Here is a 57671-nt window from a genome sequence, read left to right on the forward strand (position 1 = left end):
ATCCGGTAATGAAAGACGTTAATCCTTCGTTTGTCCTTCCCGATGATGAATGGTATACTTTTGATAAAAATCCACGTCAGAATGTTCATGTTTTGGCAACGGTAGATGAATCGACTTACAAACCAGCTTCCGATGTAAAAATGGGCGATCATCCGGCCATTTGGACAAATGGAAAAGTTAAAGCCCGTAACGTATATTTTTTGATGGGGCATGCAAAAACACTTTTTGATTCGGATGATTTTAAAAAGATGCTTTCCAATTCGTTGCTTTGGGCTGCAGGAGAATAGTAAACTTAAACCAATAAATACTTGATTTATGAAATTAAAAAATCTTTTCCTTGCCGGTTTGTTTTTATTGGCAGGATTATCAGTTAGTGCACAATTTCCACGTTTTAAAGTGCTTGCTTTTTATTCGGAACATGTAGAATCGGCTCACGTTGAATTTGCAGAAGAAGCCATTCAGTTTTTTCAGGAACTAACTGTTGGTAACGGGTTTGTTTTTGATACAACATCGAACATGAGCGACCTGAATGCCGAAAAGTTGAAAGATTATTCGGTAATTATGATGTTGAATGATTTTCCACATTCAGAAAAACAACGACAGGCATTTCGCGAATACATGGAGAATGGCGGTGGCTGGTATGGCTTTCATGTGGCAGCGTATAACGACCGATCAACCAACTGGCCCTGGTTTTTAGATTTCCTCGGAGGTGGTGTGTTTTGGCGAAACAACTGGCCTCCCATGCCAGCCAAAGTGGTGGTTGATAATCATAACCATCCGGTAACAAAATCGTTACCGGAAGCTTTTATGTCGCCCATTAACGAATGGTACCAGTGGAAACCAAGTCCGCGCCAGAATCCGGATATCGAAGTGTTGGCTTCCTTGTCGATGGACAACTATCCTTTGGGATTGAAGGATATAATTCCCGACAGCGATTGTCCGGTGGTGTGGACCAACAAAAAATACCGCATGATTTATATGAACATGGGGCACGGTACACGCATTTTTTCCGATCCAACACAAAATGCCTTAATTATTGCCGGGTTGCGTTGGGTAGTTGCTACCGATGAAAAAGGAAATGTTTTTGGTAAATAAAATTGTTAGAAATGACTGAAGCGATAGTAACACCAAAGAAGCGGATACTTGCAATAGACATCATGCGGGGTCTTACTTTGTTCCTGATGCTTTTTGTTAACGATTTATACGAGTCAGGAGTTCCTTCCTGGCTCGTACATTCTAAAGCAAATGTCGATGGAATGGGACTTGCCGACTGGGTATTCCCTGGTTTTCTTTTTATGGTTGGGCTTTCAATTCCTTACGCTGTAGCCGCACGCGAAAGAAAAGGCGACAATAGAATAAAGATTCTGGGCCATATTCTTGTACGAACAATTAGTTTGCTGCTGATTGGCGTATTAATGATGAATATAGGACGGTTAAATGCAGAGCTCAGCGGAATAAACCGGAATATATGGGCAATCTTAATCTATGTTTCCATCTTTTTGGTTTGGAACAAATATCCTGAAAGCGATAAGTTAAAGTGGTTACCTGTAACTTTAAAGGCAATCGGGATAATCGGAATTGTTTCACTTGTTTCCATTTTCAGAGCCGGGGAACCCGGTCATGTGGAGTGGCTTACAACAGGTTGGTGGGGAATTTTAGGACTAATCGGATGGGGGTATTTTACATCGGTTATTGTTTATCTTCTATGCAGGTCAAGGTTGTGGTATATTGTTGCAGCATGGTTGTTCTTTGTAACTCTGAATATATTGTCTCAATTGGGATTGACTAATTTTCTCAACTTCGCGAAACCTGTATTTGGGGTAATAATTGGTGGGAATGTGCCTTCAATTGTTATTGCCGGTCTGTTAATTGGTGTAATTCTAAAGCAAAGTTCTGCATCGGTAGAACGCAAAATAACAATTTTTGGAGCCATTGGAATTGCCACTTTCGCGAGTGGTTTTATCCTTCGTAATTGGTTTATTATTTCGAAAATATACGGTACTCCTAGTTGGGCAATGGTTTGCAACGGAATTAGTATTCTGGTATTCGCATTTCTGCTTTTTCTGGTCGATCATAAAGAAAAATATAAATGGGCCGGCGTATTCCGTATTGCAGGACAAAATTCGCTGACTACTTACCTGGCCCCCGATATACTTTATTTTTCTTTTTGGGCACTGGCGTGGCCGGTATTTTTCTATAAACAGGATACCTCGCAACTGCTGGCCGTAATTGGCTCGGCGGTTTGGGCACTGGCAATGATTGGCTTTGCCAATTTATTGTCGCGGCTAAATATTCGTTTAAAACTATAGCAGCACAGGAAATTTCAAATATTTTTCTAAACTGTTACCAGTCAGGATCTTTAATCAATGTTTAGCGATTGTGAGTTTTGGAAGTCTATTCTCAATACGAGTAATAAAAAAGCGTGAGTTATATAAATGTTATATTTGCTTCATGTTTTCGATAAAAAAGGCAGTATTTAAAAGGATTTAAAAAGTAGCATTGGCTAAGTATACCACAAATTATTTTGTGGATTTGTTGTTTTTATGGAGGAAAAGGCGGATCTATATCTATGGGAAAACCTTCTAAATGGTGATAATAATGCCTTGTCGGATATTTATAAAAGGTATGTTGACGATTTATACTCCTATGGTCTGAAAATATCGGGAAACGAATCTCTGGTGAAAGACTGTATTCAGGAGGTTTTTATTCGTTTGATGGCAAACCGGAAAAACCTGGTTGCCGGTTCTAATATACACGTTTACCTATTCAAATCGCTTCGGAGCAGGTTATTGGATGAAATGCGGTCGGGTAACCGAAGATCAGAGATTCTCAATACAAAAACCAGGTTTGAAGAAGAAGAAAACAGTCCGTCGGTTGAAGCAGTTACCATTCAGAACGAAGAACAGTCACACATTAAAAAGAAGCTGCAAACTGCCCTGGAAGGTTTAACTGAAAAACAACGGGAAATAATTTTTTTAAAATTTACCGAAGGATTAAACTACGACGAGATTTCAACAATTCTCGGCATCGATAAAGCTTCAGCCCGAACACTTCTTTACCGCACTCTAAAACTAATTAAGGCCAACATTAAAATGAAGGGATTAATCTTGTTTCTCTTTATGCGGTATTTCAAAAAGTAATTTTTTTAAAAAAATAAATTCTTTTTTGTCTATAGAAATAGATGTCGTTCGTTTATTAATAATTCTGTTAAAACATGGAGAATAATTTTTTGAATTCTGAATTTACAGAGCTGATTACCAATGATGATTTTGTTCGTATGGTAAAAGATGCTCAGGACACTGATAAGTTGTTGAATGACTTGGTAATGCAGTGTCCTCAAAACAGCAATGATTTAAAATATGCTGTTGAATTTATTCGGATTGCCCGTGAGGATAAGCAAAAAATGCAGACTGCCGATTCGGAACGAATTTTAAAGAATATACAAAACAACCCAGTCGGAAAAGATGGACGTACAATTTTATTTCGTCGTTTGGCAAATAGTAAGGTTGCTGCTATTGCATTGTTGGTGCTTGCAATTGGAGCACTTGTTATGTTCAGCAAACAAGATTCGCTAAAACAGTTTGCACATAAAAATGAAGTATCTCAGAACGACGCGATGATTGTTCTTTCCGATGGCTCAAAACACATTCTCAACGAGAATGAACTGGATATTAATTACAACAGCAAGGAAGGTGAAGTTGTGGTTCAAAAAGAGGAGAGCGTTGTTGCGACAATTAAAAATGAACCAAAAAATAAACGAGAGTTTAACGAGGTAATTGTGCCTTACGGACAACGTCAACATGTTGTTTTGAATGATGGAACGTCGGTGGAATTAAATGCCGGGAGTAAACTGGTATTTCCTGCGGTATTCTCAGGGAATAACCGAACCGTGTACCTGATTGGAGAGGGATACTTCGATGTAACAAAAGACAGTAATCGTCCCTTTATTGTAAAAACTGATTTTATTGATGTAAAAGTATACGGAACAGAGTTTAATGTTACCGCATACAAAGATGAAGAACTTGCTTCTGCCGTATTGGTAGAAGGTTCAGTTTCGGTTAAACAAAGCGACAAAATTCTTAAAAAACAGGCACTGTTCATTAAACCTGGCGAAGCATGTTTTTACTCAACAGTTAACGAAGAACTGGAGATAAAAGACATTGATGTAGACTTATATATTTCGTGGAAAGATGGAATTTACAATTTTAAAGATGTGCCACTTTCTTATGTAATTACACGGGTGAAGAAATACTACAACGTTGAAATTACGGTTGAGAATGCCGATTTACTGGAGACAAAACTTTCAGGAAAACTGCTAATCACAGGAGATATTGAAGAAGTGATTCAATATATCTCGAGAGCAGTAGAATGTAGATATGAAAAGCCTAAAGAAGGAAATTATTTTCTCTCGAAATACTAACTAACTTATTGTCTAACCAAAACTTTATGAATATGACTTAGAACTATCACCAACTTATTTTAAAAAAAATCCGGTAGATACTGGCATACCTACCGGAAAAGATCGATTAAATCCGTAATACAAATTTTAATCAAAACAAATTTATGAAAAAAAACTTTTTTCACAGGGATGACTTATGGATTCATCTCATTAGAACATTTCGCATTATGAAGTTAACATTCTTGTTTAGCCTCATGGCTGTTATAAATACCTTCGCTTCATCTTATTCGTTTGCACAAAACGTAAGATTATCAGTGGAGAATATTCCTCTTGTTGATGTACTGCAAGAAATTGAGCAGCAAACTGATTATGTATTTTTGTACAAAAATGACCTTATTGATCCTGAATTTAAAGTTAGTGTTGACGTTGAAGGACAAGACGTTGAGGTGATTTTGAATGAAGTATTTAAATCAACAGAGATTAAGTACGAGATACTGAAAAAGCAAATTATTTTAACTCCAAATAAAAAAGTTAAAGATGAGCCTGCTGTAGGAGGAAGTGTAAAAGTGGCTCCGCAAAAAAAGCTTACCGGAAAGGTTACCGACGAAGATGGTGTACCAATTCCGGGGGTTACTGTTGTTGTAAAAGGAACGACTATTGGTACAGTTACCGATTTTGACGGAAACTATATGCTGGATGTTCCGCAGGATGCACAGGTATTGTTGGTTTCGTTTGTAGGGTACAATACCCAGGAAATTACACTGAGTTCTGAAGTAAACATTAACATCGTATTACACGAAAGACTTGAAGAGCTGGACGAGGTTGTAGTTGTTGGTTATGGTAAACAAAACAAAGAATCGGTAACAGCTGCAATCTCAAGTGTTGAAGCAAAAGATCTTGTACAATCGCCAACTGCCAACATTAGTAATGCTTTGGCAGGTCGTTTATCGGGTCTTACATCTATTCAGTTATCAGGAAAACCGGGATCAGATGATGCCGATCTTTATGTACGTGGTATTGGTACTTATGCCGGATCAACTGCACCACTTATTATGGTTGACGGTGTTGCGCGCGATAGTTATAACAATATTGACCCTAATGAAATCGAATCAATCAGCATCCTGAAAGATGCTTCGGCAACAGCTGTTTTTGGTGTGCGTGGTGCAAACGGTGTAATCCTTATTACTACAAGAAGGGGACAGCAGGGGGCTCCTCGTGTTAGTGTTTCGGCACAAACTGCAATTGTTGAATTTACCCGTTTACCGGAATATCTTGATGCGTATGATTGGACAAGTTTGTTCAACGAAAAATCATACCAGGACTACTGGAGAAAGCATGGTAATGATGGATGGGACTCATGGGCAGAATTTGCTGAAAGTCGAGAAGCCAACTGGATTTCAGAAGCTTCCCGATATACTTCAGATGAGGAGTTGATGTATTATAAAAATGCAAACAATCCACAAAGCGAGTATTACAATCCATATTTCTATCCCAATACCGACTGGCAAAGTCAGATTTTCAGAAAATCATCACGACAAAGCCAGTATAACGTAAATGTTGAGGGTGGTACAGAAAAGGTAAAATATTTTGTATCGTTAGGTTTTCTTGATCAAGGTGGTATGTTCCAGGATTCGTATTTTCCGTTTCCCGATGAAATGGATTACACGAAAAAGCGACATAACTTTCGTGCCAACTTCGACTTTGATGTAAATAAAGATTTCCGGATCTCGGTTGACATTGGTACCAACTTCGAGAAAATTACAGGAATGAATAATGATAGCTACATGTGGAACAAACGAATTTTGTGGGCTAACCCGATTTCGTCTCCCGGACTTGTTGATGGTAAATTTGTAGTTATTGAAGGACAAGAGCTTTCGGCAAATAACTTGCTTTACGAAATTGCCAACATTGATTTTAATGTTACCAATAACAGTACACTTAATTCATCGGTAAAGTTATCGCACAAACTCGATTTTATTACAGAAGGACTTTCTGTAAATGCCCGTGTTGCTTACGATAGCTATTTCTCAAGCCGGTCGGGTGGTGGTAGCTACACGCCAATGTTGTATCGTATTTCTCCTAACGAAAACGGAGATAAGCTGGATCCAAACTTTGAACCTTTAACTGAAAAATCGTCACTTTCATACTGGTCGGAATGGTACAATGGGAAATGGCGTAAAATCTATGGAGAGTTTTCGTTGAACTACAACCAAAGTTTTGGCCAGCACGATGTGGGCGGTTTGTTCCTGTTTAACGCAGAAAAGAAATATGATCCGGGTTTGGATTACCAATTGCCTCATGCCTACTTAGGTTTGGTTGGTCGTGTTACTTATGGTTTTGCAAAAAGATACCTGGCCGAGTTTAACATGGGATACAACGGTTCGGAAAACTTTCCCGAAGGAAAACGTTTTGGTTTCTTGCCGGCGGTTTCTTTAGGATGGGTTTCATCAGCCGAAAGTTTCTTCCCTGAGACCGGTCTGATTGGATATTTAAAAATTCGTGGTTCTATCGGTAAAGTTGGTAACGATAATGTTGGTGGAGCAAGGTACTTATATTTACCTGACGTATGGGAATACAGTGGTGGCTATACTTTTGGCGATTACAACAGCAGAAGTTATGTAAATGGTGCTATTGAAGGTACAATTGGTAACCCGAATGTAACCTGGGAAACGGCAACAAAAGCAAACATTGGTTTTGAAGCACGTTTGTTTGGCGACAAACTGTCGTTAACCTACGATTATTTTAAAGAAAACAGAAAGGATATCCTTTCGTACAAAGGAACCATTCCCGATATCGTTCAGGCATCGCTGCCCGCTTATAACTTAGGTAAAGTTAAAAACTGGGGTAACGAAGTAGAATTTACATGGCGAGACAATATCCGTCAGGTAAATTACTGGGTTAAAGGAAATGCTTCAACCAACAAAAACGAAATTGTTTTTAGAGATGAAGCTATTACTCCGGGGCTTGAATACCAGGCACAAACCGGCCGTCCGATTAACCAGCCTTCATACCTGCAGGCCGATGGTTTATACAACTCGTGGGCCGATCTGTATGAAATCGATTCGGAAGGAAATCCGGTTCTTTCGTCTCCTGTATTAGCAGTAAACGCTGCCGGCGAAACTTATACCAATACTGCCGGCGAACCGGTTTACCAAAAAGATTTAGGTTTTGGAGGTGCTGTTTTGCAGCCTGGTGAAATAAAACTGATCGACGTTAACGAAGACGGTGTTATTGATGGTAAAGACTATAAGCGTAGTGGAAAAACAAATATTCCTGAGTTAACTTATGGATTCTCAATGGGATTTGAATATAAAAGTTTCGACTTCTCGCTAATGTTCCAGGGGGTTTCTGGTGTTGCACGCTTCGTTCAAACAGGTGAATCAATGCACTTTTCAGATAACCACTCGTTACAGGAAGTTGATATATACCGCTTTACCGAAGAAAGATATGCAGCTGGAGAACGTATAGAAATGCCCATTGCTGCCTACAACACTTCAGCAGTTTACAATACATTCTTTCATAAAGATGCATCATACTTGCGTCTGAAAAATATGGAGATAGGTTATAGCATTTCTCCGGGAATATTAAAAAGAATCGGACTTACTTCAACTCGTTTTTATGTTAACGGTTCGAACTTGCTAACCTGGAGTAACAACAAGGTATGGGGCGATCCTGAGAATTTAGGTAATTCCGGTTATCCGATTACCCGGACGTACAACCTGGGAGTTAACCTCAATTTTTAATCAACTAAATAGAAAGTTATTATGAAAAGGAAATATATAGCAAACCTGGTGATAGCGAGTGTTTTTATATCACTCTTTATGTCGAGTTGTCTCGACGATTTTCTCGAAAAACCAGCGGGGGGAGCAGTAACAGTTGATACAATTTTTCATACAAAAAACCAGGCGCAATATGCAGTTGCAAGCATGTACCAGTCGGGTATGCAAAATTTATATGTATACAATGCCGGAGGTTTAGGACATTCAAACAGCTGTGCCCGGCCTGGAATAATTACCGATGAAGTTTATTTGGAATCAAATGTTACCTGGATTGCACAAAACGTAGGTGTAGGAGCTTATTACTCCGGAACAATGACCTCAGGAAATACGCCTGATATTCCTGGTTATGGTGCCCATTACCGCGGTATCCGAAGAGCTAACCTTGTTTTAAAGAATATTGATATGGTTATCGATGCCGACCAGGCATGGATTGATGATGTAAAAGGACAAGCATTATTTATAAGAGCGTTACAGCATTTTGAGTTATTTCGCTACTACGGAGGTATACCAATTGTAACCGATGTTTTAGGTGAAGGTGAACTTAAACTACCTCGTAGATCTGTTAAAACAGTTGTAAGTACAATTGTAAAATGGTGTGATGAAGCTGCTGTCTTGTTGCCTTCATCGCGTTCGGCAACAGAATATGGTAAAGTTACAAAGTTAGCTGCTTTGGCTTTAAAAGCACGTGTTTTATTATATGCTGCAAGTCCTATGTATAATACTCCTTCAGGCATGACATCGGAGATTATACGTTTTGGTGATGACCGTGACTCGGTTTTGTGTTATCCTGACTACGACGTAAATCGTTGGAAATTAGCTGCCGATGCTGCAAAAGCAGTTATTGATAATGCAGGTGCTGCTGGTGTTTCAATTTATAATACATCAACACCAGAAACAACCGGTGATACATATGCTACAATTGGCGATTACGAATCGGTTTGGAACGTTTACGCTAACGAGGAAATGATTTTACAATGTACCGAGTTTAACAGCAATGACTGGGGGAATAAAATTTGGGCACTTACCAACCAAAGTCGTTCTGGATGTGGCGCTGCAGGTCTTGGAAGCTGGGGGCCAATGAACAACGTGCCGGTAGAATTTGCCATGTTGTACGAAAAACGCGACGGATCGAATTGGAGCGTTGAGCCAGGAGATCAGGGCGACGATTTAGCCGCTTTTATCGAAGGTTTGGATCTTGATCCTCGTTTTTACCAATCAATTGCTTATGGTGGCATGCAATACAACTCAAGTTATGGTAAACTGCAGTTTTACAAAGGTGCCGATGGTTTTAGCGATGGTAAACTTGGCGGAAATGACCAGGATCCTCACGGTTTTGCTATGGAAGCATACAAATTTGCTCCACGCATTGAAAATGCAGCAAGACAGCATTTCTCGTGGCCGGTGTTCCGTTTGGCCGAGTTTTATTTAAGTTATGCCGAAGCTTTAAACGAATTCGAAGGACCTACAACCAAAGCTTACGATGCTTTAAACGTAACTCGTGACAGAGCCGGTATGCCCGAAAAATCAAATTTAAGTCAGGAAGAATTCCGTGCAGCAGTTCATAACGAGCGTACTGTAGAACTGGCGTTCGAAAACCACCGTTACAACGATCTTTTACGTTGGATGCAAGCCGATGAAGTTATTAACGACAGATCTTTCTACGGATTTAAAACTGTGGCTAAAGACGCCGGAGACGGAACAGCATTACACGCCTGGACTGTTTCAGTTTTCTCAAAACGATTTTTCCCTGATAAATATTATTACCTGCCTTTCTCAAACGCAGAAGTAAGTAAAAACTACTTGGGCGACCGCGAAGCATGGGATGGTCAAAATCCGGGATGGTAATAGTTGGTAAAATCACTTTTAACAAGAAGTAGTATGAAAAATAAACATATAAAACAATTTTTATTGCTTTCCTTGTTGTGCAGTGCCTTGTTTATCAATGCACAAGAAACAAACTTGGAGGTAGAATCAGATTCCATAATAACTCTTGAAAATGAACCACAAGTTGATATGGGGCTTGGCACCGAAGATTTGTGGAGATACACGGGAGCCTCTTTTTCCATTTCGGGAGAGGAACTTGCCCGCGAATTGACAGGGAATTTATTGAAAACATTGCAAGGACGTATTCCCGGCCTGACGGTTCTTTTTAATTCAGGAGAACCTGGGTATGATAATCCGGCATTGTATGGCCGGGGCATGACCAGTTGGAATAGCGGAGGTAATGATATTCTTATTTATCTGGATGGATTTAGGGTAGATGTAGAACTAATTGCTTCGCTTTCAGTTGACGAAATTAAAACCGTAACCTATGCAAAAGATGCTGCTGCTCTTTCTGCTTACGGAATGGAAGGTGCTAACGGAGTTTTGTCAATTAGAACGAAACGTGGAGAAGTGCAAACATCAACAAAAATTATTGCCAATGCCCGTTATGGTGTATTAAGCGTAATTGATCTTCCTACTGTAATGAATGCGTTTGATTATACCACAATGTACAATCAGGCTCGTGAAAACGATGGACTTACTCCGCGGTATGCTAATCCTGACTTGTACAAAAACGGTGGAGATGTTGCTCACCCCGATGTTGACTGGTATGACGAGGTGTTGAAATCCAATTCAACCATTCAAAACATGAATCTTTCGTTTACCGGTGGTGGAGAAACAGCAAAATTTTATGTATTGTTAGACTATAAAGGTTTTTCCGGATATTACAAAGATGCCGACACGGAAGGTGAAGAGTTTGGAACAAATGCACAAAATAATAAATTCAATATTCGTGGTAATGTCGATTTAAATATCACCAAAAGTCTGGCAATAAAAGCAGAGGTAGTTGGTAGTATTGATGATAAAGACACCCCGGCAGGTTTTAGTGCAGGTAGTCTCTTCGATAATCTTATGGGAATTCCGGCAGCGGCTTTTTCTGTAAAAAATCCAAACGGAACCTGGGGGAATAGTTCGGTGTATAATTTTAATCCGGTGGAGCGATTACGCACCAATGGTATCTGGAATTCGCACACGCGGGGTTTACAAACCAACTTTTCTTTCGATCAGAAGCTTGATGTGGTTACAGAAGGACTAAGTTTAACTGGTGCATTGTCATTCAGCAACCAGTACATTGGTTACACTGGAAAAAGTTTCTCTGGTTTATCATACGAAATGCTGAAAGATGATAACGATGATCCAATTTTGGATAACGATGGAAATTATACGTATAAAGAGTTAGGCTCAATTTCAGACGATATTACTGATGGTTTAACTAACCTCTGGAATCGTCAGGTTCTTCAGTTGGGCCTGAATTACAAACGCGATTTTGATAAACATTCATTTGTTGCGTCATTATTGGCACGTCGTCAGAATTACAGCTATTTTATGCTTACTTTCCCAATCCGCAACCAGGGTTTGGCATTTAACGGATCATATGCATTCGATAAAAAATACATCGCTTCAGTAGCAGTAGGATACAATGGTTCAGCCGATTTTGAAGACGGAGAACGTTATGGCGTATTCCCATCGCTTGGTTTAGGCTGGATTGTTTCAAACGAAGATTTCCTGGCTAATAATGACAAGGTTAATTTTTTGAAATTAAGAGGATCATACGGTATTACCGGTAGCACCAACAACGACTACCGCTTTTTATTTGAACAAAAAGCACAAAATGGTGGTGGCTGGAGACTTACATCGGATAATACCTGGTATACGGGGCGTAGAGAAGGCGCTTATCCAAACCTCGGTTTTACATGGGAGGAAAAAACTATGGCAAACTTTGGGGTAGATGCTAAATTATTCGACCTTGTAACAGTAAACCTTGATGTTTTCTCTGAAAAACGTACACAAATTCTGGAAAGCGCAGGTGCTGATGTTCCTGCTTACACTGGTTTTCGTTTAGCAAACCAAAATACCGGAGAGGTTAAAAACTCGGGTGTAGAACTTAGCTTACGACTGGATAACAACAAAAACGATTTTAAATATTTTGTACAGGGTACATTTGCTTATGCCCACAACGAGATTACAAAACGTTCTGAAATTGTTCAGCCTCATGAGTGGTTGTACCTGCAGGGATACAGTATTAATACTGCCCGCGGTTTGGTTTTCGACGGATTTTACGAGGAACCCGATTTTGACGCGAATGGTAATTTAAACAGTGGAGTTGTGGCATCGTCGTACACCAACGTGCGTCCCGGCGACATGAAGTATGTTGATCAAAACGAAGATGGTATTATTACTGATTACGATAAAATACCGATGGACTACAATGCTATTCCTGAAATAACAGGAGCCATTAAAGGTGGATTTACATACAAAGGTCTTGATTTTAACGTTTTTGTTATGGGGGTAACAAACAGAACAGTTGCTCTGCCATATAATTACACTCATCCATTTGTTCAAAACAATAACATTACTGCTTTCTCTGCTAATCCATGGACTCCTGCAACTGCTGCTACAGCAACCAGTCCCAGATTAACAACTCAAGATAACATCAATAATAATCAGGCTACTGATTTTTATATGCGCGACGGCAGTTATATCAAACTGCGTAATATTGAGTTGGGATACACTTTCGGTTTAGGTAAAATTGAAGCAGTTCGTCTATCAGTTACAGGTACTAACCTTTTTACCTGGGATAAAATCGACGACCTTGAAGCAGAGAGCCTTTCAACCGGATATCCACTTTCAAAAGCAGTCTCACTTGGTTTAAAAGTAAATTTCTAAACCTGTAAATAGAAGAATATGAAAATGATCAAAAATATCTCAATTTTATTCTTACTTGCTCTTGCAATCTACTCGTGCGAGGATGATTATTTGCAAGTGAAGAACGTTGACACTGGAGTAGCCATAGAAGATTTGTATAGCCGTTACAGTCAGATTCAGGGCGTAATATGGGAAGCATACAGCTATTTACCTGATGGTCTGGGCGAATTATGGCTCGAAGGTGCAACAGATATAGCTGAAGCAACAAGAGAAAGCAATGCAGCTCAATTATATAACCTGGGAACCTGGACACAGTTTAGAAACCCTGACGATGTTTGGGCAACCAATTTTGCCGGAATTGACCAGGTTAACCGTTTCTTGAAAAACAAAGATAACGTTACTCTTGAGGAGATTAAAGCAAATAGTACCGACGGAGATTCTACCGCATATTATAAGGCACTCGACAATATGATGTTAATGGAAGGTGAAGCTTTGTTTCTGAAAGCTTTCTTTTACATGGAACTGACACAACGTTACGGAGGCGTACCAATTTTTGACGAGCCGCTTGATTACAATGATCCATCGAGCTGGAAAAATGTACAACGTAACTCGGTAAAAGAATGTCTGGATTATATTGTTGAGCTTTGCGATCAGGCAAATGCAATTGTTACCGACGATGTACATTCACGCTTCTCGTGGTACGAGAACGGACGTATAACAGGCAGCGGTATTAAAGCGCTAAAAGCAAAAGCGACACTTTACGGTGCAAGCCCGCTATTTAAAGATGCCGGTTCTTCAATAACCTGGGAAGACGCTGCCGAAGCTGCACATGCTGTTATAGCAACCGGAAAATTCAGTTTGGTTAGTAATTATTCCGACTTATTCGGTTCGGGTAATGCCAATTCGGGCGAAATCATTTTTAAACGTCGATATGGTTCGATAAACTGGTTCGAATACAACCAGTTCCCGATTGCCTTTGTTGGTAGCAACGGTAACAGCTTAACTCCAACTCAAAACTTTGTTGACGCGTTTGAAGTAACAAGTGATGGTACATCAGAGGCTTTCGACTGGAATAACGCAACTCATGCAGTTGATCCTTACGCTAACCGCGACAGTCGTTTTTATACAACAGTGGTTTATAATGGTTCGGATTTCTCATCACAAAACATCGAAACATACACCGGTGGTAACAGTGGTTTGCCAAAAGAAAATGCAACCAAAACAGGTTATTATCTTGGTAAATGGGTTAACAAGGGTATTGATCTTATAAACGCAACAACTGCTAACCATACCTGGGCATATTCACGTTATGCAGATATCTTGCTAATGTATGCCGAGGCAATGTACAATGCCTATGGAGCCGATGCCGATCCTGAGGGCTACGGAATGACTGCCTTGGAGGCCATCAATTTAGTAAGAGCCAGATCGAATGTACAGGCACTGCAAGCATCAGAGTTGAATCAGGCTGCTATTGAGCACGAGCGTATGGTTGAGTTGGCCTTTGAAGGCAAACGTTACTGGGATGTACGTCGCTGGAAAAAAGCAACTACTTATTTCAATCAACCGGTGACCCGCATTGAAATCACTAAAAACGGGGATGACTTCAATTACGAAGTTAAAACCCTGGAAAACCGTGTTTTTTCTGAAAAAATGAATTGGTATCCAATTCCTCAATCTGAAATCTCAAAAACAGGATGGGAACAAAATCCTTCCTGGTAGTTTTTCGCATAGATCAATAGAATATGCTGGAGGCTTAGGCCTTCAGCATATCACTTCTTTAGTTTCAAACCTATCTGTCGGTACTGAAGTTGATATCGTCTAATCATCGGATGATAGAAATTTTTAAAAACTGGTATGAGATTAATGTACTTCCGGCAGCGGTAACGAGCTGAAGTCCTTGGGTGCGTTTTTGTTTACAAATGTTTGATTGTTAAATGATTTGTATTCATGGGTGTACATGGTTGTATATGGAATGAATGTTGACTACCTTACGTTTGATTTTACTTTAAACCAACATAAAATGAAAACCTATTTTTTATTTATCTTTTGCTATGTTTTGTTGGCAAGTTGCCAGCCTAAACAAGAGCAGTCATTTGGGCAAACATCAACTTCTTCTGATTCTTTTATCAAGGTTGATGGTCCAAACCTAATTACCCCCGATGGTGAAAAGTTTCTAATCAGAGGTACCAACCTTGGTAACTGGTTAAATCCTGAAGGCTACATGTTCCGTTTTCGTAATACGAATTCGGCAAGTAGGATAAACCAGGCATTTTGCGAAATGGTTGGACCCGATTTTATTGCCGGTTTCTGGAAACAATTCAAAGACAATTATGTGACTATAGACGATATTATGTTCTTAAAATCAGTGGGTGTTAACTCGCTTCGTTTACCATTTCATTATAAATTATTTACCGACGAAGATTATATGGGGTTGACTGCAGATCAGGACGGATTTGAACGCGTGGATCAGCTGATAAACTGGTGTAAAGAGGCGGGTATTTATCTGATCTTAGATATGCACGATGCACCGGGTGGGCAAACCGGAGATAATATCGATGATAGCTATGGTTATCCCTGGTTGCTGGAAAGCGAAATATCTCAGCAGCTTTTTATCGACATTTGGGTGAAGATTGCCGATCGCTATAAAGATGAACCAATCATACTAGGATACGACCTGTTGAATGAGCCCATTGCACCGTATTTTGAGAACCTGGATGAGTTAAATTCAAAACTCGAGCCATTGTATAAAAAAGCCGTAGCGGCTATTCGCCAGGTGGATAATAACCATGTTATTTTGCTGGGAGCAGCTCAATGGAACAGTAATTTCAAAGTATTTAGCAATGCTGATTTTGATGATAATCTGATGTATACCTGTCATCGTTACGGGGGCGAACCAACTGCTGAGGCCATTAAATCATACATCGATTTCCGCGACAAAGTAAATCGCCCAATGTACATGGGAGAAACCGGACACAACACCGACGAATGGATGGCAGCTTTCAGAACAATGATGGAAGAGAACAACATCGGATGGCACTTCTGGCCTTATAAAAAAATGGACGGATCGTCATGTGTTTCTATTCCGGCTCCTGAAAACTGGGACCTTGTTGTTGATTTTGTTGAAGCCGACCGCAGTTCATATAAAGCAATAAGGGAAGCTCGTCCTGATCAGGAAGTGGCAAAGAAGGTATTGTCGGATTTTCTCGAGAATTGTAAGTTTAGTAATAACGAAATTAACCATAACTACCTAAATGCCCTTGGATTGGGAACAAAATAGCATAGCTTTTTCACCCCAATCGTATTCTTTGTGCAATGATGTTTTAAACAATACTCTCATCATAAAAAACTTGAATTTTAGAACCAATGAAAAATAAATTAATTCTCACAGGCATAATCACAGCTGTTCTTTCAATGAATGCTGTTTTTGTGAAGGCTCAGTCGTCAAAATCAGAATCGATTGAAGCCTGGGTAACAACTTTAGATCGCTCACAGCTTTTTACAAAACAGGAAGAAGTTATTGAATTTGGTAACCGTCCGCGTGGGTGGGGAGCTACAACTATAACTATTGATGATAATTTGCAAATGCAGGCCGTTGATGGATTTGGCTTTGCCTTAACCGGAGGTAGCGCTGGCCTGATGATGGGTATGAGCCAACCCGAACGTACTAAATTAATTAACGAGCTTTTCAGAACCGACGAAGATAATATTGGTGTCAGCTACATCCGTTTAACAATAGGAGCTTCAGACTTAAATAGCTTTGTTTTTTCGTACAACGATTTGGAAGATGGTGAGGTCGATCTGAAACTTGAAAAGTTTAATTTGTCACAAGACATGTACGATGTAATTCCGGTAGTGAAGGAAATCCTTGCCGTGAATCCGGATATAAAAATCCTGGCATCGCCATGGTCGGCACCAACCTGGATGAAAACAAACAACAAGGTAAAAGGCGGTAAATTAAAAGAAGAGTATTATCCGGTGTACGCACAATATTTTGTAAAATACATTAATGCAATGAAAGAGCAGGGTATTACAATTGATGCCATTACGGTTCAGAATGAGCCGCTCAATGTAAACAATACTCCGAGTATGCAAATGTTACCCAACGAACAACGGATTTTTATTAAAGATCACCTGGGACCTGCCTTTGAACAAGCCAACATAAAAACTAAAATTGTTTTATTCGATCATAACCTCGATCGGATAGACCATCCGCTTACTACTTTAAGCGATCCGGAAGCAGCAAAATATGCCGATGGATCAGGTTTTCATCACTATGGAGGCGAATTAAGTGCCTTAACAACCATGCATATTGCTCATCCTGAAAAGAATTTGTATTTCACCGAGCAAATGGTAGTTGAAAGACCAGGTAGCGAAACAATTGAGATTGCTAACCAGGTAGCGCGACTAATTATTGGTGTAACGCAAAACTGGAGCAAAAACGTAATTCTTTGGAATTTTGCTGCTGATCCGTTAAATGATCCGCACACTGAGGACGGAGGTTGTTCGATGTGCCAGGGAGCAGTTACAATAGAGGGTGACAATGTTAGCAGAAACATTGCTTATTATGTGGTGGCACATGCGTCAAAATTTGTTCGCCCGGGTTCGGTAAGAATCGGCTCAACTCAAAAAGGCGATACAATGGTTAATCTTACACAAGATGAAGAGCATCGTGGTGAAAATGCACTACGTGTAGGGCTATCAATAACTTACAATGTCTTTCCTAATGTAGCATTTCGTACTCCATCGGGAAAAACAGTGTTAATTGTGGCCAACGATTCGCGTTCGGCCAGGTCGTTCAGAATTAAATACAACGGACAATATGCCAACGTAAATCTTAGTCCCGGAGCAGTTGGAACTTATGTATGGTAACAACTTTTAAAAAGTCAGATTAACCCAGTTTAAATATTTATTAAAGACCTAGAATGTACAAATTAACTTTTCTTGTGCTGTTGCTTTTGGGCAGTATGCAAATGAGGGCCGAAAATGGTTCTTCATTTTATTCTCAGAAACCAGAAGATGCGGAAGCCGTTTATTTCACTTCCGAAAATTTTGATATTACAAACGACGGAAAAACAGATGTTTCCGAGCAGTTACAGCAGGCAATCAATCAATTAAAAAAGGATAAGAATTTTGGTGTATTATTTATTCCTGAAGGAACATACACCATTTCAAAAACTATTTATGTGCCTTCTGCTATTCGTTTAATTGGTTATGGTAAAAAACGTCCGGTAATTGTTTTAAAAAAGAATTCACCGGGTTTCCAGGAAGTGGTTCCGAATGATAAAGGTAAAGCCAGTTATATGTTTTGGTTTACCAGCGGAGTGGTTGAGTCGGATGGGCCGGTTTACGATGCAGGAGCAGGAACTTTTTACAGTGCGTTATCCAATATCAACCTGAAAATTGAAGCAGGAAATCCGGAGGCAGTGGCGCTTCGTACGCATTTTGCGCAACACAGCTTTATTGCCCACAGCGATATTTTTATTGGTGATGGGAAAGCTGGTTTGTTCGATGTGGGAAATATGATTGAAGATGTTCGCTTTTTTGGTGGCGAATATGGTATTTATACCACCAAAGCTTCGCCGGGCTGGCAGTTTATGATGCTCGACAGCTATTTTGAAGGCCAGCGAAAAACAGCCATAAAAACACAGGAAGGCGGTTTTACAATTGTTCGCATGCATGTTAAAGATTGCCCGGCTGCCATTCAGGTGGATGACAATTACTGGGAAAAACTGATTTTGGACGAATGTACTTTTGAAGATGTTTCGGGGCCAGCAATTGTGGTAAGCAACGAAGGAAATGCAAACATGCAGCTCAATATTCGTAACATGGTGTGCAAAAATGTTCCGGTGTTGGTGAAATATCCAAAAACGAAAACTGAGACTCTTGCTCCCGGAAAAACATACAAAGTAAACAAACTTGTGTACGGTTTGCAGATGGACGACATCGACGCGGAGGCAAAAATAGAAACCACTTTTGAGGCAGAAGAAATAAACGAATTACCCGCCCAGGCGAATGATATTCCGGCTCTTCCTTCAATGGATAAGTGGGTAAATGTAAAAACGTACGGAGCAAAAGGAGATGGTGTAAGCGATGATACCGAAGCCATTCAGAATGCAATTGATAACAATCAATGTGTTTATGTGCCGCAAGGTTCGTATTTAATTAGCGAAACCATCAGATTAAAATCAAATACGGTATTACTTGGTCTGCATCCGATGGCAACCAATTTTGCACTGAAGGAAAATTCAGAGGCTTTTGGTGGATTTGGCAGCCCAAAGCCAATGGTTGAAAGTCCTGAGAACGGCAATTGTATTCTTGCGGGAATTGGCTTGTCAACCGGAGCCTGTAATTACCGTGCTGTGGCCTGTAAATGGATGGCTGGCGAAAATTCGATGGTGGATGATGTGAAGTTTATTGGCGGCCATGGTACCATGCGTCCCGATTCGAAAGTTCCGTGGAAATGGCAGGAGTTGGATCATGGCAACGGCAGAACTCCTCACGGAGGTTATGCTTCAACCTGGGACACGCAATACTGGAGCCTTTGGGTTACCAATAACGGCGGAGGGATTTTCAAAAATATCTGGTCAGCAAATACTTATGCTACATCGGGTATTTATGTTTCTAACACGAATACCGCCGGACGTATTTACGCCATGTCGGTTGAGCATCACGTGCGCAACGAGGTGCGTTTCAACAAGGTTTCAAACTGGAAAGTATATGCTCTTCAGCTGGAAGAAGAAAGTGTGGAGAGTTCAGAGTGTCAGCCGCTGGAAATAGGAGAATGCAGTAACCTGGTATTTGGCAATTTGTACATGTTTCGTGTTATTCGGGTGAAAGTTCCTTATCCGTATTCAATCAGAACCTGGGACTGCACCGATCTCGAATTCTTAAATGTTCACAATTACAGCCAGATAAAATATACAACCGATAATCCGTTGTACGATATTAACACCAATACTGAAGTTCGTCCGGTTGAACTTGCCAGACTCTTTGTAAGTGGAAAAACCGCTAAAAACAGCACAAAAAATACAGATGATAATGTGCAGCTTTTAGCCAAAGGTTTTGAGTTTGCAGTTGGTGCATGCCACGATTCGCAAGGAAATATTTATTTCTCGGAACAACGAATGAAGCGTATTTACAAATGGTCGGTTAAAACACAATCCTTAGCATTACTTGCCGATTTTCCCTGGCAGCCTTTGTCGCTGGCCTGCGATTCGGAAGACAATTTGCTGGTGGTATTTCGTTACGATGCGCAACCAGGATTCCTCGTAAACGGTAAAGTAGAAAGTTTCCCTACGCCTGATGATGCGAGTGGAACTTCGTTTGCCGGTTGGGGAAATACCGGGTTTGGAGTATTGGTTTATTCCATCGATCCTGAAAATCCGGACGAAACAATTTCAATGCTAAGCAAAGTAAAAATGGGAACCGTTGCTCCAATTCACAAGGCTTTGTATCCGTCGAACCGCTGGCGCGATTTCCACGATTTTAACGAAGTTTCAATTAACCGGAATGAAGAGTGCTGGCTGGCTCCCGATGGTAAAACTATCATTCCTACCTGTTACGATTTGGCACGTGCGTGTGCATTAGTAGAAGCATTTCCGGGAGAAACAATGTATGCGGCCGACGAATACGATAAGCGCACAGTAAGCTATGATGTTGATGAAAAGGGCTATATATCCAAGTTGAAATACTTTGCCGAAAAAGGTGAATTTAGCTCGGTGCCCGATCAGCAAGGAAATGTATATGTTGCTGATGGCGAGTTGTATGTTTTTGATAAAGAAGGAAATCAAACCAATATGATTCGTATTCCTGAACGCCCGTCAACAATGTCGTTTGGGGGAAAAGATGGAAAAACACTTTTTGTAACCGGTAGATCAGAATTTTTCAGAATAAATAAATAGTAAAGAATTTAAAAAATGAAATTAATAAGTATAAAGGTATTGGGTGTTATGCTCATTTCAATATGGGCCTTAAGTTCTTCTGCCCAGTCTTTTTTGCATACCGAAGGACAGGATATGGTTAACGAAGAAGGAAAAAAAGTTTTTCTTCGGGGTGTTGGTCTTGGTAACTGGATGTTGCCTGAAGGATACATGTGGAAATTTGGAAAATACGGTGACAGACCACGAAATATTGAGAAAATTGTAGCTGCTCATATTGGTCAGGAAAAAGCAGATGAATTCTGGAAAGAATATCGAAAAAATTACATTACCGAGGCCGATATTAAACGGATCGCAGAATTGGGTTATAACTCTGTAAGACCGGCTTTAAACTCACGACTTTTTATTACCGAAGGCCAAAACAACGAGTTTATTGATGAAGGTTTTGAATTATTGGACAACCTTGTTAAGTGGTGTAAAAAATATCACTTGTATGTAATTATTGATATGCACGGTGCACCGGGCGGACAAACCGGACAAAATATCGACGACAGTCCTAACGATTTACCCGAGTTGTTTATGAATCCTAAAAACGAGGAGCTCTTGGTTAAACTTTGGGTGAAAATTGCCGAACGTTACAAAGAAGAACCAATTGTTGCAGCATACGATCTTTTAAATGAACCGCTTCCTGAGCGAACCGGAGCTGCAGAAAAGCACAAACATCAATTGGTACCGCTTTATAAAAAGCTGATTACTGAAATTCGTAAAGTGGATAAAAAGCACATGTTTACACTGGAGGGATATAATTGGTCCAACAATTGGTCTGAATTTACTGAAGCTCTTGACGACAATATGTTTTTCCAGTTTCATTTCTATAATTGGGATCGTCCTGATCATTTAAAAGACATTAGTTATTTTCTGAAAAAGCGTGAAGAGTTGAATACTCCTGTTTGGGTGGGCGAAACCGGCGAAAAAAACAATACGCTGTATTTCTCAACTTCTCAGCTGTTCAGTACAACCAATATTGGTTGGTCTTTTTGGCCATGGAAAAAAATGGATACCGAAAACACGCCGTATTCAATAAAATCGCCCGAAGGTTGGCAGGAAGTAGCTGCTTATTCCCGCCGTGGCGAAAATGTTACTGCAAAGAATCCGGAAAAGATATTTAACCAACTTCTGGAGAATATAAAGATTGAAAATTGTGTTTATTTCCCTGATGTTGTTAATGCCATGTTTTGCCGCATTCCCTTAAAAATTGAAGCTGAAAATTATGGTCATAAAGGATATCTGAAATCGTATTTTGTAAAAGATACGGCAACTATGTCGGCCAACTACCGCAGAGAAGAACCAGTCAAAGTAGAGGTAATCAACAGTAACAAACAGTCGCTTATTTCTGATCAGGCAATTCATTTGTCGGAAGGAGAGTGGACGGCATACAATTTTGTTTCCCTGCAAGAAAAACAGTATAAAATGTCTTTTGAAATAAAGACGGTTGGTACAGCAGATATTGTTTTAAGGATTAACGGGAACCGAATTACAAAACAAGTCAACGCTTCAGAATGGACCGAAATAGAACTTGATCCACAAGTGTTTACTGCTGGCGAAAACGAATTAAAAGTTGAAGTTGAGACAGGTGACATTCAGTTGAATTGGATAAACATTTATTAATAACTTCTATATAAATTATGAGGAAATCAATTTTTTATTCTATCCTGACATTATTTGTCGCTGCTGCTTGTACAAATTCGAATGACGAGAAACAAGTTCCCGATAGTGCTTCGGCAGATCAAAAGGTTGTTAAAGTAACAGAGGCGAGTGTATATGTAACCGCAAAAGATACAGATCTTAAGCTGAGTGCTGTTGGCCAGTTTAAATTTGCTGAAATTGGGCAACCTTTGGAGACACAGCCATTTGTTTTGATTGACCCGGCAAAAACGTTTCAAACGATGGAAGGTATCGGTGCTGCCTTGTCTGATGCAGCGGCTGAAACATTTTATAAAATGCCAAAAGACGTGCAACAACAGCTTTTATCCGCCTTTTATGATAAAGATGAGGGTATTGGTTACAATTTTGCCCGTACTAATATTGCCAGTTGTGATTTTTCAAGTGGTTCTTATAATTATGTGGAAGAGAACGATGCTGAACTAAAGACGTTTAGTGTTGCACACGACGAAAAGTATCGTATTCCGTTTATTAAAGAGGCATTTAATGCAGCCGATGGAAAAATCAAGTTATTTGTTAGTCCGTGGAGCCCACCAGCCTGGATGAAAGATAATAATAATGTGCTAAAAGGTGGAAAATTACTTGACGAGTACAATCAAAGTTGGGCTAATTATTACATTAAATTTATTCAGGAATATGAAAAACATGGAATTCCAATTTGGGGGCTTTCGGTTCAGAACGAACCAATGGCTGTTCAAAAGTGGGAATCGTGTGTTTATTCTGCGACTGAAGAACGTGATTTCATTAAAAATTACCTGGGGCCAGCGTTGCACAACAATGGCATGAGTGAGAAAAAGCTAATTGCCTGGGATCATAACCGCGATCAGGTTTACCAAAGAGCTACCACTATTTTAAGCGATCCTGATGCCGCAAAATATGTTTGGGGAATTGGTTTTCACTGGTACGAACCATGGACTGGAGGCGATATGCAGTTTGAAAACCTGAAGCTGGTAAATGATGCTTTCCCGGAAACAAAGCTTGTGTTCACCGAAGGTTGTATAGAAAAATATGATGCTGAGCGCGTAACCGAATGGTGGCTTGGTGAGCGTTATGGGTATTCAATGTTACACGACTTTAACAATGGTACTGTAGCCTGGACAGATTGGAACGTTTTTCTTGATGAAAATGGAGGGCCAAATCACGTAGGTAACTTCTGTTATGCACCGGCACATGCCAACACGCAAACGGGAGAAGTGGTATTTACCAATTCTTACTATTACATCGGCCATTTTTCGAAGTTTATAAAAGCCGGAGCAAAAAGAATAGCTGCCTCTTCAAGTCGTACCGACCTGGAGTCGACAGCTTTTATAAACCCCGATGGTTCGTTGGCTGTTGTGGTTCTTAATCGTTCAGAGGAGGAATTTAACTACTCCTTAATGCTTAACGGAAAGGCTACTGTTTTAAAAAGTTTGCCAAGATCGATAATGACTATTATTCTGTAATAAATAAAGACATTGATTTATATAATATTTATCATAGATCAACCTTTTTCATGATTATAAGAGAAGTTGGAAGGTTTGTTTATTTTTTAAATAGTTTAGTTTGAGTAAAGGTAAGTGGCACCGGAATTAATAATGATGGTGCCCTTCTTTATTTGTAGAGTTAGCTTTTTTCCTGAGTTCCGCACTTTCTCAAAGGTGAAAAATCTAATCTGCACATAAACAGGTGATTAGTCTGTTTTTAGTTGATTTGCACTATGTTTGTGAGAAAAAAAAGAATAAAAGCGGAATTGTAAGTGTGCAAATCATTGATAAAAGCAGTGGGAAATACAAAATGGTTAAGACAATTGGCAGCTCAAACGATGCTACCGAGATCGACATACTCTACAATCAAGGATTAGATTACATCGAGCATTACCAGGGGCAGCAAATCTTTGATTTCTCTACCCGGGATTTCAAAAAAACAATCAAACAAAGCATTCAAAAAATATACATCGATGGGATTCATCTTTTACTTGGCAAAATTTATACTGAAATAGGTTTCAATGAAATTTGCGATGATCTTCTCAAACAGCTGGTTTTGGTATGGCTCTCGCACCCGGCCAGCAAATTAATGACTACGCACAATTTGCAGCGATATTTTTCTGTTGATATCAATGAGGATCGCATCTACAGATACCTGGCAAGATCTATACAGATCACAAGGAAAAACTTCAGCAAATTAGCTACAACCATACCAGGAAGATTCTTGGAGGTATTGTTAATGTTGTTTTTTACGATGTTACGACTATCTACTTTCAAATAGACGATGAAGATGAAATTCGAAAACGAGGTTTTTCCAAAGAAGGAAGGCATCAAAATCCACAAATAGTTTTAGGACTTCTTGTTGGTCTGGAAGGCTATCCGCTGGCCTATGAGATCCACGAAGGGAACAAGTTTAAAGGCCATACAATACTCCCCATTATTGATGCATTTAAAGCTAAATACAAACTGGATAAGCTAATTGTAATTACCGACACGGGATTGCTCTCATCATCGAATGTAAAAGAGTTGCAGAAAAAAGGTTACGAGTTTATTCTTGGAGCAAGAATAAAAAATGAGAGTACAGCCGTAAAACAAAAAATACTTTCACTGAAGCTAGATGATAAAAACTGGGATTCTTCATTACTATTCTATAAGCGGGCAGATTGATTATATCAAAATCAGTTTGATTTGATTAATACAACTTTAAAGCAAAGAGCAATTAACCTCTATAAAAACTCCTGGAATCTATGGGTACTTAGTGCGGATACGGGAGACAATTTACAGAAAGTGGAGCGCCAGAATTATTATGCCTTTTACTCAGGAGTTGAAATTGAGAAATTTGCGGAGGATTGGAAAACCAGATTTGAGCTTAGTCATGAAACATAGAATGATAATTTTTACTATGACGTATGACGTAGAAAAAATCTCAAACGACCAAAACGAAATCAGGCTTAGGGCAAATTACATAAAAAGTGTTGCTCCCAGGTGGTTGGTTGGTACATTTGGCGGGTGTTTCTCTCAAACATACATGAACATAAAAAGTCAGTATAATATAGATGCCGGTGTGGAGTATGATATTTTTCCAAGGGATTTTCAGTAAAGTTGCTTAATCGATTATTTTAAGTTTATCGTACAGATCAAACCTATATTATCATTTGCTTTACGAGGATAACAAATCGAAATATAAACTAAAAAGTTAAATAATTCTAAAAATGTTGTATATTTAATCCTGTACGTGGTTGTTTGTTAGGTGACTTAGGAATATGGGACAGTTTTATATCTACCCAAATCGAGCAAAGGGTAGTATGAATTATTATGAACTAAAAACACATAATATGGAAAAAACTGTTTACTCGAACATGGTTGATACTTTAGAAGACAAACTTAACAAGTTAAAACAAGAAAACCATGATGTCATTACTCAGGCCGGTATAGCCATAGGTTTATGTCTGATCACTTATTCTGAGCTAAAAACCATCGTTCTTAAGAATGGATTTGAATCAGATAAAGAGGAAATTAATTTCTTCAAGTATATAAAGCCACGTCTTTGTAGTAAAATAACTTTTTACCGAAAGCAGTATATTATCGAATCTCATCGTCCAAAGTCTACGAATACACTGCAAATTGAATTTTTGCTTAAAGAAATTGAGAAGTTGCAACTCTTTTTTGAGGAACACCATGCACTTATTGAGTACTACAGAAGCAGGCAAACCATCTTTGACGATAAATATTTTAAACGAAATATCACAGAACCACTCATGGGTACAAATAATTACGCTTATTTGACAGATCCCCAGTTTTCAACTGTTTATGATGGTATCCTGGCCGATATTCTGGCTTATGAAAGTTTGGAAAAATACCTGGCCAATGAGATTCAAAAGCTACAACATACAGAAGGTAATTCGGGACCGAATGATCATGAATATGTATGGACCGGAAAACTTACCTGGCTCGCAGAGATGATTTATGGCATAGTGGAAACAGGAGTGATTAATAATGGAAATATTTCGGTAAACAAATTAATCCAGCTCTTCAGTAAAATCTTCAGGCTACCCTCCGAAGATATATACAATGCTTACCGATCTGTGTATTCTCGAAAAACAGAACCTTTAATTTTTATTGAGAAAATGCGTGAAGCCCTGCTTAAAAAGATCAATGATAAATATAAATAGGAACAATAAAATTTCATGTAATTATGGATTGGATTATCTTTGCAGCAGATAATGTAAATAATTCTCTCTGACGTGAGAGAACTACAATAATGATATTAGAGCGTTAGCTTTTATTCTTGCAAAAGAAAATCGCCAATTTTTTACACAACAAGGATATAGGTATGACGCCCACGATTCAGCGTGGGCTCAACTTATTTGTTGTGTGGGTGTTTGGCGATACCTATTTTGCAAATGCAGTTCGTAGCCCGCGCTCTTCTTATCTCCCAATTACAGTTGTATTAATAAGGAGATAACATGGCAACTAAAAAAAACAAAGAATTTGCAGATTTGATTGCTCCCTTTACTGCTTGTCCTTTTGAAAAGGTAGAAGTAGATTGTCCGTTTTCAGATTTTGGGAATCACAAAGGTTTGGACGAAATTCTAAAACTCATTGATCAACTTCCTGATGAAAAACTTATATCCTTGCGAGAGCACCATAAAACTTGTCAGGAATGGAAGATTGAAAAAGGGGAAGCAATTGTAAATATCTAACACTTACTTAACCATATAAAAAATACACCTGTATTTAGGTGTTTAATTTTCCGCATAGGAATTTCAATATTTGGCAAAACTCAAATTGTATCATTTAAAAACAATTAGTTATGCCAACAGAAATTGTAACCACTGATGATCTTCGGGAATTCAAACTCGAACTGATCAAAGAAATCAAACAGCTCTTCGCCGCCCATCACGGGCAACCTTCCAAAAAATGGTTAAAATCCTACGAAGTCAGAAAGTTGCTGGGGATCTCACCTGGTACATTACAAAACCTTCGTGTAAATGGCACTTTGGCCTACACGAAAATAGGAGGAGTAATCTTTTATGACAGTGAAGAGATCCAAAAAATGATGATGGAAAACAGAGTCCAAAACCGCTTTGAGTTTGGACGCAGGAAATGAACTATATCAAACATCAAACCGCTTTATTTGAACGGTTTGCTGATGATAACAGGATCACGCCATTTCATATCAGTCTTTATTTTGCACTGTTTCAGCTATGGAATAGAAACCGTTTTCGGAATCCTTTTCCCATTCTAAGGGAAGAGGTAATGCTTTTGGCGCATATCGGTTCTACCAACACCTATGCAAAATGTATAAAACAGCTTCGGGATTGGGGCTATATTGACTATACCTCCTCGGGAAATCTGTATACCGGTTGGAAAGTTTCCTGTATCACTTTTGATACCGGAACTGCGACTAGAACTGATACAGGAAGTGCGACGAGAAGTAATACCGGAACTGCGACTGGAACTGCGACCGGAAGTGATACCAGAAGTGCGACGGTATATAAGGAAGAAAACAATACAAACAGAACAAACAGTACTAAACAGGATCACCATAAAATCGTTAAAAATGGAAAGCAAAAGAAATCCACAGGGCGCTTCCACATCAACAACGACAAAGATTATTCGGAACCCTTATAAAGAAATTGCTCAGTTTAAAGATGGGATGTTCCGGTTTAATTTTACCGAAAGCAGAAACTGGTTGGAAGACCAGGGGAAACAAATCTTTGGTTCGCACTTTTATATCGATCCGCTTGATCATCCATTAATTCATGATCTTTTGATCTATGCCATTGGAGACAAGGAAACAGCAGGAAAACGAAATCTGGATCTGAATAAAGGGATTCTGCTAACCGGGCCGGTCGGATGCGGAAAAACATCGATTATGATGCTCATTCGATATTTCTTTCCTCCCGATAAAAAGTATCGGATAAAATCCACGCGTAAAATTAGTTTTGAATTTGAGAGTGACGGTTTTAAAGTGATAAAACGTTATGCACCGGAATCCGAAGTCAAAAATACCAAATTGCGATCACCCAATTATTGTTTTGATGACCTTGGAATTGAACAGGTACAAAAACACTTTGGGAATGAGTGCGATGTAATGGGAGAGATTCTTCTCAGCCGGTATGATTTGTTTATCTCGGAAAAAGTGATGACACATATTACCACCAATCTATCTGCATCCGAAATTGAACAGCGTTATGGTAATCGTGTTCGTAGCCGGATGCGAGCCATGTTTAATCTGATGGCTTTTAGTAAGGGTAGCGAAGACAAGAGAATTTGAAATGTTGAATATTATCAACTAAATATTTATATTTGTGGAAAATAATCAACATTATGAGGCCAAAGAAAAATATTATCTTTCCAAAACACCTGCAGATAATGGAACGTCTGGGCGAGAATATAAAGCTGGCTCGTAAAAGGAGAAAGCTGACAACGGTTCAGGTAGCAGAGCGTGCCGATATCGACAGAACAACCCTTTACCAGATAGAAAAAGGGAATCCGAAAGTATCAATGGGGGCTTACTTTAACGTGCTAAGAGTTTTAGGTTTGCAGGATGATTTTCTGAAACTGGCTGCCGACGATACTTTGGGTAGAAAATTACAGGACCTGGATTTATTGTAAACCTCCTTCACGAATAAAGAGCTTGAAAATATGGCAACAGCAAAAACAGATATATACGTTTACGCCCACTGGAAAGGGCTTTCGGATCCTCAGTTGATAGGAATCCTTTCTGCCCATGCAGCCAAGGGAAGAAAAGCATTTAGTTTTGAATATACTGCTGCCTGGCTAAAATCGGCGGAATACCGCTTGCTGGATCCGGATATTCAGTTTTATGGCGGTCCGCAATTTCCGAATAACAAGGAAAATTTTGGCCTGTTTCTGGATAGTATGCCGGATACCTGGGGAAGAACATTGATGAAGAGGCGTGCAGCACAGGAAGCTGCTGAAAAAGGGGAGCGGGCAAAAACGTTGTATGAAGTGGATTATTTACTCGGAGTACTGGATGAAAGCCGTATGGGAGCTTTGCGCTTTAAAACCGATCCCAACGGTCCTTTTCTTGATAACAACGAACAGTCCCCAACACCGCCTTGGTCTTCGGTTGCTGAGTTGCAGGAAGCCGCGAGTAATATTGAAAACGAAACCAACAACGATGCGGTAAAGAAATGGCTGGCCATACTAATTGCACCGGGCTCATCACTGGGAGGAGCCCGACCCAAAGCCAATATACTGGATAAAGATCATAACCTTTGGATTGCCAAGTTTCCAGCTAAAAACGATACGATAGATAAAGCGGCCTGGGAATATCTGGCCTGGCAACTGGCTTTAAAAGCAGGGATCAACATGTCAGAATGCAGGATCAGTAAAGTAGCAGGAAAGTACAACACCTTTTTTACCAAACGTTTTGACCGGGAACAGGAACAGCGGATTCATTTTGCCTCTGCCATGACCATGACCGGAAATAACGAAGATACGATCAGGGATAATCCTGCAAGTTACCTTGAAATGGCTGAATTTATTCAAAACCACGGTACCCGTATAAACGAGCATCTGGAACAGCTATGGCGTAGAATTGTATTCAATATCGCAATTTCCAATACGGATGATCACCTGCGTAACCACGGTTTTCTTTTAACTGAAAAAGGCTGGGTATTGTCACCGGCTTATGATATCAATCCCTCGATTGATAAAGATGGCCTGGCCTTAAATATTGACATGGATAACAATGCCCTGGATTATGAGCTGGCAAAAAGTGTAGGCCCGTTTTTCCGGTTGGATAACAAGCAAATGGACCGGATAATTGATGAAGTCACCACTTCGGTAAAGAACTGGCGCAAAATGGCAAAGACTATTGGCATCTCCAACAGTGAACAGGACTTGATGGCCAAAGCATTTCACATTTAATTCATCCCTGCAATTTCTATTGGCTAATTCCTGTGCATCGGCCCATTATTCCGGTGTGCTGAACCAGCTTTGCTCATGATTCGCAGGTTTTCGCTCTCCTGATGATATCCCGGAATGAAAAGCCTCATTGCACCACACAGCAAGAGCCGGAACTCCGGTTCGCTTTGCTCCATTCCTTCCCGTAGTTTCCTTTCACCTGCCCGGATTTTTGGCCACCCACTTTCCACCCCAAAGCAAAAATCCGAAGTCATGTTCCAGTCACGCCATCCCCATTCACAATACTTCCCTGCATTCCAGCACTTGCCTTTAGCCTTCCCGCATAATAACTTTAACAGGTATTGAGGTATTTCTCCCGTGCCGCGGCTCTTTTCCCTGACGGGCTCCGACACTCCCTAAACCCGTTCGCGCACTCACGGGATATGGTTGTTAGTCTCGCCCTTACAGAGAAAAACGCCTTCAGGCACCGCACGGAAAGAGCCCTCTTTTCGTTTCACTTCTGTCCGGCACTTTCCTGAAGCCTGCACACATTATTACTTGACAGTTCATTGTTTTTTAAAGGTTGAAAACAAAAAAAAGACGCCCAAAGATCTCCATCCTCCGCCAATGCCCACGCTCATTAAACCGCAAGGCTAAATAAATGTCCCGTTTTATTGGTTTAAAAGTTTGATTTTGAAAGATTGCAGGGACGGGCCAGCCTTGCCGTTTATCTCCGGATGGCGGTTCCATGGGCTTTCTTCTCTTTTTTTTCTTTTTTTCTCTTCTTTTGGGGATTATTTTATTTTACCAAATAAAATTAAAACAACCTGTTATTTAGTGTGGTTGAGGTTATTCAGACCTGAAACATACTATTTCAATTAAATTTTATGATATAGAGGGGATTTATTTAACCATATAAAAAATACATGTGTATTTAGGTGTTTTTTTTCTCCAGCCCGACTGCTGAATTTTGCCAACAGTTTCACCTGAAAAAATACGAATCATGTTTGGCTTAAATGAAATTACCTGGAAAGAATTTATTCAGTTTTTAGGATTGCTTCTACTCTTGTGGTACACTGTTTTGCTGTTGTGGTCCTGGTATAAATCGCAGAAGAAGCAAAACGGTTTATTTGAAGATGACCGGGTGGCAGGTGACACTGTGATGACAGGCGTGCAACCGGTAGTCGTTTCAGCCTCCAACTTCCCGTCAAAACTAATTTCATCGATATCCGAAAATTCCATTCCTCTGGAAGTTAGCGTCTATGAAGAGACCGGTGTAAATGATGGAATTCATATCGATTATTTCTTAAATGAGTTAACCGGGAAACTGGAAAAACTGCTTCCCGAAATTCAATACCAACAATAACATTTAATCACAAGAAAGATGAAAAAGAGTATTCACGGTTTTTTCAGCAGGGGCATGGCTATCGTTGCCATGATTGTTTTAGGAGTGTATAATACAATGGCACAAAGTTCTGCCGGGATTGACCAGGCGACCACGGAAGTAAACTCCTATGTGGATCCGGTGGCCAACCTGATCATAGCCATCGGAGCTGTAGTGGGCCTGATCGGCGGTGTCCGGGTATATATCAAGTGGCAGAGTGGAGACCAGGATACCCAAAAGGCCATCATGGGATGGTTTGGTGCCTGCCTCTTCCTGATTCTGGTTGGCGTTGTCATTCGATCATTCTTTGCTTAAGAAATTACTGGTGGGGAGAACCGGACAGTGTGACCAGGTAGTTATTGAGGGACGGTCCTGTATCGTTCCTCAATCTTCCCAAAAATCTAATTCAAATAGAAAAAATGAAATCATACACCATTCAAAAGATCGATACCAACCTCTACATCAAAGGATTCTCCGGGCAGCTGGTTTACCTGGCACTTTACGGAATCCTTGCGACACTCATTCTCTTTGTAATTCTTTATATCGCTGCCGGAACTTTTGTGTCAGTTGCAGTCTGCGTACCTGCCTTTTTTGCCTGGCTGTACCGACTGAACCGGATTCAAAAAAATTATGGTCACCGGGGTTGGCATAAAAAACGGATTGCCCGCCAACTCCCTGAATTTATCACGATCAAACAACGCATTTATCAGTAGTAACATGAGAGTAAAACCAATACAAGTAAGTCTTCCTGTACTGGGTTTTGACGGTGATATTCTGATCTCCAATAACCTGGATATGGGATTCGGACTGCGACTATTTTTACCGGAGTTGTTGTCTTGCAGCACGGAAAAATTATACATGCTTCACGATACCTTTCAGCGGGTAGTAAATATCCTTCCGGAAAATACCCTGCTTCACAAGCAGGATTTCTTTTTCCCCGAAGAATTTTCTTCAAATAGCGATAGGGCATTGAAGAGAAGACCAGGTTTAACCGGAAACTACCTGAGTCATTTTTATGGGAGGAGGTATCTGAAACATGAATGCTACCTATACGTGAGCCTGTTGAATACCGGCCTGTTAAAAAACTACCTGGGATCTTCGCTAATCTTTTCACGCAAAGCCCGGCTGGAGGAAGCCCGTCTGCAGGAAAAGATCCGGGAACTGCAGACCAACCTGGCCTCGATCTTCCGTCAGGCAGGAATAGAAAGTATACCGATAACCAGAGAACAAGCCATGGGGACAGCCTCTGAAATTGGCCTGATTGAACGCTACCTGACATTAAACTTTAGAGAAGGACAGCCTTTATTGGGAGGAATTGATTTTAGAGACCGTTTACGGGTGATGGATCGTTTTGTGGAAATTCTGAGTCTGAGTGACCATTCGCACTTGCCATCAGAAGTACGCCCCACAAGCGGCCATCCCCGCACCGGGCTGCCCGTTTCACTGGTTTATCCGCTGTGCTGGCACCTGCCGTATGCGCATATTACCAACCAGTTTATCTATGTGCCGGGACAACAGGAAGTAAAAGCAGGGCTGGAAGGCGATTATAAAAAGATCTACAGCCTGTCAAAATTTTCCTCAGAGAACAAGATCAATGCCGGACTGATTGAAAATTTTCTGGACACCGTGCAAACCTCGGGAGAGAAGATCGTTAAAACCCACTATAATGTGACACTGCTGGATACTTCGATCTCAAATTTGAAGAAAATCAAAAGCGAAACGGCCACAGCCTTTTCACTGATGAACTGTTTTCCTTACCAGCACACCTTTGATCTTCCGTTTTTATTTTTTGCAGGTTTACCCTTCAGCACTCAATTACCCGAAACAGAACTGTTTTTGACACAGGTGCCGCAAGCCTGCTGTTTGACCAATTATGAGGGCGCAGTCAAGAACTCAGATTCAACATTTACTATTCACCTGTCGGACCGGATGGAAGGCTGCCCGGTAAAAATTGACCTGTCGGATGAACCCATGAAAAAGAACCTGATCCATAACCGCAACAAAATCATTATCGGCGGATCGGGATCCGGAAAATCCTTTTTTACCAATCACCTGCTGCGGCAATATGCCGAAAGTAAAAACTGCCATGTTGTATTGCTGGATGTGGGGCGCAGTTATGAGATCCTGACCCGGTACCTCGATGAACGACTAAAGGAAAAAGGGGGAGCAAAAATGATTGAGTTCTCAGAAACAAATCCCATTTCCTTTAATCCTTTTGTGGTGGATGGTTCACCGGACCTGGAACGCCGGCAAACCATTCTGTCGGTTATTTACACCATCTACAAAGAGCAGCTTACCGAAATGGAAAAGGATGTCATTGCTTTTTCGGTGAATCGCTATTTTGAGACAAAACGTAAAAAGAAACGTTCGTTTAACGATTACTACGAGTTTTGCAAGGACATCATTCCACGGCTTGCCAGGGAAGAATCCATAGAGTTTAACAGCAACGAATTTTTCTTTATCCTCAGTAAATACTACAAGGGAGGAGAATACGATTACCTGCTGAATAAACCCATGCAAACCGATGAGTTTTTCTCTTGTCCCTTTCTGGTATTCGAGCTGGATGCGATAAAAGACCATCCGGTTATTTTTCCGGTGGCCACACTGATTATCATGGATATCTTCCTGCAGAAGATGCGGAAGCTGAAACGCACGCGAAAAGTGATCTGTCTGGAAGAAGCTTGGAAAGCCATTGCCACACCACAAATGGCGGATTATTTAAAGTATTTTTTCAAAACCATCCGAAAATTTTTTGGTGAAGCCATGGTGGTAACACAGGAAGTGGATGATGTGATTTCCTCACCCATAATCCGTGATGCTATTATCAACAATGCCGATACCCGGATTCTGCTGGACATGGGGAAATTCAAAAACAAGTTTGATGAGATCAGTCGCTTTTTGGGATTAAATGCTTTTCAAAAAGAACAAATCCTGTCGATAAATAAAAATCTTCCATCCAACCGAAAATTTAAGGAGGTATTTATCTCGCTTGGAGAATATTCCCGTGTATTTGCCCTGGAAGTTAGCCGGGCTGAATACTACTGTTACACCACCGAACAAACCGAAAAGGAACAAGTGCTGGAACAACTGATCGCAGACCAATCTATTCTTGAGATTTTAAAACAAATGTAAAACCATAAAAACAAAAAGAGCATGAAAAATTTAATCGTATTCATTTTAATTGTCATTCTTGCAGTAGCTGCAAGTGCAAGCAAAGCTCAGACTCCGGTAACGGATGTCGGAGCCGGAATACAACGCGAAGCCCTCTGGACAGAGGAAGAAGGAATTCTCTCAAAAATCAATCTTTACAATGTGCTGATCAAAGCTCTGAACGGAGATATCAAAGGGCTGACCGGAGAAATATTAGGCATCGATCAGAAAATGCTGGAAAGTCTGGAAAAGGTTTCTCTGTTGATCAAAGATTATAAGCGTATAAAGGAAACCAAAGACATCCTTCAGCAGATCATCGCCATTTATACCGACAAAGTGCCTCTATTAGTACAGGACGGAAATTTTACCACCCAACAGGCGGCTGCCATTGTGCAGAGTTTTGACCTGATTCTGGATGATAGTAAAGCATTGGTCACATCGATTTTAAATATCATCGTTAAAGACAACCTGTTTATGATGGATGATAAACAGCGTTACGATGCCATTAACGGAATCTACCTCAGTGTAAAACAACACTACGGAACAATCTGCTACCTGCACAACAAATTGATGTATGCTTCCTATTTGAAAAGCCATGACAGCGGCGATCTGGAAGGTTTTGCCATGTATTACAGTCTGTATCACTAAGCAACTCAGAACAATGAAACGAATAACAATACTGCTTATGATGGTACTGCTGATTCTCACGCTAACAAAAGAGACAAAAGCACAAATCATTGAGATCAAACCCTGGCACGGTTACTATCCGGAGATGGAAGGAACTTATCCGCTGACTTTTATTGCCTTTACCGGCTGGCTGATACCCATTCCTCATGTTTTTGTACGCACCTGGCCAACGCACTATTATGTGGAAGTGGGTGCACTGCCCGTTACCGATGGAGGAGAAATTGCCGGAGAACTAAAAACCGGTCTTTTACGATTGGTCGCGAAGGCCATCGAACGTAGCCAGATGAAAGGCAGACAGGAAGAAACAGAAGGAATAAAAGTCAATACGGACTTTACCCAACAGATAAGTGATAAATTATTTGATGCCCGCTCGGATGAGTTGAATGATATCTATAAGCTGGCAGCACAGTTTATCAAACTCTACCAAAAAGTCAGCAAACTGGGAAGCCTTAACAACTCAGCCCAAATCCATTCGATCTATGAGAAGGAAGCTGATCAGCTATTAATGCAGTTTTTGATGGTGAACTTGTTTCAGACCGATCATGGGCGCAAGCTGGATGCCTTCTCTGTACTCAGTAAAGAGCTTTGGAAACTACTGGGCGAGTTGGATTATACTCACGGCAAACTGCTCTTTTTTAACAGCTTCGAAAGTCAGCCGCTGAGCTATTCCTTTTTAAGCAAATAACAGTTAACTGCAAAACAAATCAGTTATGATATTACAAGTAATTACAACTAATGATTTTTTCGCATTTACCGATACGCTGGTGGACTCCGGTGTCAACCATGCCCGAATTCTTGTAGATATGGCAAGAGCCATTGGAGGTATCGCTGCCTTCTTTTACATCGCTAAACGGATCTATGAGCAACTGATCGCTGATAATCCTGTATCGATTCTGCCATTGTTACGACCTTTTGCATTGGTGCTGGTAATCACTTTCTGGGGACCTTTTGTGAATCTGCTACTTGCACCCACAAAAGGATTGACGCATTTGTCGGAAGCTGTTTATGCCGATAAAAAGCACATCGTAAAAGAGCGGCTGGAAGACAAACAACAATCCATTCTCTCCACAGATTTGCCTTTGTTTTATGAAAACGAAGAAAAGGAAGCTGATCTCTGGGACAAAGGAGTAAACCTGATCCTGACCACCTACAATATTTTTAGCGGAAGGGCGATTCAAAACCAGATCAACTTTTATATCATGGATGCTACCCGGCAACTGTTGGAATCCTTCTTTGAAGTACTGGTTTACCTGATTGCTTTTCTTCGAACGGTGTTCTGTGTGTTGCTGGTGATCTTTGGTCCGCTGGTGTTTGCCCTGTCCATTTTTGATGGTTTTCAGGACAATTACCTGCAGTGGATCGCCCGGTTTATCAATGTCAATCTTTATTTGCCCATAGCCCTGCTGATCCTTTCCATCGTGCAGGAGATCCTGATCTATGTACTGGAAATGGAAATTGCCCAGATCAATGCTATGCTGATCTATGAGCCCAAACTGTTTTTTGTTTCCAACCTGATTGTGCCGGTTTGTGGAATTATCGGAATGGCAATGGTACCCAAAATTTCCTCATGGATCATACATGCTTCAGGAACCAACTCCGGAGGAGGAAGACTGGTACGCACCGCAGCAGTGATGGCAATTACAAAAGGAGCCATGAAATGACAGGTCAATTTTTCATCTAAAAATATACAAGTAAGAAATGCAAAAACAATTTGATATACAACGCAAGTTCCGCTTTATCGTTTATGTGCTGGTGCTGATCAGCCTCTCTCTAATGGGAGTTAGCAGCTACATTTATTACGAGTCGGTGCAACTGGTGGAGCTTTCGAAACAAAAGATCTATGTACTTGACAACGGTAAATCGCTACTGGTGGCTCTTCGGGAAGACATCAGTGAGAACCGCGATGCGGAAGCCCGGGACCATGTTAAACGCTTTCATGAGCTGTTTTTTACCCTTGAACCGGACAAAACCTACATTGAAAACAATGTCAGGGAAGCGCTGTATCTGGCCGACCGGAGTGCCATGGAGCAGTACCAGGCCTTTAAAGAGAATAATCTCTACAACCAGGTGATTGCTTCTGATATCAGCATGACCCTGCAGACCGATTCCATAAAGCTGGACTTTTCTGCCTATCCCTATCACTTTACGTTTACCGGCAGGCAGAAGATTGTCCGTAAATCCAACATTACTATTCGTAGCCTCAAAACTTCCGGCTACCTGAGAAATATCTCTCGGACAGATAATAATCCACATGGTTTCCTGATGGAAAGCTGGCGGATCGATGAGAACAAAGACCTTGAAAGCATACGAAGAAAATCCTTTTAACAGCTGATACAATGAATAATAAAAACAACATTCCAAATCCAAAAGATATCAGCCGTTTTACTCGCTGGGTAAACGAGCTGGACGATAAAGACAAAACACTGGATCCCTTAAAACGAAAAAGCAAATGGATTTTGATTACTGCTTTTTTGTTTGCCCTGTTCGCCATCTCTTTTATCTGGTTCCCGACAGGAAAGGTAAAACCACAGAAAGTGGAAGCACCCCAAGCAGGACCGGTAATCGAAGCACCAACAAACGCTGGCCATTCTGCTTTTGAGCTGCCCGTTGATTCATTTGAAAACCAATTAAAATCATACATCAATGAAGAAAATTTTGATAAATAATGAAGCGCTATTTATCCTTCCACTGGCATTATTGCCCTTTGTGGTTGTGATCTTCTGGGTATTGGGTGGAGGAGGAGTTCAAGAGGAAAAAGAGAAGCTTGCTCAGTCACCGAATAAAGGAATAAACTATGACCTGCCGGATGCCGATAATTCCATAGAGATCTACGATAAAATGGAAGCTTATCAGAAGGAAGAATCACAAGTGGCACAGGTGTCTGAGGTTGACGTAAATGATACAACGAAGCAGGAAGATGTCAGTATTCAGGATACAATGGATCTGGACAACACCATGTTGGATGAAAATGCCAGTCAGAATGAAATTCTTGCTCATATCCGAAATAAAGAAAAACAGGTACAACAGGAACTTCAAGGAGAACCGGAAGTTCGAAAGAGTGGGAAAAAAACATCTCCCCAATACCAGATTAAGCCTATAAAACCTGTAGTTAAGAAACAGGCCGAAACAACAAAATCAGTAACTCCGACAACCGGCATCGGAGAACTGGATGAGATCATCGATGAAAACATCGTGCTTAACCGAAGAAATGATTCACTGAAATATACGCTTCAACAAACTCAGGGACGGTTGCAACAGATCGAGGCCACACAAAACCGGTCCTTTACCCTGGAGAAAAAACGCTCATCCGGATTTAATCCAAAGGAGACACCGAAGCAAGAGCTGATCAAAGCTGAGATCTATGAGACAACAACCGTCCTGAACGGTAACCGGGTAAAACTGCGCCTGCTGGAAGACACCCGGATCAATGCTCAGAAAATACCACGTAACACATTTATCTACGGGATCTGCAAGATCAAAAATGAACGGCTGCTGATTGAGATCACACAACTGCCTGTTGAAAATTCTTTTGTCCCGGTGAAGCTCACGATCTGTGACATGGATGGAATGGAAGGACTTTATGTGCCTGATAATGCCGCACGAAAAGTTTACCAGGAAGTCGGCGCTTCAACCAATACTTCGTCACTGATGGGCGTTACCAACAATCCGCTAACCTATACCGGTATCCGTGCAGCTGATCGGGCTGCCCAAACCATGCTCAAACGGGTACGCCTGAAAAAAGTAACCGTCAAGAAAAACACTCGGATTTATATCATCAATCAAAAATAATCGTCATGAAACAAACAATATTTATCATCGTATTCTTTCTTTTTTCACTGGCAGGATATGCCCAGAATCAAATAGAAATCTGTCAAAACAAAACCACACATCTGATCGCCGAAGAAAAAATTACTTATCTGCAGGTTGGTGATCCTGATAAACTAATTGCCGAAGTAGTTCCCGAGCAGCCGAATATGGTCCGGGTAAAAGCTGTGGATGATTTTGAAGGCGAATCTTCCCTGACAGTGGTCAGTGCCAATCGCTCGTATTCCTTGTTTGTAAAGTATTCTGATGCGAATAAGATTTCGTATCAACTGGAAGATTTTATCGGACAGATTGCCGGAAATATCAATATCGGTCCGGTACCGGAATACCTGCTAAAAGAATTGTGTGGCCAGATTCTCAATGATTGCACCCAATCTCCGATTCGGACGAGAACAAAAAAAGACGGGATTATATTTCGTTTGCGGAATCTTTACCTGAAACAAGATTTGTTGTTTTTTGAGCTGGAGATTACCAACTCCACAAATATTGTTTTGGATTTGGAGGCCATTCACTGGTGGATCGATGACAAAAAGCAGGTAAAAGCCACCAATGTACAGGAATATCAGGTAGAAGAATTGTACCGGCATTATAATTGGGAGCGCATACCTGCAAAAACTACACTGCGGGAGGTTGTCGTATTGCCTAAATTTATTGTTCCCGATAAACGCATCCTAAAAATCGAACTGTTGGAAAAAGCCCTGGGAAATACCGGAAGAAAACTAACGCTGGAGGTGAAGAACAAAAACATCCTAAAAGCTAACTCATTCTAGTATTCTGATCTTCTAATATTCTAATCTTCCAGAAAATGCTCAACGAATCCAGGGAATTACAACGCCTGCACGAAGGTTTCAGGTTCTTTTCTTACCTCTTACTGTTTCTGACTTTATACATTGACCAGTTGGTATGGTTCAGGGAACAGGGACTTTACATTCCTGAATTTTCTATGGTGTTGGAAAAGATTCTTAAAATAGAATTTCTTTCCAATACCCTTTGGGCAAAGACAGTTTGCATAGCTTTTCTGGCTATTACCTGTATTGGAACCAAAGCAAAAAAAGACAGGGACCTGAAAGTTTCTGCCATCGTTTTGCAGGTACTTACTGGCTTGCTGATGTATTGGGGAAGTCTGTTGATTATTGTTACAGTTCCCTTGGGCTACCTACTGTTGTCCTTCTTTGGATTTGTACTGCTGAATATTGGCTTTGACAATATCTCCAAGCTGATCAATGTGAACCTGATGAAAGACCGGTTTAACCTCGAAAATGAAAGCTTTCCCCAGGAACAAGGCTATGAAGAAAATGAGTATTCCATAAATCTTGAAACGGTTTATCAATACCGGAACAAACAGCACGAAGGCTGGATTAATGTGATCAATCCATTTCGGGGAACCATTGTGATCGGTACTCCCGGTTCCGGTAAATCTTATTCCGTAGTCCTCCCTTTTATCAAACAACACCTGGAAAAGGGATTCTGTATGTGTGTTTATGATTTTAAGTTTTCGGACTTATCAGGGGTGGCTTATAATCATTTTCTTAAAGCCCGGAAGAATAAGAACCTGCCCGAGCAAACCCGTTTTTATGTCATTAATTTTGATGATATCCGAAAATCTTATCGCTGTAATCCACTGGCACCGGAACTGATGGAAAGCCCCATTGATGCTTTTGAATCTTCACGCACCGTGCTTTATAACCTGAACCGGGATTGGATTCGTAAGCAGGGAGAATTCTTCTCGGAATCAGCGGTAACCTTCTTTGCTGCAGTGATCTGGTTTCTGAAGAAGTACAAGAACGGGGAATATTGCACCCTGCCACATGCCATTGAATTGCTGCAATTGGAATACGACGATCTGTTTGAGGTGCTTTCGCAGGAAAAGGATGTGGTGAATATCATCAATCCTTTTATTAACGCACACAAGCGGGGAGCTAACGAACAACTGGAAGGACAGCTGGGAAGTTTGAAAATTGCGATCTCCAAAATTATTAGTAAAGAAATCTACTGGATTTGCTCGGGTAATGATTTTTCGCTGGATATTAATAATCCTGAGCGACCGAAGGTTGTTTGTCTGGCAAACAACCCTCTTCGCATTGAAATGTATGGGGCTGTACTCTCTCTCTTTATCACCAGAATGTTGAAAGTGATCAATCGAAAAGACCAACAAAAGACCTCACTGATATTTGATGAACTCCCAACCATTTATTTTCGTGGGCTGGACACGCTGATTGCAACTGCCCGGAGCAATAAAATTTCTACGCTGCTGGGTATTCAAACCATCGATCAGCTGATTCGGGATTACGGAAAAGAGCAGGCAAATGCAATATTAACCAACATCGGAAATGCATTTGCCGGTCAGTCGGTAGGAGAGACAGCCCGGTTTATTCAGAGCCGTATGGGAAAAATATTGCAGGAACGCCAGTCCATAAATATCAACCGGAATACCCAGTCATCAACTTTCTCAACTCAAATGGACTTTTTGGTGCCGGAAGGAAAAATTGCCACTCTGCCGCAAGGATATATGGTGGGGCAGGTGGCCGACAATTTTGGGCAGCAGGTTGGTCAGCGCAATTTTAACTGCCTGATTGATGTGGATACAGACCAAATTGAAAAGGAAGAACGGAATTATAAGGAGATCCCCGAAGTATATAAAATCGATGACCTGCAGGCACTCCTAGAAAACAACCGTACCCGGATCTGTAATGATATCAGGAAAATCCTTTTGGAAATCAGTAAGGACTCAAAATAGTCACCAGTAATTATTCACCTATTAAAATTAATAAGTATGGAACAAAGTACAAGAATTAAAAAAGAAGAGATCCCTTTTGACAAACTGGAAAAAGTGGGCGTAGACAAGGAATTTGTAAACCGCATGGAACCACAGGAACTGAATGCTTTTTTGAATGGCTACCGTTCAGATAAACTGTATACGGTAAATGCTAAGATCAATGACCAGGAATTTCGGATTCCGGCTAAACTACGACTTCAGAAAGGGGAAGATGGTGCAGTTAATGTAAAAGTGCATCCCATTCAGCGCCTGAATATCCCTGAAAAATTTATGGGACACAAGTTTACAGAGGAAGAACGCAATGCGCTGCTCAAGGAAAAGAACCTGGGAAAAACCATTGAACTAAAAGGAATTGATGGGAAAAAGGACAGTTATTACCTGGCCATCGATCCTAAAACCAATGAGTTGATTCCGCTACGTGCCAGCAATATTAAAGTACCAGGGAAAATAAAAGGAGCTACTTTGTCGGAAGAGCAAAAGCAAAAACTAGCCGCCGGTAAAAAAGTATTTCTGGATAAAATGACCGGCCGGAACGGACAAAAATTTGGTGCTACTCTTCAGGTGGATGCAGCCAACCGAAGTATCAACTTTTCTGGTTTTAAACAGGAGAAAAAACTGACAGAAGAACAAAACGAAAAACAGACAAAAACAAAAGGGGCTAAACAAAAAGTTGGTTAGCCTTAATCCGGTTGATTTGAACTTTGAAAGGGGAACAGGAAAACTGTTTCTCTTTCTTCTTGCAAGCCCGAAGTCCTTGCTATAGCTGGTGGGGGAGGGGTTGGCAAGATGTGATTTTGTTTCACAAAATCGCTTGTGCCTGTCCGGCAGGGACTTTTAATCTGGCGATTAAAAGCTTGATTAATTCTGCGAATTAAAGTCTTAACAGTTAAAATTTAAGATAACATGTCACGATACAGAAATCCGAGAGTAAAAAAAACAGAAGCTGTTCGTGTTCGTTTTACTCCCCTGGAAAAGAAATTACTCCGCGATCGTTGTAAAAAAGAAGGCTATAAAAATCTGAGTAACTTTTTTCGGGCCAAAGTTATGCGTCATCGTGAAATTAAAAAGATAGAAGTCTCCTCTGAATTTACCTCCCTGATCAAAAGACTGGATTTTAACCTGAATAAAATTGGTGTGAACCTTAACCAGGTAGCCAAACAGATTAATTCGAAAAAGAACAATGAGCTCACAGCTACCGACCGGCATACACTAGACAAGGTGCAGCAAGAACTAAAGCAGTGTTTTTCTTCCCTTCAGAAATACATGGATATAATCCGGTAAAATCATCTTTAACTTTTCGCCTATGGTAATTGTGATGCATAAGAGTGCTTATACCGAGAACGTGATGATGTATAATGAAAAGAAGGTAAACGAAGGAGTTGCCACGTTCTTTCATTTTAAAAATACCAAGTCGGCTAATCCGTTTAACTACGATGAAAAACACCGGGTAAAAATCTTGCTGGACATTGAAGACGAAAATCCCCGTGCCTGGCATAAGTGTTTTCATGTATCGTTCAATCCATCCAACGAAGATTATAAAATCATGAACGATGGCACCATAAAACAGGAAATAGATAATATGATGGAGCACATGGGCTATGGACATCAACCTTATTTTGTGTACCGTCACGAAGATTTAGAACGTGTTCACTTTCATGTGGTATCAACGCGCATTGATTGTATTACACATCAAAAGATCAAGGACAATTTTGAGCGGCTGAAGATGCAACGCTTTTTACATCAACTGGAAGAGAAATATAATCTGCCGCTGAAAGAAAAGCCTCAGGAGATTAACTTTCGTTTCTCGGTACGCAGCAGAAACATTAAAGAGAACCTGGAAAACTTGTTTAAACACCTGAATGAAAAGGATGAACTCACTACTAAAGATTTGTATGATCAGGCTTTGTTATCTTTTAAGGTAGAGGTTCAAAAATCAGGAAGAGGCCATATTGTTGTGGTTCTGGGCGACGATGGAAAACCGGCTCGCTATCCGATTCGCTTATCGAAGTTTAAAAATAAACCGAAGTTTTATTCCAAAGAAAACAGGTTGGCCGAACAAAAAACGGTTGAAAAACAACAATTACAACAACAGAAGAAGCCAGACATCTCAGAAGTTGATTTAAGATCAGTTGGAGTAGTGGCCAGAGATCTGAACCGCTTGGTGGAACGCAGTAAATGGCATAAAGAAAATCCGAAGACAAAATATAAAACCCGAAAAAAGAAACGAGGAAAACGCTTCTGACTGAAATTTCGGGATGCCCGAAGGCTATTCTCGATTTTTTAAATAAGAACTACTGAATATAAAAGATTAAAAACCACAGATTATGTTGTCAGATTTTTTTAGAATTAACTTACCTTACGGTATTGCAAAAAACAAAAACAACGAGTGGATGGCCTTTAACCGGGAATATTTGCCACTAGGTTTTAATAGTGAGGATATTAAAGGACTTCCGGGATTAAGCTATCTTGATCTTCCTGTTTATACCGGATATGAAAATGTGCCGGATCATTTACTGTTGGAATTAGCAGACGAAGACCATGCTGTTCAGCGCGATAAAAATGGGGAAATAATCCGCTTGTTTCTGTATGACGATGGAACGAATCCGGTTAACCATTCGGAGCGAAGAGAGGATCTATGGCAAAAGTATTTTTGTAAGCTGCAACGGCTTTCGGAATTAAAACGAAATAGTATCTGGAAATATATGTAATGAATAGATGATAGATTAATAAGTACTAACAAATGAAAGAAATAGAAATTAAGGACAAACAAAAATACCTGGATGAGAATTACATTTTTGAGGATATCCCTGAGGTGTCAGACAGAAAAAGGTGTCTTCATTGCGGAGAGATAATAGTAGTAGGGAACTATAAAGTATATGCAAACGAGCAGGGGGATGAATATATTTATTGTCCGAATGCTCCCGAATGCGATGGTACTATCATTGACTGGATGGATGTTTAAGTATAAATTAAAAAGAGCCATTCAATAATGGCTCTTTCAATGTTAACCCCCAAACACACAGATGATCAGACCGATCATCTATTGTAAATATAATTATTTTAAGATTAAGTGTGGTTATTAATACGATCTGAAAAATCTATCGATTGACATTTTCGATTTGAATCACGCTTTTTTTAGATTTTTGCTGGCCAATTACATAGCTGGGGAAGCCTAAGATCAGTGAGTTATAAGGTTGGTAAGATTGCTGGCTTTCGGAAACCCGCTTGCAGTAAGGCTTAGGCCTATTGAGGAGATAAACTACACACAAGTAATTGAACTAGTGTTGTTTTATCTTTTTATATTGTTAACTTTAGGCTTCGAATAAAAACCATAATGCATTGATCACGCACCCGAATATAAGATTTACAGAAAAAGTACGGTTATACCCTCAAAACGGACGGATAACCCAACCTCATAATAAAGTAATAAATCGAAAGATTGGATTACATATTTTAGCTACAAGTGAAAAACAAGAAACCGAACATGGTAACCTGAATATAATATTAGAAAAAGAGGATTAATAATATTGAATCGTTAATTAACGGTTGGCGCAAGAAAAGATTGGTTTTGCACTCCCGTTTCTACGATTCGAGATGGTTAGGGAGGCCAAACTTGTTGCAAACATATTAAATCGTATATGCTGACCTACAAAATTCAAATTACAGAAGAGTGAAATTCCCTAGTTTAATTAGCTATAAAATAAAATTTTGAGTATGTGGAAAGATAGCGAAACAAATGTAGATTTACTTGACTTTGATTACCTTATTGGTATTACTAAAGACATAATTATAAATGATGAACTGTCGCCTTCTAGTATTGGTGTCTATGGCGATTGGGGAAGTGGAAAATCAAGCTTAATTGAGATGACATTAAGCGAACTATCAAAAAATGAAGATTACCTATGTCTCAAATTCAACGGTTGGTTATTTGAAGGGTATGAAGATGCCAAAACAGCCTTAATTGGTACTATATTGGATGAAATCAATGGCAAAAAAACACCCGCAGGCAAAGCGAAAGATGTAATTCAGAGATTATACAAAAACATAGATTTTTTTAAGTTGGCAAGCAAAGGGGCTAAGTATGGTCTTGATTTTCTATTAACAGGTGGAATGGGTACTGTCGCCGATATCACAATACAAAGTATAATTTCAAGAGTTAAAGATAAAGCATCCGATATATCAGAAGGTGATATTAAAGGTGTACTAAGCAAAACATTAAAAAGCGATGAAATACGAAAGAGTTTAAAATCTTTTCATCAAGATTTCGCTGAATTGCTAAAAGAAACGAAAATCAAACGCTTAGTAATCTTCATTGATGAATTAGATCGATGCAATCCAGACACAATTCTAGCCACTTTTGAAGCCATTCGTCTATTCTTATTTGCCGAAGGTACTTCCTTTATTATTGGAGCGGATGAACGACAGGTAATGTATGCAGTTCGTAAAAAATTTCCAGAAACGAAAGGTAATAAGATTGACATTGGAAAAGAATATTTAGAAAAGATTATTCAATATCCTGTGAAGATACCACAACTTGGTATTAAAGAAGTACAGTTTTATATCATGTGTCTTCTTTTAAAATATGAACTAAAAGAGAAACATCTTCCGATTCTAGAATTTATTCAAAAGGAAAGACAGAAAGATTTTTTAAACTTTTCAATGTCGTTCAGCTTAATTGAAGGCAAGTTTCCTCGAGAAGAAGAAAAATTGAAAGAAGTAATTTCTTTAGCCAATCAATTATCTGCAGTCCTTTCTAAAGGCCTAAATGGTAATCCGAGGCATTGTAAACGGTTTTTAAACTCCCTTTCAATGCGTATTACAATGGCGAAAATAAAAGGAATTGATTTAGATAAGAAGGTACTTTCAAAACTTATGCTATTAGAATATTTCAAAGACAATGTATTTAAGGAGCTTGGTGAAATGCAATCAAATGAAAAGGGCTTTCCAGAAGAAATTAAACTCATTGAAGATGATAAATGGGAAACAATCGAAAAGCTAAAACTTTGGAAAGATGATGATTGGTTTACAAATTGGATAAAAGTCGAACCAAAACTAGGGGAAACCAATTTGCAGCCATATTTCTATTTTTCGAGAGAGAGCCTTCAATTAAGAAGTTCATCCGAGATTCAACAACTCAGCACTGAAGCTGAAAATATTTTAACTGGACTATTATCAGGGAGTGATTCTTCAAGAACCGAGGCTCTAAAAAAAGCAAACTTGATAAGTGATTTTGAGGCTGCCCAAGTTTTAAAGGCAATTATTTCTGAAATTGAAATAGCATCAGAAATTTCTGCTGATTTATTTAGGTCATTTATTTCTTGGGGTGGTAGTCGGGTCGAAAATTATACCGAAACTATTGTGTGTTTAAATGCAATACCAAGTATTAATATTAAAGCTTCGTTTATTCCTCGAATAAAAGAGTTTGCTTCAGCTTCAAAAAAAACCGTTGAGATTGATGAACTCCTTGAAAAATGGCAAAAAGATAATCCAAGACTAAAAAGTGCTATTGGAAACGAATTAAACTAAAAATATGGGAACTTCTAGCATCTACACCGGGCCTTCCGGAAATCCATTATTACCCGATGATTTTGATGACAATCAAAATTCCGAATCACAACATGATGGTAATTCTCCAGATCAAGAGAACAGCAATGCAGATGGAGAATCTACTAATGATAATCAAAACAATAATAACGATGAAAATCGTGGTGGAGATCAGGAAGCAAATAGTAGTGAAAGCAACTGGAGCAATGCTAAAAATTTTATGTCAAGGTATGCATCAGGTGCATCTATAAACTACAAAAGAGCTGTTTCAAGTTATGTAAAAGCTCATGGAGGTTCAAAAAGTGCAGCAAAATCTGCATCAAGTGGTATTCGTTCGACTTCAGGATTTGGGCAATTTTTAAGTACTAGTTCGACGCAAGGAATTAGAGAAACATTATCTCAATATAATATTGAGTATGAAGGAAGAACCGCGAAAGAAATACTAACAGAAGTATTAAATCGTATCGCTCCAGTACCTGTAACAAAAGAGGATTCTGTTGCGAGGAAAGCTTTACTTCGATCGATGGAAGAATTATATGAAAAACTGGATGATGAAAACAATGACATATCTACTTTAGAAAAGATTGATAAAGGACTTTTAAATGAAATGATTCCGATACAAGTAGAATCATATATTTACGAACGAATTATTAATGACTTAGGTAGTCGTATTGAATCAAAATCAACCTCCCCAGCTGATGCAATAAGTAAGGAGAAAGAGCTAAAAGAATATATCAATTCAAAAGTAGAAACTACCTTAAATGGTAAAGATTTCTCACTAATTGATTTTAATAATACGATGAATAAAGAGGTAGAAAGTCTTTATGTACAATGTTATAAGGTTATGGAGGATTTACTATGAATCAAATTATTTGCAAATTAAATGATGAAGATAATTTTACCGTTCAAGATTGCCTTTTTAATATTAATCTAAATGATAAAAAACAATATCATTGGACATTTTATCAAACAGTAAGAAGGCTGTCTCAGTTTCCAACCTTTTTTTCTGCGGAAGCACTTGATTTATTTTATATTTCTTTGATGGTATACTATGCTGACCGAAAAGTTCTCAGAAAAGATACATTCGACTCGTGGACTCGAAGTTTTAAGATATACATGCCTGTTTTAGAACTTGATAAATGGAATAACCAAAAAGAATTGCTCGAACAAATGGTATCATTTCTGAGTGGTGATTTGTGGGAGTTTGAATTCAGAAAAAGAGAGCTAAATAATAAAGAATTAAGAGTCAAAAAGTGGGCGCAAAAATCAAAGAAAAATTATAAACCCATAGCATTTTGTATGCTTTCAGGCGGATTGGATTCATTTATTGGTGCAATTGATTTATTAAGTAAAGAAAAAGACATCGCTTTTATTGGACATTATGGTGGAGGTAAAGGAGTTATTGAATATCAAAACAATGTCAAAACAATCCTAAGTGAGAAATTTTCTCTTGCCGACAAGCAATTCTTTAATTTTCACGCAGCACCTGTTGGTGGTATTGAAGATTCAACTAGAACACGCTCATTTATGTTCTTTACGCATGCAATAATTTTAGCTTCTGCTTTAAATGAACAAACTAAACTATATATTCCAGAGAATGGCCTAATTTCACTAAACATACCACTTACGAACACTCGATTAGGAACTAGTAGCACTAGGACAACACATCCATATTATATGGGATTGTTACAAACCCTACTAAATAATTTAGAAATCAAAGTTGAATTAGAGAATCCTTACCAATTCAAAACAAAAGGAGAGATGATAATTGAATGTAATGACTCTGCTTTTTTAAAAGAGAATATTACAAAAACAATGTCATGTTCCCACCCGGACCAAGCTCGCTATGATAAGGCAAAAGCTCCTATACACTGTGGTACTTGTTTGCCTTGTGTAATTCGTAGAGCAGCTATTGAGAAGGCTTATGGGAACGATACTTCATCATATAAGAATGTGAATTTCAATCTAGGAAATAATGCTCTAATTGACCTTAGGTCCTACAAAATTGGAATTTTGGATTTTAAAAATTCTTCATCTAAAGCAATATTTAGAATTCAAGAATCGGGTCCTATTTCATATAAGCAAAATGAGTTTGAAAAACTCTATGTACGTGGAATGAATGAACTAGTTCAGCTATTAGATAAATACGATGGATAGTTACTTATACGATACACATTTTCATTTAGATTTATTCAATTCGATTAACGATGTAGTCAAAGAAATTGAAGAAAATAAGATTTACACCATTGCAGTAAGTAATCTACCTGTACTTTATTCCAAGCTAAAGCAAAATATCTCATCTAAATACATAAGACCCGCATTAGGATTTCATCCTGAATTGCTTTTTCAATACAAACATCATATTCCTCAAATGTGGCCATTATTACATGAAGCAAAATACATTGGGGAAGTAGGTTTAGATTTTAAGACAGGAAAAGATTTCAAAGAACTTCAAGTGTCATTCTTTACTGAACTGATCGAACGATGTAACCAGATTGGTGGAAAAATACTTACGATCCATTCTAGACAAAGTGCAGATGAAATTACGTCGATAATAGGCGCCTCGTTTAACGGCAAAGTAATCATGCATTGGTATTCAGGTAATAAAATGACCTTGAAGCAAGCTATTAAAAATGGATATTTCTTTTCTATAAATTACTCGATGGTTAAATCAAATTCTGGGAAAGAATTAATTAAGATGATTCCATTAGATAAATTATTATTAGAAACTGATGCTCCATTTACTAAGTATGACAAGCAACCTTTTACTCCAAAGGATATAAAGTATATAGTCGAAGAATTATCAATTCTTCTTGGTATTGATAATGTTAGAATGTCCTCAATCCTTTGGTCAAACTTTAAGCGATTAATAGCATGAAATGCTAAACATGTAGAGAAGTAAAAGTCTTAACGTCTTTCGCATTCATCGACTCAGATATCCCAGTTTTAATTCAATCTGAGGTTTTCTGTCCTGCGGAACCTTTAGCCAGTGCATTGCTGGCTCTAGTGCAGAAAAAACCTGGTATTTTGAAGAATGTTTATAGCTTCGAACATATTGTACCGCTTTATTCAGAAGTGATTCGGATGCCAGGATGGCAAATTTATTCAAACCTGTATCATCAATATGATCAAATACAAATTGGCTAAGATCCTCAATTTCTGCAAAGTTTAACCCAGTATTTGCTTTTCTAATATCAATTAAGATGGAATATTCCTTTCTAAAAAATGGATTGCTTTTTAAATCAGTAATTACTCTCTCAACACTTTGCTGATCGAGTAAATTATTATGGGAAACAATTATCAATCCTAAACTTTCAATAATATGAAGATTCTCACTTGAAGACAACATTATTTCTTAATTGGTAATACAGGGATTAAAGTAAGCGATTTTTTATAATTGAATCACTGTAATCAGTAATATTAGGTGGAATATTGCCACTAAATCCTGTCAAAGTTACTTCGCCGTCCGGAAAAGTAAAGGGCGGCTGAAATTGCCTATTTTTGCCAGCCGTCCTTCGGAGCTGTTCAGATTTTATTCGATAGACTCCATAAAACGAATTTACTCATGGCCATTAAAAGTAAAACTTCTTTCCTTTTACGGTAGCTAAAGCAACAAAAGACTATTAATTCAACTAATTTGGAGGAAAATTTGTCCTAATTGTTCCAATTTTAGTTTCATTTTTCTACATTTATTGTTCAAAATACAATACTAATCTTTTACCACCATCACTATGGACTTAACTTTAGTTGCACCCAAAGTTGAATTGGTTTACACACCAGCTGTTAATTATGCTATTCAGCAGAATAAAATTCCATTAGTTCGAAAGATTGTAATAGAAAATACCAGCGATAATGACTGGGGAAACTTAACTGTTACTATTGATTCTGATTCTGAATTTGTACGCAAGTGGGAACAGCATATTCAATATCTACCCAAGGGACAGAGTATTGAGTTGAACGTTGATGGAATTAAGCTTTCTGCTAAATATCTTTCAGAATTAACTGAAAAGTTAGCCGGTGAGTTTAGCTTACAATTGTCAGAAAACAATGGCGAAATAATATTTCAGGAGAATTATTCCGTTGACATATTAGCTTATGACCAATGGAATGGTATAGGAGTTTTGCCCGAAATGTTAGCTGCTTTCGTAACTCCAAATCATCCTCAAATTGCCAGGATTCTTTCAAGTGCATCTAAATTCCTAGAGAATTGGACCGGCGACCCTTCTTTTGATGCTTATCAAAGTCTAAATCCTGACCGGGTTCGAAAACAAATGGCTGCAATATATGAGGCAATAGCTGAGCTTGACATTGTTTACTGTTCACCTCCGGCAAGTTTTGAGAGAGAAGGACAGCGAATCAGGTTGTGTGATACTATTTTCTCGCAGAAATTTGCAACCTGCATCGATATGGCACTTTTATATGCCAGTTGTATTGAAGCAGTTGGTTTGAATCCACTCATAATTGTCATTAAAGGTCATGCGTTTGTTGGTAGTTGGCTGATTGATGAGACATTTGCTGATAGTGTTAATGATGACGTTTCATTAATAAAAAAGCGAACAGCATCAGGAATAAACGAAATTGCCCTGGTCGAATCTACGCTCATGAATGCTGGACAAAACCGGTCTTTTGATGATGCAGTGAATAATGCCAATTATAAATTAGTAAATGAAGATAATTTTATTCTTTTCGTTGATATAAAACGGGCACGCTTTGGGCAAATAAAACCTTTACCTCAAAGAATCAAAACGGAAGAAGGTTGGGAAATTGTTGTTGAACCGGAAAAATCAAGGCCAAATTATGTCCCTGACGATATTTTTGTGGACTCATTAAATATACCTGACACTCAAGGATCTCTAACCAAACAGAAATTATGGGAACGTAAACTACTGGATTTGAGTTTGCGGAATAATCTATTAAACCTTCGGGTTACACAAAGTACGATTCAGCTCATTTCGGTTAGTCTTAATCTGTTCGAAGATGCTTTGGCAGATGGAGCCGAATTTCAGGTTTTACCAAAACCGGAGGAATGGGTAAATCCATTAAGTGTCTCTGGAGTTTATCAATCGGTAAACATGGCTGATCCGGTTGTTGGTTTATTAAAAGATGAGCTTGAACATAAACGCTTACGATCTTATCTTACTGACGGAGAACTTTCAAAAGCACTTACTAAACTATATCGAGCCAGCCGATTGTCGCTGGAAGAAAATGGAGCAAACACACTCTACCTTGCTTTAGGATTTTTAAAGTGGTACCAATCAGATAGAAGTGAACTTCCTCGTTATGCTCCGATATTATTGTTACCTATTGAAATCATTCGTAAATCCGCTCAAAAGGGATATGTAATTCGAAGTAGGGAAGAAGAAACGTTAATGAATATAACGCTTCTCGAAATGCTTCGTCAAGATTTCGAGATTGTGATTGGAGGACTGGATGAATTACCAAAAGATGAAAGCGGGGTAGATGTCAAACGTATCTTCAATATTGTCCGTAAAGGCATTATGTCACAACCTAGATGGGACGTTGAGGAACAAGCTTTTCTTGGTACTTTTTCATTCAGTAAGTTTATCATGTGGAATGATATTCACAATAATGCAGATAAGCTTAAGGAAAATAAAATTGTAGAAAGTCTCATTTCCGGAGCTATATCATGGGATGCAGAAGAATCACTTATCGAAGAAATTGATCTTGACCAACAATATTCGCCTTCAGATGTGGCTTTGCCCATTAGTGCAGATTCTTCCCAGTTGGAAGCAATATGCGCTGCTGTTCAGGATAAAAGTTTTATTCTGCATGGACCTCCAGGAACGGGAAAATCGCAAACAATTACAAATATTATTGCAAATGCCCTTTATCAGGGTAAAAGAGTACTTTTTGTGGCCGAGAAGATGGCGGCACTCTCGGTTGTTCAAAAACGGCTGGCAGATATCGGACTCGATCCTTTCTGCCTGGAACTTCATTCCAATAAGTCCAAAAAGTCAGCTGTGCTGGAACAACTTCAAAAGACAACTGAAGTAATTAAGAAGACTTCACCGGAAGAATTTACAATTGAAGCAGAAAGGTTACATTCACTCAGAACGGACCTGAACAATTACGTTGAATCTTTACATAAAAAACATTCGTGTGGATTCTCTTTGTATGACTGTTTTACCGGATATGCACAATTAAACGGAGCTTCTGATCCCATAATGTTTGAAGGCAGGCAAATTCAAGCTTTGTCGGGAGAAATGTTTGAAGAATGGTGTGAAACGATAGAAGAACTTCAGAATGCCGGATCACTGTGTGGGCATCCCCACAACCATCCTTTATCAGAAATCAATACAACCAACTATAGTCAGTCAATCAAGTCGAACTCACTTGATTTGATTAAAGAATACATAGAATTACTAAGTCAATTTAAAGAAAATAGGGAAGCACTGTGTGTGCTATTAAAAATTGATACGCGCATATCTAAGCGAGATCAGGATCAATCAATAAATATTACTGCGGATCTGGTTACAAAATTACCAGATACTCCACAGGAAATTATGACAGTTGGAAATGTTGAAAGTACACTGGAAGAATTGATTGTTCTTGCAGGTCATGGAAGTAAACGAGACGATTATAAAAAATCTTTATTAAAAGACTTCAATAATCAAGTTTTGCTATATAATGCAGAATCCGGATTATCAGCTTGGAATAGGGCATCTGAAAAATGGTTTTTAGCGAAATGGCTCGAACAGAATAAAATAGTAAAGGCATTAAAGACATTTTCTAAGACCGGGAAGTTAAATAAACACGATATTCCTGAATTATTGCAGTTGGTAATTAATTACAGCCGGGAACAAGAAGTATTAAATAATAATTCTGATACGATTAAAAAGTTGCTGGGATTTTTATGGAAGAACGAAACGTGTAACTGGGAAGTCCTGGTTGAAATATGTAAATCGGTAATTGAAATACACAAACAAACAATTTCAATTACTGCCGATCCTCTCAAAGCCAGGCAAATTCGAGAAAATATTGGATCGGGGCTTTCGGATGGAATCAGAACCTATCTACAGATAAATGAAAAAGTCTTTACAAACTATATTGCTACCCAGCAACAGCTAACCCAAATTGAAGACCAAATTCATGAATTGTTAAAAATCAAATTTGGAACAGAGAATAATACTGAACAGGATTGGATTGACATTTGGCAAAATAAAGCAATCTTATGGAAGGAAAATTTGGATTCGCTAAGGGATTGGACTACCTGGAACCTGGCAGTAGAGAAAGCAAGAAAAAGCGAATTATCTCCAATGGTTTCAGCTTATGAAAAAGGAGAACTCCAAAGCAATGAAGTATTAAATTCGTTCAAGAAATCCGTTTATCGTCAATGTTCAGAATTGATCATATCGGCTGATTCTAATCTGTCATCATTTAATGGAAAATTATTTGAAAATAAAATCAGGAAGTTTAAAGAGAAAAGCAAGTACTTTGAGGAACTCACAAAGGCTGAACTTTATGCAACCTTAGCATCGGGTATACCTTCTTTTGCACGAGGAGCAGCAAATAGCTCAGAGATGGGCATCCTTCAACGAGCTATACGAAGTAAAGGCCGGGGAATGTCTGTCCGTCATCTTTTTGATTTGATTCCAAATTTATTGCCTCGTTTGTGTCCTTGTATGTTGATGAGCCCAATTTCTGTAGCTCAGTATTTTGAAGCAGATCTATCAAGATTTGACCTTGTTGTTTTTGACGAAGCATCTCAGATGCCTACTTGCGAAGCTGTTGGAGCAATTGCCAGGGGCAAGAATGTCGTTGTGGTAGGAGATCCTAAACAAATGCCGCCAACAAGTTTCTTTTCAACAAATAAGTTTGATGAAGAAAATGCTGATAAAGAGGATTTGGAAAGTATTCTGGATGATTGTCTTGCTTTGTCTATCCCATCAAAACACCTTTTATGGCATTATAGGAGTAAGCATGAAAGTTTGATAGCATTTAGTAACTCTAATTATTACGATAATAAGTTGATGACTTTTCCTTCGCCTGATGACTTAGCAAGCAAAGTAAGTTATGTGCATGTGCCGGGGTATTATGACCGGGGGAAAACAAGACAGAATAAGTTCGAAGCTTCCGCAATTGTGGAAGAAGTCCTGAAACGATTATCAGATACTTTATTGTCTCAACGAAGTATTGGTATCGTAACATTTAGCTCTACCCAACAAAATCTAATAGAAGACTTGCTCAATGAAGCATTAAAAAATCAACCGGAGCTAGATGCCATTGCGATGGAATCATCTGAACCAATATTTATCAAGAATTTAGAGAATGTGCAGGGGGATGAACGCGATGTGATCCTGTTTTCGATGGGATACGGGCCGGATAAAGATGGCCACGTAACCTTAAATTTCGGACCACTAAACCGTGAAGGAGGATGGAGAAGATTAAATGTTGCAGTTTCCCGGGCACGGTACGAGATGAAAGTTTATTCCACGCTTCGTTCAGATCAGATTGATATAACCAGAACTGCTTCAGAAGGAGTCGCCGGAATTAAAGCCTTCCTGGAGTATTCAGAGAAAGGAAAGATTGTCCTAACTCAGAAAAATTATGAAAGAAAGGCGAAGCATAACTCATTTGAAAAGCTGGTTGCTGAGGAAATTGAAAAAGCAGGATATACTGTTCATACCGATGTCGGCTGTTCAGGTTATCGCATTGATATTGGTGTTGTAAATCCGGAAAATACCTCTGAATATATTTTGGGAATCTTAACGGATGGAAATAATTACCGGTCGGCAACAACAGCAAAAGATCGGGAAGTAGTTCGAATGGATGTACTAAAGCTCTTGGGATGGAACATTTATAAGCTATGGTCCCCTGATTGGTGGGATAATCCCAAAAGAATAGTACAAGAAATTTTGGATGCCATTCAGAGTGCTCTTAATCCGAAAGAATTAATCCCGGAACCAGAAAGACAGACAGAACCTGAATCGAAATACGAAAAATTTGCTGGTGTTAAACTTCAGGGTATAACCCAACAAGTTATTCAACCAGAGACAAAAGAAGATGAAAAGTACTTGGTTTGTGAACTACCTTATACCTCACTAATTGTTTCTGATGAATTTTTTGATACGCGATATACCAATAGAATTCTTGAACAAATTAATAGTGTAATTGAGAGTGAAGCACCCGTAAGCCAAACTTTATTGTCAAGGAGAATATTGAATGCGTGGGGTATTACAAGGCTTGGTGTAAGACTAAATAGTCATCTTCTGTCCCTGTATAAACGACTAAATCTGAAACAAACCCGGCAGAATGGAAGTGTCTTTTATTGGCGACAAGATCAGGAACCTGAGAATTACGACAAATTCAGAGTTCCTGGTGATGATTCAGATAAACGGAATGCTGATGATCTTCCCAAAGAGGAAATCGTAGCAGGTATCAGGGAAATACTTTATAACCAGATAAGTCTGCCGGAAGAAGACCTGGTTCGTGAAACAGCCCGATTATTTGGCTATGCGCGTTTAGGAGGGAATGTGGAACAAGCCATGAAGCTAGGTATTGAATATGCTTTACAGAAAGGAAAAGTAACCAATAACAACGAACGAATAATATTAACCTAACCAAATTTAAAATGAATTTTGTAGCGATTGACGTAGAAACGGCCCAGGGTAGACGATGGAGTATTTGCCAGATTGGGTTGGCTATTGTCGAAAACGGAGAAATTACCCAAACAATTTCACGGCTTGTACAACCTCCCCGGAATGAGTATTCGGAATGGAATATCAGGGTGCATGGAATTACCCCTGACATGACCTCGAATGCACCATTTTTTAAGGATGTTTGGAACGAAATACAACCATTGGTAGAGGGGAATAAACTTGTTGCACACAATTCATCATTCGATATCAATTGTTTGGAACAGACCCTGGATTTTTATGGGCTCCCAATACCAAATATGGAATGTGACTGTACCTACGCCAGAACCGGAGTAAAACTAAACGAAATTTGTGATGCTTTTGAGATTGAATTCACAAACC

Annotated in this window: 45 protein-coding genes and 1 pseudogene (2 of these 46 cut by a window edge); 45 read left to right on the top strand and 1 reads right to left on the bottom strand. The window is 39.3% G+C overall.

Annotated features, from left to right (window positions below; all coding sequences use genetic code 11):
* From BMW53_RS04675 to qatD, 43 genes and pseudogenes are all read left to right on the top strand, one after another.
* Positions 1-287, top strand: partial view of a ThuA domain-containing protein gene (locus BMW53_RS04675; RefSeq protein ID WP_038560475.1) — the 3' portion only. 475 nt of this gene lie to the left of the window's left edge; only the last 287 of its 762 coding nucleotides appear in the window; its start codon lies beyond the left edge, outside the window; its stop codon occupies positions 285-287.
* A gap of 28 nt (positions 288-315) precedes the next feature.
* On the top strand, positions 316-1095 hold the full coding sequence (locus BMW53_RS04680; protein ID WP_038560477.1) for a ThuA domain-containing protein: 780 nt from the start codon (positions 316-318) through the stop codon (positions 1093-1095).
* A gap of 11 nt (positions 1096-1106) precedes the next feature.
* Positions 1107-2309, top strand: coding sequence for a DUF5009 domain-containing protein (locus BMW53_RS04685; RefSeq protein ID WP_038560480.1), 1203 nt, complete (start codon positions 1107-1109; stop codon positions 2307-2309).
* Between the two features lie 234 nt (positions 2310-2543).
* Complete coding sequence (locus BMW53_RS04690) at positions 2544-3140, top strand: RNA polymerase sigma factor (protein ID WP_051567928.1); 597 nt, start codon at positions 2544-2546, stop codon at positions 3138-3140.
* 74 nt (positions 3141-3214) lie between these two features.
* On the top strand, positions 3215-4420 hold the full coding sequence (locus BMW53_RS04695; protein ID WP_038560484.1) for a FecR family protein: 1206 nt from the start codon (positions 3215-3217) through the stop codon (positions 4418-4420).
* Positions 4421-4626: 206 nt separating this feature from the next.
* Positions 4627-8142, top strand: coding sequence for a TonB-dependent receptor (locus tag BMW53_RS04700; protein WP_217642889.1), 3516 nt, complete (start codon positions 4627-4629; stop codon positions 8140-8142).
* Positions 8143-8163: 21 nt separating this feature from the next.
* Positions 8164-10023 carry a RagB/SusD family nutrient uptake outer membrane protein gene (locus BMW53_RS04705; protein ID WP_038560487.1) on the top strand — a complete coding sequence of 620 codons (1860 nt, stop codon included), beginning with the start codon at positions 8164-8166 and terminating at the stop codon, positions 10021-10023.
* Between the two features lie 33 nt (positions 10024-10056).
* The gene (locus BMW53_RS04710) at positions 10057-12888 is read left to right on the top strand and encodes a SusC/RagA family TonB-linked outer membrane protein (RefSeq protein ID WP_038560490.1); all 2832 of its coding nucleotides are present in this window, start codon (positions 10057-10059) and stop codon (positions 12886-12888) included.
* Positions 12889-12906: 18 nt separating this feature from the next.
* Positions 12907-14586 carry a RagB/SusD family nutrient uptake outer membrane protein gene (locus tag BMW53_RS04715; protein ID WP_038560493.1) on the top strand — a complete coding sequence of 560 codons (1680 nt, stop codon included), beginning with the start codon at positions 12907-12909 and terminating at the stop codon, positions 14584-14586.
* Between the two features lie 301 nt (positions 14587-14887).
* Positions 14888-16144 (top strand): glycoside hydrolase family 5 protein, encoded by a 1257-nt coding sequence (locus tag BMW53_RS04720; protein ID WP_038565056.1) that lies wholly within the window; start codon positions 14888-14890, stop codon positions 16142-16144.
* Between the two features lie 86 nt (positions 16145-16230).
* A complete protein-coding gene (locus BMW53_RS04725; protein ID WP_038560496.1) occupies positions 16231-17736 on the top strand; it encodes a glycoside hydrolase family 30 protein in 1506 nt (501 codons plus the stop codon).
* 53 nt (positions 17737-17789) lie between these two features.
* The gene (locus BMW53_RS04730; RefSeq protein WP_038560499.1) at positions 17790-20768 is read left to right on the top strand and encodes a glycosyl hydrolase family 28-related protein; all 2979 of its coding nucleotides are present in this window, start codon (positions 17790-17792) and stop codon (positions 20766-20768) included.
* A gap of 15 nt (positions 20769-20783) precedes the next feature.
* Complete coding sequence (locus BMW53_RS04735) at positions 20784-22412, top strand: cellulase family glycosylhydrolase (protein WP_051567930.1); 1629 nt, start codon at positions 20784-20786, stop codon at positions 22410-22412.
* A gap of 17 nt (positions 22413-22429) precedes the next feature.
* Positions 22430-23908, top strand: a complete 1479-nt coding sequence (locus BMW53_RS04740; RefSeq protein WP_038560502.1) for a glycoside hydrolase family 30 protein — start codon at positions 22430-22432, stop codon at positions 23906-23908.
* A 247-nt stretch (positions 23909-24155) separates the two neighbouring features.
* A pseudogene (locus BMW53_RS21595) lies at positions 24156-25054 on the top strand (IS1634 family transposase); the annotation flags it as partial.
* A 710-nt stretch (positions 25055-25764) separates the two neighbouring features.
* A complete protein-coding gene (locus BMW53_RS04765; RefSeq protein ID WP_168136429.1) occupies positions 25765-26601 on the top strand; it encodes an RteC domain-containing protein in 837 nt (278 codons plus the stop codon).
* Positions 26602-26895: 294 nt separating this feature from the next.
* Positions 26896-27132, top strand: coding sequence for a hypothetical protein (locus BMW53_RS04770; RefSeq protein ID WP_038560513.1), 237 nt, complete (start codon positions 26896-26898; stop codon positions 27130-27132).
* 110 nt (positions 27133-27242) lie between these two features.
* Positions 27243-27539, top strand: coding sequence for a helix-turn-helix domain-containing protein (locus tag BMW53_RS04775; protein ID WP_038560516.1), 297 nt, complete (start codon positions 27243-27245; stop codon positions 27537-27539).
* Positions 27536-28063, top strand: coding sequence for a hypothetical protein (locus BMW53_RS04780; RefSeq protein WP_038560519.1), 528 nt, complete (start codon positions 27536-27538; stop codon positions 28061-28063). The genes BMW53_RS04775 and BMW53_RS04780 overlap by 4 nt, the downstream gene beginning before the upstream one ends.
* Positions 27993-28709: a P-loop NTPase family protein gene (locus BMW53_RS04785; RefSeq protein ID WP_245749013.1), complete on the top strand. Its 717-nt coding sequence runs from the start codon at positions 27993-27995 to the stop codon at positions 28707-28709. Before BMW53_RS04780 ends, BMW53_RS04785 begins: the two co-directional genes overlap by 71 nt.
* A 53-nt stretch (positions 28710-28762) precedes the next feature.
* On the top strand, positions 28763-29050 hold the full coding sequence (locus BMW53_RS04790) for a helix-turn-helix domain-containing protein (RefSeq protein WP_038560525.1): 288 nt from the start codon (positions 28763-28765) through the stop codon (positions 29048-29050).
* Positions 29051-29080: 30 nt separating this feature from the next.
* Positions 29081-30331 carry a type II toxin-antitoxin system HipA family toxin gene (locus tag BMW53_RS04795; RefSeq protein WP_038560528.1) on the top strand — a complete coding sequence of 417 codons (1251 nt, stop codon included), beginning with the start codon at positions 29081-29083 and terminating at the stop codon, positions 30329-30331.
* 979 nt (positions 30332-31310) lie between these two features.
* A complete protein-coding gene (locus tag BMW53_RS04805) occupies positions 31311-31673 on the top strand; it encodes a hypothetical protein (RefSeq protein WP_038560534.1) in 363 nt (120 codons plus the stop codon).
* Between the two features lie 18 nt (positions 31674-31691).
* A complete protein-coding gene (locus tag BMW53_RS04810) occupies positions 31692-32006 on the top strand; it encodes a DUF4134 domain-containing protein (protein ID WP_038560537.1) in 315 nt (104 codons plus the stop codon).
* A gap of 104 nt (positions 32007-32110) precedes the next feature.
* Entirely contained in the window at positions 32111-32404 is a 294-nt protein-coding gene (locus BMW53_RS04815; RefSeq protein ID WP_038560542.1) for a DUF4133 domain-containing protein, read from the top strand.
* Positions 32405-32408: 4 nt separating this feature from the next.
* A complete protein-coding gene (locus tag BMW53_RS04820; RefSeq protein WP_038560544.1) occupies positions 32409-34823 on the top strand; it encodes a TraG family conjugative transposon ATPase in 2415 nt (804 codons plus the stop codon).
* 21 nt (positions 34824-34844) lie between these two features.
* The gene (locus BMW53_RS04825) at positions 34845-35489 is read left to right on the top strand and encodes a hypothetical protein (protein WP_038560546.1); all 645 of its coding nucleotides are present in this window, start codon (positions 34845-34847) and stop codon (positions 35487-35489) included.
* Positions 35490-35502: 13 nt separating this feature from the next.
* Positions 35503-36213 (top strand): hypothetical protein, encoded by a 711-nt coding sequence (locus tag BMW53_RS04830; protein ID WP_038560547.1) that lies wholly within the window; start codon positions 35503-35505, stop codon positions 36211-36213.
* Between the two features lie 25 nt (positions 36214-36238).
* On the top strand, positions 36239-37189 hold the full coding sequence (locus BMW53_RS04835) for a TraJ family protein (RefSeq protein ID WP_038560549.1): 951 nt from the start codon (positions 36239-36241) through the stop codon (positions 37187-37189).
* Positions 37190-37226: 37 nt separating this feature from the next.
* A complete protein-coding gene (traK, locus tag BMW53_RS04840; protein WP_038560551.1) occupies positions 37227-37853 on the top strand; it encodes a conjugative transposon protein TraK in 627 nt (208 codons plus the stop codon).
* A gap of 11 nt (positions 37854-37864) precedes the next feature.
* Entirely contained in the window at positions 37865-38194 is a 330-nt protein-coding gene (locus BMW53_RS04845) for a hypothetical protein (RefSeq protein ID WP_038560553.1), read from the top strand.
* Positions 38172-39317 carry a conjugative transposon protein TraM gene (gene traM, locus BMW53_RS04850; RefSeq protein WP_038560555.1) on the top strand — a complete coding sequence of 382 codons (1146 nt, stop codon included), beginning with the start codon at positions 38172-38174 and terminating at the stop codon, positions 39315-39317. Before BMW53_RS04845 ends, traM begins: the two co-directional genes overlap by 23 nt.
* 5 nt (positions 39318-39322) lie before the next feature.
* Positions 39323-40123 carry a DUF4138 domain-containing protein gene (locus BMW53_RS04855; RefSeq protein WP_038560565.1) on the top strand — a complete coding sequence of 267 codons (801 nt, stop codon included), beginning with the start codon at positions 39323-39325 and terminating at the stop codon, positions 40121-40123.
* Between the two features lie 35 nt (positions 40124-40158).
* Positions 40159-42090, top strand: coding sequence for a type IV secretory system conjugative DNA transfer family protein (locus BMW53_RS04860; protein ID WP_038560568.1), 1932 nt, complete (start codon positions 40159-40161; stop codon positions 42088-42090).
* Between the two features lie 36 nt (positions 42091-42126).
* The gene (locus tag BMW53_RS04865) at positions 42127-42807 is read left to right on the top strand and encodes a DUF3945 domain-containing protein (protein WP_038560571.1); all 681 of its coding nucleotides are present in this window, start codon (positions 42127-42129) and stop codon (positions 42805-42807) included.
* A 225-nt stretch (positions 42808-43032) separates the two neighbouring features.
* Entirely contained in the window at positions 43033-43410 is a 378-nt protein-coding gene (locus BMW53_RS04870) for a plasmid mobilization protein (protein ID WP_038560574.1), read from the top strand.
* Between the two features lie 22 nt (positions 43411-43432).
* Complete coding sequence (locus tag BMW53_RS04875) at positions 43433-44371, top strand: relaxase/mobilization nuclease domain-containing protein (protein WP_038560577.1); 939 nt, start codon at positions 43433-43435, stop codon at positions 44369-44371.
* Positions 44372-44453: 82 nt separating this feature from the next.
* Positions 44454-44837, top strand: coding sequence for a hypothetical protein (locus BMW53_RS04880; RefSeq protein WP_051567932.1), 384 nt, complete (start codon positions 44454-44456; stop codon positions 44835-44837).
* A 32-nt stretch (positions 44838-44869) separates the two neighbouring features.
* Complete coding sequence (locus BMW53_RS04885; protein ID WP_038560583.1) at positions 44870-45091, top strand: hypothetical protein; 222 nt, start codon at positions 44870-44872, stop codon at positions 45089-45091.
* A 752-nt stretch (positions 45092-45843) separates the two neighbouring features.
* Complete coding sequence (locus tag BMW53_RS04890; RefSeq protein WP_038560586.1) at positions 45844-47655, top strand: P-loop NTPase fold protein; 1812 nt, start codon at positions 45844-45846, stop codon at positions 47653-47655.
* A gap of 4 nt (positions 47656-47659) precedes the next feature.
* Positions 47660-48535: a Qat anti-phage system-associated protein QatB gene (gene qatB, locus BMW53_RS04895; protein ID WP_038560588.1), complete on the top strand. Its 876-nt coding sequence runs from the start codon at positions 47660-47662 to the stop codon at positions 48533-48535.
* A complete protein-coding gene (qatC, locus tag BMW53_RS04900; protein WP_038560591.1) occupies positions 48532-49830 on the top strand; it encodes a Qat anti-phage system QueC-like protein QatC in 1299 nt (432 codons plus the stop codon). The genes qatB and qatC overlap by 4 nt, the downstream gene beginning before the upstream one ends.
* Entirely contained in the window at positions 49823-50551 is a 729-nt protein-coding gene (gene qatD, locus BMW53_RS04905) for a Qat anti-phage system TatD family nuclease QatD (RefSeq protein ID WP_038560594.1), read from the top strand. The genes qatC and qatD overlap by 8 nt, the downstream gene beginning before the upstream one ends.
* A 45-nt stretch (positions 50552-50596) precedes the next feature.
* On the opposite strand, the gene BMW53_RS04910 is transcribed toward qatD, so the two are convergent.
* Positions 50597-51022 (bottom strand): hypothetical protein, encoded by a 426-nt coding sequence (locus tag BMW53_RS04910; RefSeq protein WP_038560597.1) that lies wholly within the window; start codon positions 51020-51022, stop codon positions 50597-50599.
* Positions 51023-51404: 382 nt separating this feature from the next.
* Between BMW53_RS04910 and proA the strand changes: the two genes are divergently transcribed.
* Together proA and BMW53_RS20900 are read left to right on the top strand one after the other, a co-directional pair.
* Positions 51405-57254: an anti-phage protein ProA gene (proA, locus tag BMW53_RS04915; RefSeq protein WP_038560600.1), complete on the top strand. Its 5850-nt coding sequence runs from the start codon at positions 51405-51407 to the stop codon at positions 57252-57254.
* An 11-nt stretch (positions 57255-57265) separates the two neighbouring features.
* Positions 57266-57671: the start of an exonuclease domain-containing protein gene (locus tag BMW53_RS20900; RefSeq protein ID WP_074780263.1), read on the top strand. The gene runs 437 nt beyond the window's last position; only the first 406 of its 843 coding nucleotides appear in the window; its start codon is at positions 57266-57268; its stop codon lies off the right edge, out of view.

It is taken from the genome of Draconibacterium orientale, assembly GCF_900111425.1.
GTDB lineage: Bacteria > Bacteroidota > Bacteroidia > Bacteroidales > Prolixibacteraceae > Draconibacterium > Draconibacterium orientale.

What these genes read in the sequence shown, in the direction of transcription:
- BMW53_RS04680 (WP_038560477.1), top strand. Translation starts at nt 316, where the DNA reads ATGAAATTAAAAAATCTTTTCCTTGCCGGTTTGTTTTTATTGGCAGGA.
- qatD (WP_038560594.1), top strand. Translation starts at nt 49,823, where the DNA reads ATGGATAGTTACTTATACGATACACATTTTCATTTAGATTTATTCAAT.
- BMW53_RS04715 (WP_038560493.1), top strand. Translation starts at nt 12,907, where the DNA reads ATGAAAATGATCAAAAATATCTCAATTTTATTCTTACTTGCTCTTGCA.
- BMW53_RS04865 (WP_038560571.1), top strand. Translation starts at nt 42,127, where the DNA reads ATGGAACAAAGTACAAGAATTAAAAAAGAAGAGATCCCTTTTGACAAA.
- BMW53_RS04870 (WP_038560574.1), top strand. Translation starts at nt 43,033, where the DNA reads ATGTCACGATACAGAAATCCGAGAGTAAAAAAAACAGAAGCTGTTCGT.
- BMW53_RS04740 (WP_038560502.1), top strand. Translation starts at nt 22,430, where the DNA reads ATGAGGAAATCAATTTTTTATTCTATCCTGACATTATTTGTCGCTGCT.
- BMW53_RS04685 (WP_038560480.1), top strand. Translation starts at nt 1,107, where the DNA reads ATGACTGAAGCGATAGTAACACCAAAGAAGCGGATACTTGCAATAGAC.
- BMW53_RS04805 (WP_038560534.1), top strand. Translation starts at nt 31,311, where the DNA reads ATGTTTGGCTTAAATGAAATTACCTGGAAAGAATTTATTCAGTTTTTA.
- BMW53_RS04775 (WP_038560516.1), top strand. Translation starts at nt 27,243, where the DNA reads ATGCCAACAGAAATTGTAACCACTGATGATCTTCGGGAATTCAAACTC.
- BMW53_RS04725 (WP_038560496.1), top strand. Translation starts at nt 16,231, where the DNA reads ATGAAAAATAAATTAATTCTCACAGGCATAATCACAGCTGTTCTTTCA.
- BMW53_RS04845 (WP_038560553.1), top strand. Translation starts at nt 37,865, where the DNA reads ATGAATAATAAAAACAACATTCCAAATCCAAAAGATATCAGCCGTTTT.
- BMW53_RS04880 (WP_051567932.1), top strand. Translation starts at nt 44,454, where the DNA reads ATGTTGTCAGATTTTTTTAGAATTAACTTACCTTACGGTATTGCAAAA.
- BMW53_RS04770 (WP_038560513.1), top strand. Translation starts at nt 26,896, where the DNA reads ATGGCAACTAAAAAAAACAAAGAATTTGCAGATTTGATTGCTCCCTTT.
- BMW53_RS04790 (WP_038560525.1), top strand. Translation starts at nt 28,763, where the DNA reads ATGAGGCCAAAGAAAAATATTATCTTTCCAAAACACCTGCAGATAATG.
- BMW53_RS04820 (WP_038560544.1), top strand. Translation starts at nt 32,409, where the DNA reads ATGAGAGTAAAACCAATACAAGTAAGTCTTCCTGTACTGGGTTTTGAC.
- BMW53_RS04700 (WP_217642889.1), top strand. Translation starts at nt 4,627, where the DNA reads ATGAAGTTAACATTCTTGTTTAGCCTCATGGCTGTTATAAATACCTTC.
- BMW53_RS04815 (WP_038560542.1), top strand. Translation starts at nt 32,111, where the DNA reads ATGAAATCATACACCATTCAAAAGATCGATACCAACCTCTACATCAAA.
- qatB (WP_038560588.1), top strand. Translation starts at nt 47,660, where the DNA reads ATGGGAACTTCTAGCATCTACACCGGGCCTTCCGGAAATCCATTATTA.
- BMW53_RS04885 (WP_038560583.1), top strand. Translation starts at nt 44,870, where the DNA reads ATGAAAGAAATAGAAATTAAGGACAAACAAAAATACCTGGATGAGAAT.
- BMW53_RS04710 (WP_038560490.1), top strand. Translation starts at nt 10,057, where the DNA reads ATGAAAAATAAACATATAAAACAATTTTTATTGCTTTCCTTGTTGTGC.
- BMW53_RS04825 (WP_038560546.1), top strand. Translation starts at nt 34,845, where the DNA reads ATGAAAAATTTAATCGTATTCATTTTAATTGTCATTCTTGCAGTAGCT.
- BMW53_RS04860 (WP_038560568.1), top strand. Translation starts at nt 40,159, where the DNA reads ATGCTCAACGAATCCAGGGAATTACAACGCCTGCACGAAGGTTTCAGG.
- BMW53_RS04855 (WP_038560565.1), top strand. Translation starts at nt 39,323, where the DNA reads ATGAAACAAACAATATTTATCATCGTATTCTTTCTTTTTTCACTGGCA.
- BMW53_RS04910 (WP_038560597.1), bottom strand. Translation starts at nt 51,022, where the DNA reads ATGTTGTCTTCAAGTGAGAATCTTCATATTATTGAAAGTTTAGGATTG.
- BMW53_RS04735 (WP_051567930.1), top strand. Translation starts at nt 20,784, where the DNA reads ATGAAATTAATAAGTATAAAGGTATTGGGTGTTATGCTCATTTCAATA.
- traK (WP_038560551.1), top strand. Translation starts at nt 37,227, where the DNA reads ATGCAAAAACAATTTGATATACAACGCAAGTTCCGCTTTATCGTTTAT.
- BMW53_RS04780 (WP_038560519.1), top strand. Translation starts at nt 27,536, where the DNA reads ATGAACTATATCAAACATCAAACCGCTTTATTTGAACGGTTTGCTGAT.
- BMW53_RS04690 (WP_051567928.1), top strand. Translation starts at nt 2,544, where the DNA reads ATGGAGGAAAAGGCGGATCTATATCTATGGGAAAACCTTCTAAATGGT.
- BMW53_RS04695 (WP_038560484.1), top strand. Translation starts at nt 3,215, where the DNA reads ATGGAGAATAATTTTTTGAATTCTGAATTTACAGAGCTGATTACCAAT.
- BMW53_RS04705 (WP_038560487.1), top strand. Translation starts at nt 8,164, where the DNA reads ATGAAAAGGAAATATATAGCAAACCTGGTGATAGCGAGTGTTTTTATA.
- traM (WP_038560555.1), top strand. Translation starts at nt 38,172, where the DNA reads ATGAAGAAAATTTTGATAAATAATGAAGCGCTATTTATCCTTCCACTG.
- qatC (WP_038560591.1), top strand. Translation starts at nt 48,532, where the DNA reads ATGAATCAAATTATTTGCAAATTAAATGATGAAGATAATTTTACCGTT.
- proA (WP_038560600.1), top strand. Translation starts at nt 51,405, where the DNA reads ATGGACTTAACTTTAGTTGCACCCAAAGTTGAATTGGTTTACACACCA.
- BMW53_RS04835 (WP_038560549.1), top strand. Translation starts at nt 36,239, where the DNA reads ATGATATTACAAGTAATTACAACTAATGATTTTTTCGCATTTACCGAT.
- BMW53_RS04795 (WP_038560528.1), top strand. Translation starts at nt 29,081, where the DNA reads ATGGCAACAGCAAAAACAGATATATACGTTTACGCCCACTGGAAAGGG.
- BMW53_RS04890 (WP_038560586.1), top strand. Translation starts at nt 45,844, where the DNA reads ATGTGGAAAGATAGCGAAACAAATGTAGATTTACTTGACTTTGATTAC.
- BMW53_RS04720 (WP_038565056.1), top strand. Translation starts at nt 14,888, where the DNA reads ATGAAAACCTATTTTTTATTTATCTTTTGCTATGTTTTGTTGGCAAGT.
- BMW53_RS04785 (WP_245749013.1), top strand. Translation starts at nt 27,993, where the DNA reads ATGGAAAGCAAAAGAAATCCACAGGGCGCTTCCACATCAACAACGACA.
- BMW53_RS04765 (WP_168136429.1), top strand. Translation starts at nt 25,765, where the DNA reads ATGGAAAAAACTGTTTACTCGAACATGGTTGATACTTTAGAAGACAAA.
- BMW53_RS04810 (WP_038560537.1), top strand. Translation starts at nt 31,692, where the DNA reads ATGAAAAAGAGTATTCACGGTTTTTTCAGCAGGGGCATGGCTATCGTT.
- BMW53_RS04730 (WP_038560499.1), top strand. Translation starts at nt 17,790, where the DNA reads ATGTACAAATTAACTTTTCTTGTGCTGTTGCTTTTGGGCAGTATGCAA.
- BMW53_RS04830 (WP_038560547.1), top strand. Translation starts at nt 35,503, where the DNA reads ATGAAACGAATAACAATACTGCTTATGATGGTACTGCTGATTCTCACG.
- BMW53_RS04875 (WP_038560577.1), top strand. Translation starts at nt 43,433, where the DNA reads ATGGTAATTGTGATGCATAAGAGTGCTTATACCGAGAACGTGATGATG.